Below are 56562 nucleotides of genomic sequence, written 5' to 3'. Positions count from 1 at the left end.
GTTGCGCGGGCTGGTCGCCGACCTCGGACTGTCGGTGATCATCGTCACTCACGATCTCGCCGTCGCCCGGCTGATCTCGCACCGCACCTTGGTCATGAAGGACGGCGCGGTGATCGAATCCGATCTGACCGATCGGGTGCTCGACGATCCGCACGCCGAATACACCCAGCTTCTCGTCTCCTCGATCCTGCAAGGCTGACACCCGATGACCCACACCATGATCAACAGCTCGCCAGTGCTCAGCGTCCGCGACGTCGAGAAGACCTTCACCATGCACCTGCAGGGTGGTCAGCGGCTCGCCGTCCTGCGTGGGCTCGACTTCGAGGTCAGAGCCGGTGAGTGTGTTGTCCTCGGCGGCCCGTCGGGTGCTGGCAAGAGCACGATTCTCAAGCTGGTCTACGGAAACTACGCGGCCGACTCCGGCAGCATCCGACTGCGGTCCGGCGCTGTCCATCAGGATGCCAATGATCAGGATGCCAATGATCATGACGCTGTTGATCTTGTGCAGTCGGACCCGCGGACCGTGCTGGCCGCCCGGCGCGCTCTGATGGGCTACGTCAGCCAGTTCCTGCGCGCCGTGCCCCGGGTGCCCGCGCTGCACGTGGTCGCGGAACCGTTGATCGAGCGCGGGGTCGCGGTCCCCGAGGCACGGGACCGGGCGGCAGCCCTGCTGACCCGGCTCTCGATTCCCGAGCGGCTGTGGCAGCTCCCGCCGGCGACCTTCTCCGGTGGCGAACAGCAGCGGGTCAACATCGCGCGCGGCTTCCTGCCGGAACTGCCGTTGCTGCTGCTGGACGAACCGACCGCATCGCTGGATGCCCGCAACCGCGACGTCGTCGTCCAGTTGATCATGGAGAAGAAGGCGTCCGGGGTCGGGATGCTCGGCATCTTCCACGACGCCGACGTCCGGGCTGCGGTCGCCGACCGGGCCGTCGAGGTCGAAGCATTTGCCCCACGCGAATTCGCGCACGCCCCGAACCTGTCGAAGGGCACCGCGCGCATCAGAGAGGACGTCCGATGACCCGGGAATCGGTGCTCAGCAACGCAAACATCGTGCTGGACGACGAGGTGCTGTACGGCAGCGTCAAGGTGCGTGACGGCATCATCGCCGATATCAGCGCCGGGTCCGATGCACCCGCCGGCTCTGAGGACTTCGAGGGCGACTACCTGCTTCCCGGGCTGGTCGAACTGCACACCGATCACCTGGAGTCGCACTTTCAGCCACGCCCCGGCACACACTGGGACCCGATCCCGGCGGTGCTGTCCCACGACGCGCAGCTGGCCGGCGCCGGTGTGACGACTGTGTTCGATGCCGTACGGATCGGTGCCATGGGCGGCCAGGACGACAACGCCGACAAGGCGCAGCTGATGATCGCCGCGGTCAGTCACGCCGCCGACGCCGGCATCCTGCGGGCCGACCACTTCGTGCACCTGCGGTGCGAGGTCGCAGCACCCGACACGGTGCGCGAGTTCGATGACATCGGCGACGTTGCCGCCGTCCGGCTCGCCTCATTGATGGATCACACCCCGGGACAGCGGCAGTACGCCGACGTCGAGGCTTTCCGCCGCTACATGGTCGGCAAGGGCCGGGTCAGTGAGGGCGATGTCGAGGCGCTGATGGCTGAGCGGCGGGTGACCGCCGAGCAGTACTCGAGCCCGAACCGCCGGGCCATCGCCGAACGGGCGAACAGCCGCGGCATCATCCTCGCCGCCCACGACGACGCGACCGTCGAGCACGTCGACGAGGCGCACGGTTTCGGCGTACGGATCTCCGAATTCCCGACCACCGAACTGGCCGCGAGCCGCGCGCGTGATGTTGGTCAGCTGATCGTGATGGGCGCGCCCAATATCGTCCGCGGCGGGTCGCAGTCCGGCAACGTTGCGGCGGCGACGATGTTGGCCAAGGGCCTGCTGGACATCCTCTCGTCCGACTACGTGCCCTTCAGCCCGCTGCAGGCCGTCTTCCGCGCCGAGGCTGACGGGATCGTCAGCCTGCCCGAGGCCGTTCGTCTGGTGTCGGCCAATCCGGCCCGCGCGGTCGCCCTCGAGGACCGGGGACGGATCCGGCCCGGGCTGCGGGCCGACCTCGTCCGCGTCCATGCCCATCGGAGAGCCCCGGTCGCACAGCATCCCGCCGGCGTCCCGGTGCCGGTGGTGCGCGGAGTCTGGAGGACCGGGCGGCGCGTGGCCTGATGCGTTAGCGGAACAGCCGTGGCGCCAGCTCGGTCAGGCTGCGCCGCCACGTCGTCCACTCGTGGGCGGTTCCCGGGGACAAGTACGACTTGTGATCGATCCCGGCGGCAGCGAGTGAACCGGCCAACTCGTCGACCGCGGTCACGAAGCGCTCCTCGAGGGTGCCGGCACTCAGGAACACCTGCTGGGGTCGTACGCCTCCGGCAGCCCGGACCGCATCCTCGATCCAGGTGGGCTCGACGCTCCACACGGCGTCGGTCGTGCCGCGCTGCCAGATCGCGGGACTCAGACCACCCAGCCAGCCGAAGAGATCAGGGCGGCGCAGGCCGATGGCCAGGGCCTGTCGGCCACCCATCGACAACCCGGCGAGGGCCCGGTGTGTGCGGTCGGTGATGGTGCGGTACTGCCGGTCGACGGTAGCGATCACATCGTCGGCCAGCAGCTGCTGGAGTCCGTCGATGATCATGGCGCTGTCGACCGCGGACAGGGGCGTGCTCGGCGGCGCGGCCGCATAGCCGGAGCCCATCACGACCAGCGTCGGGCGTGCGGCACCGTCGGCGAGCAGGTTGTCCATGATGATTCCGGCCCGCCCCTGTCGGGACCAGCTGGTCTCGTCCTCGCCGGAGCCGTGCTGCAGGTAGAGCACCGGATAGTGCCGGTCGATGTCGTCGTCGTATCCCGGAGGTGTCCAGACCCAGAGCTCGCGCCAGGAACGTGTGACCGTCGAGCGGAACCACAGACTGCGCAGCTCGCCGTGCGGGACGTCGCGCAGTTCGAACGGTTCCAGCGGATCCGGGACCTCGACCCCGCTCACCGACCGGCCGTAGCCGCTGTAGGTCCGGCTGCCCGGATCGTTGGTGGTCAGGGCGTCGATCTCGACCTGGTAGTAGTGGAAGCCGACAGCGGGGTCGCTGATCACTGCGTGCCAGAAGCCGTCCGGCTCGGGCGAGAAGGGCACCGATCCACTGCCCAGACTGTCGCCGGGCAACTGCAGCTTCACCTGGTGCGCCCCGGGGGCGTGGATCCGGAATTCGAGTCCTTCTGATCCCAGCCGCGGGAACTCTGCACCCGGCATGGTCGACGCCAACGTCACCGGGCCATTTCATCACATCCAGGCATCACATCCGGGTGCGAGTCATTGCCACACCCATGAGGTAAGGCTAGCCTAAGCTCATGGTGTATCCGGTGAAGCTTCCGCTGGCGCGACTGTCGCCGGCCGTACGCGCCCGGTCTGTCGTGGCTGCCGGCGGCTCGCTGGACTGGGCCACCGACGCGGTTGCCGGCTCGGCAACCTTCTACGAACAGTACGGGGCTCCGATGCTGTTGTCCGGTGAGGCGATGGCCGCGGACCTGCTCGCAGCGCGACTCGGGCGGGTCCGTCTGGCGCTCCATCCGCGGATCGGAGTCGTCAACCTCAGCGGCGTGTTCTGGCCGTTGGCCGCCCGGGAGAGCGCCCAGATCGTCGAGGCGTTCGAGCGGGGACGTCGGTGCTGCCCGGACGGATCGTCGGTACGCATCACCCGGGTGATCGGGTTGCGAGTGACCCACGCGGCCGTCCTACTGCCCGGAGCGGAGCAGGAGTGCTCGATCACGATGGACGACTACGACCTGGCCTGGCCCGATCCGGTCGTCGCCGTCGGCGCGCACATCGCCGCCCACCTGAACGATCACCATCAGGCCGAGGTCGCCGCGCTCGGCGCGACGCTCCTTGACGTGCCGGTACCCGCGATCGCCGGTGTCCAGGTCGGCCCGGTCGACGGCGACGCGTTCGAGCTGTCGGTGCTCGACAGTGCGGGTGCGCATGTCTTCGTCGTCCCACTCCCGGAGCCGGTCCGTGATCCGGCGCTGCTGCCCGAGGCGATCCGTGAGGCCATCGCGATCGCGGGTAGATCCTGATAGAGCCCCAGAGCCGGCATCAACGAAGAACGATCGACGAAGGAAAAGGAAAGGTTGCGCTATGCAGATGAGTGACGATCTCGAGGCCCGCTTCAACCAGCAGATCACCCTGGAGTTCGAGGCGTCCGCCGTCTATCGGCAGTTGGCGATCGAGATGGATGTCAGGGACCTGCCGGGCGCCGGGGCATGGCTGCGGCATCAGGCTGACGAGGAGATCGTGCACGCCAACAAGTTCATCGATCACCTGGTCGATCGTGAGAACCATCCCAAGATCGCCGACATCGCAGCGCCCAAGGTGGCTGTCGACTCCATGCAGACCGCCTTCGAGGCCGCATTGGCGCACGAGCAGAAGGTGTCCGCCTCGATCCGCGATCTGGTTCGCGCTGCCGAAGCGGCAGGTGATCTTGACTCGCGGCCGCTGCTGAACTGGTTCCTCGACGAGCAGATCGAGGAGGAGTCGACCGTCAGCGAGATCATCGGCCGGATCAAGATCACCGGCGACGACGGCCCCGGCCTGATCCGGCTCGACGAGGATCTCGCGTCCCGGCCGGTCGCCTCGACGGAGGATTCCGACGACTGATCAGCAGTCCGGCCGGTGCGACGATGTGCAGAGTGTCCAGGAAGGCCGGTCAGCTCAGATAGCCGCGCGGTGCCAGGTCACGCAGGAACTGCAAGGCGTGGTCGATGCCGGGGCCGTCGAGTTCCTTCAGCTGATGAAGGATGATCGCTCCGTCGTAACCGCGCCGGTCCAGCTCGGACAGGATGAAGGGGTAGTCGAGCAATCCCTGTCCGGCGGCGCGGCCGCCGGCGGCACCGTCGTGATCAAGGTCTTTGGCGTGCACCAGGGCGATGTGCTCACTGACCAGATCGAACGCTTCAGCCAGATGATCGCGTTGGCGCTGGAGATCTCCGCGGTGGAAGACGTTCGCCGGGTCGAACAGCACCTTGAGGGCCGGGCTGCCGACCGCATCGATCAACCGCACGGCTCGCTTCGCGGAGTCCACGACATTGGCATGCTCAGGTTCGAAGGCCAGCGTCACGCCCGCCGACTCCGCGGCCCGGGTAGCCGGACGCAGCTGCTCGACAAGATCGTTCCACGCCTCGGGGCTGCTGTTCAGCGGATCGCGCTGCCACATGGTGTCGGCGCGGGTCCCGGTGCACAGCGTGACCAGCCCCGTACCCATCGGACGGGCCAGTTGGATGAGGCGCAGGAGATGGTCAAGGTTGCGGAATCGGCGATCACGATCCGGATGGATCATGTTGTAGGTGCCATCAACCGCGGCGATGGTCACGCCCAGTTCGGTGCAGGTCCCGTTGATGATCTTGGCCAGCGCATCGGACAGGTACGGGCCGGTGACATCGAGACCGCGTTGCAGCGAGTCGGTGATCGTCACCTGGTCCACGACCGAGCCCAGTTGCAGCTGGGCTGTCGCCACGCCGTGCGAGCGCAATGCTCGGGCAGCATCGCCGATCGTCCGGTCGGGGAACTCCGTCGTCATGATGCCGAGCCGCGCCATGGTTCGATCCTGCCACGATGGCAACCGGTTGGGATCGGATCGGGGCCGGTCAGCGCCGTACGGTGATGTTCGAGCCGCTCGCCGTCAGCGTCAATCCGGTACGGGCGGCCCGGACGTTGCTGAGCTCGACCCCGGAGAGCACCTGCGGCAGCCGGACCCGGAACAGCTTGTCGACAAGATCATCCGGTACGGCCCCTGGCAGCAACCGGCCACCGACGCGGAACTGGGGCCGGGCCAGGTAGAGCTCGTGGGTGGCCCCGTCGATCGCGGGTCTACCGGTCACCGTGATCGAGCCGGGAAGCTTCAGGGTGACGAACCCGTCGCCGTTGGTGGCTGTGCTGTCGTAGGAGACGGACGTGCCGGCGAAGCCCGAGATCTCGGCGTACGAGACTGTCGCCGAACCGGTGAAACGACCGACCGTGATGGTGCGGAAGGTCCGGCCGGTGTGGACGTCGGTCAGGGTGCCGTCGAGCCGGGTCACAGACAGCCTCCCGCCCGTTCCGGCGATCGGAACGTCCTTGGCGCTGATCGCGATGTGCTGGTAGTGACCGGTCGCGACCTGGGTCAGGAAAGGGAATCCGCCGAGGCTGACGGCGGGCCGCTGGTCGGTGTTCAGTGCGGTCTGCAGCGTCGCGGCCACCCGGTCGGCGACGATCCGCGGCGCGAGCCGATCGGCGACCACGAGCAGCGCGAGGATGATCGCGACGACGAGCAGCAGGACGAGCGGTCCGCGTCGACGGTGCACCGATGCCTCCTCCTAGCCGCTTTTCGCGTCAGACGCCGGCTCGGGGACGGAGTCCGCCTTGACAGCGTCACGCTCGCCGAGCGGGCGTGGCTCGCCGCGGGTGGTGTCGGCGATGGTCTGCTGTTCGGACTCCGCGTTGATCTCTGCGCCCAGCAGGACGGCGTAACTGGTGATCCACAGCCAGAACAGCAGAACGACGATGCCGGCCACCGCCCCGTACGTCTTGGCGTAGTTGCCGAAATTGGCCACATAGATGGAGAAGCCGACGGAGGCGATCGCCCAGAGGACTGTCGCGATCATCGCCCCGACGGACACCCATTTGATCTTGGGCGCGTCCCGGTCGGGTGCGACGCGATAGAGGACGGCCAGTGCGACGGTGATCAGCACGACCAGTAGTGCCCAGCGGACGACCTCGAGCAGGACTCTGATCACGACATTGTTGAACAACTGCAGGACGGCGGGCAGGGCTGCCACCAGGAACAGCATGACGATCATGAAGATGATCGCCCCGACGGTCAGCGCCAGGGCGAGCGCCCGCTTCTTGATGAACGAACGGGTCTCCTCTTCGTCGTAAGCGGTGCTGATCGCGGTGATCAGATTGCTGGTGCCGCTGGAGGCGCTCCACAGCGCGACCAGGATGGACCCGATCGCCCCGATCCCCGCGCCGCCGTTGTGTTGGGAGACCATCGTCAGCTGGTTGGTGATCAACTGCCGGACTTGGCCGGGGAGGGCGCCCGTCAGCTGGTTGGCCTCCCTGGCGATCTGCCCGGGATCGGCCACCAGGCCGTAGATCAGCACCAGAGCGATGAGCGCCGGGAACAGCGACATGAATGCGTAGTACGCGACACCCGCCGCGAGCAGCGGCACCTGATCGGCCTTCGCTTCCTTCCAGCCACGTTTGGCGATCTGGATCCATCCCCGCTTGGGGATGTCTTGCGGACGCTCCGCCTGCTCACCGGGTACGTCGTCATGTGCCTGCTGGGCCACGGCTACTCCTCGCTGTAATCCGTCGATCCGACCTGGACTTACAGTGTAAGCGGCGCTTGGGCCCTCAGGCCCCTATCGGCCCGGGTCCTTGTCCTGGTCCAGGGCTGAGCGCAACCGGTCGATGTGTTCCGAGGCCTGACTCTTGGTGAGATCTGCGGGCAACTCCTCTCCCGTCTGACGGGCGAGTGTGTCCAGGTAGCTCTTCTGGGCAGGGGTGATCGGGTCATCGCCGCTGACCCACTCCTCCGGGTCCTTCTGGAGTGCCGAGCCGTCGGTGGCACCCAGGGTCTCGGCGGCTTGTTTCGCGTCGTGTTCGGGATCCGAGCTGGTCATGCCCCCGCGAGTACCCGTCCAAGCGCTGTCCTACGCGTCGTCCTCGGGAGAGCTCTGTACGAAGACGTCGGCAGCGCCGTTAGGGGTCGGCGGGCCAGGGTATAGCGTCGAGACTTACGGCGTAAGGGCACGCATTCGTCAACCGAACATTGGAGCCGAGATGAGTCAGAATCCTGTCGATCCTCCCCGCCAACCGTCCCCAGCTCTCGATCCAGCCCTCGATCCAGTCCGCGATCCGGCTCGGGATCCAGCGCTGGATCCGGTTGTCGACGCTGGAGGCCCCGGTGATCCGGGATCCACCGCCGACGTCGCCAAGGATCAGGCGGCCGAGATCAAGGAAACGTCCAAGGCGGCCGGCCAGCAGGTGGTGGAGGAGACCAAGCAACAAGCCGCCACGGTCGCTGCCGAGGCCAAGAACCAGACCAGCGACCTGCTGCGGCAAGGCATCGGCGAATTCAATTCCCAGGCCGGCCAGCAGCAACAGCGGTTGGCCGGCTCGGTCCACTCACTTGCCAAGGAACTCGGCGCCATGGCCTCCGCCTCGGACCAGTCCGGCCCGATGACCGGACTGGTCCAGGACGCTTCCCGGCGCGGCGGTGAGATCGCGCAGTGGCTGGAGACCCATGAACCGAACGACATCCTGGACGGCTTGCGGTCTTTCGCTCGCCGCCGTCCGGGAACGTTCCTTCTGGGTGCCGCGGCGGCCGGAGTGTTGGTCGGCCGGCTCGCCCGTGGCATGGCCGGCGATGCCGGCCCGGAACTGCCGGCGACCGAGACCGGAGTACGGGACACCCGGTTGCTCCCAGGCGAGGTGGGGCCGCGATGACCGATCTTCCGAACCGTCCCAGCACCCTGGGTGCCTCCGTACGCCCCGAGGACGAGCCTGCCGACCGGACCTCGGTCGGCACACTTCTGGGCGACATCAGCAAGGATCTGACCACGCTGTTGCGGCAGGAGATCGATCTTGCCAAGGCCGAGGCCAGGCAGTCGGCGATTCGTGCCGGCAGCGGTATCGGGATGTTCGGCGGTGCGGCAGTGGCCGGCCTGCTGTTCCTGGTCTTCCTGTCGGTGGCCGGGTGGTGGGCGCTGGGTGGCGTGATCGGCCGAGGCTGGTCAGGGTTGGTCGTCGCCGGGATCTGGGCGGTCGTCGCCGTGATCCTCGCACTGGTCGGACGCGCCCAGCTGAAGAAGATCAACGGACTACCCGAGACCACCGAAACCGTGAAGAAGATCCCGCCGGCACTGAAGGGTCAGGAGCGTACCGGCGACACGACCACAGGCAGCCAACGAATTGAGGAGCACCGATGAGTAACGATCCCGAGGAGATTCGCGCCGACATCGAGCGCACCAGGGCCCGGCTGAGTGACGATGTCGACACTCTGGCCGACGAGGCCAGCCCCAAGCGCATCGCCCAGCGGCAGACCAACAAGGCCAGGCGCGCGCTGAGCGGCGCCAAGGATCGGATCATGGGAACGGCATCCGACGTCTCCGACACGGCCCGCGACCGGGTGAATTCGGCCGGTGACCAGCTCGCCGGGACGCGTACGGACGCCAAAGCCAGAGCCGCGGAGGTCGGCGACACCGTGCGGGAGCGGACGGAGGGCAATCCGCTGGCGGCAGGCCTGATCGCTTTCGGCGCCGGTTTGCTCGTCTCATCGGTATTCCGGCCTTCGTCTGCCGAGCAGCAGGTCGCCTCGGCAGCCAAGGAGAAGCTGCAACCGCTGGCGGAAGAGGCCAAGCAGGTGGCAGGCGATGCCGCGGACCATTTGAAGGACAGCGCACGCGAGGCGGTCGAGTCGGTCCGCGACACCGCCGGTCATGCGGCTGACCAGGTCAAGGACACCGGCACTTCGGCTGCACAGGACGTGCAGAGCCAGGCCGCCGAGTCCAAGGATGCGGTGCAGCAATCGCAGACGAACTGATCCCCTGATCCTGCTGCGGCCGGCCGGCCTATTGCGACAGCATCAGGTCGAGCCGGTCCAGCAGGTTCTCCAGTGAGGTCTCGAACTCGTCGAGACCGCGGTCCTCGCTGAGCAGTGACTGCATCCTGGTGATGTTGGGCTTCTCGCTGAGGTCGACGTTCTCATCGGCATTCGGCACGGTGGCGCCGCCCTCGTCCAATGGTTCCTCCACCGGCGAGGTCTCGGCGCCGCGGACCGCTGATTCCAGGAGCAGCTGGCCGAGCAGGAAGCTGCTGAAGGCGCGATAGGTCTCCGCGATCTGCTCGTCGGTGAAGCCATACCCACAGAGCGTGCCGATGAAGGACTCGACGAGTTCGAGACTGCGCAGCGGCGGACGCAGCCAGGGCGTGGCAGGGTGCCGGGTGGCCACCAGCGGAAACGCCTGGGGGTGTTCCAGGGCGATATCGCGCATCCGGTGCGCCAGCGTCTGCAAGTAGCCCTGCCAGTGCTCGGTGATGCCTTCCTCGAGGCTGGTCTCCACGTCGTGCAGCATCCCTGCCACGATGGCTTCGAGCAGGTCCTCACGCCCCCGGACGTAGCGGTAGAGACTCATCGCTTCGACGCCGAGTTGCTGGCCGAGATTGCGCATCGACAGCTGCGTGGTGCCGTACTGATCGATGAGCTCGACGGCCGTCCGCACGATGAGGTCACGGCTCAACCCCCTGGATGAGCTGGATCGGGATTCGGTGGACGCCATCTTCCTCACAGACCTCGCATGGACCGGAAAGAAAGTGTGTCACGCGTCCGTTAGCTGAGTCAGCTTACAGGGTAAGCCCCGATCAGGCTTACAACGTAAGGGCTGGTATCGGAAACCGGTCCGGAACCACGAGAGGGGATCCGAGGATGACGATCAGCAAACAGCAACTGCCCGAGTTGGCCGGCGGCAGTGGAAGTGTCTACGACGCGCAGCGCGACAAGATCGGCCGGATCGGCCAGATCTACCTCGACAACGAGAACGGGGAACCGAAGTGGGTGACGGTGAGCACCGGCCTGTTCGGTACCAGTGAGTCCTTCGTGCCGCTAACCGACGCGGTCGCCGACGGTGACGACATCGTGGTGGCCTTCGGCAAGGAGCAGGTGAAGGACGCGCCGCGGATCGAACCGGACGGAGTGCTGTCTCCGGAAGAGGAACATCAGCTGTACTTCTACTACCGGATCGAGCACGGCGATCACGGCCACCACGAGACGGCACAGACCGTCACCGGCGACGCGACCGGGAACGCCGACACCGTGGACCGCGATTCCGGGAATCCGCCTGCGTCCGACTCCGATGCGGCCATGACCAGGTCGGAGGAGCGGTTGAACGTCGGTACCCGGACCGAGGAGGTCGGCCGGGTGCGGCTGCGGAAATACGTGGTGACCGAGAACGTCACCCAGACCGTGCCCGTCTCGCACGAGGAGGTCCGGGTCGAACGCGAGCCCATCACCGATGCCAACCGCGATCAGGCCCTGACCGGTCCGGACATCAGCGAGGACGAGCATGAGGTGGTCCTGCACCAGGAACGCCCCGTCGCGGAGAAGGAAGCTGTCCCCGTCGAGCGGGTGCGGTTGGACACCGACACCGTGACCGATGAGGAGTCGGTCAGCGAGGAGGTCCGCCGCGAAGAGGTCGAGGTGGAGCATCCGGACGACCCGGACGCCGGTCGACGCGGCACGGGCCGCTGATCCTTGCCGTCAGCGGGCGCTTGCGGCCGGTTGTTGATCATTTTGGCGGCGCCGCCGGCCGGTCGGGGTTGCTCCCGGCCGGCCAGTGGCACCTAGACCCCAGAACGATTACCCCCGTCTCCGTTCCAGCCCTGAACGATCCAGTACCCGCTGTCCTGTCCGCATCACATCAGGACTATCGCGGCGGCCACAAGACGACATGCGAAGGCTCGGCGTCTCGACGCGGAGCGAGCGGTACAGCATCCTGGTCCGGTACGCTCCCGGGCGCACTACCTTCTATCCGGGCTGTGGTTTGTCGAGGACCTTTATCGGGCTTGGTCGCCCGGCTCTGCCTGGACAGCCCATGAATGGAGCGAGGGAGTCGAGTGGCCGGTGCCGGACGGAACCGTACGATGATCATGATCGGGGATCGACCGATCTCGGCGATCGGCCTCGGCGGCGCCGGCTGGTCGCTGGGCGACCGGGTGGACGTGGCGCAATCGGTCGCTACGATCCATGCGGCACTGGATGCCGGGATCCGCCTGATCGACACGGCCCGTGCCTACACGACCGTGACCGACGAATCCCACAATGAGGACCTGATCGCCCTGGCCCTCCATGATCATCCGTTGCGTGACGAGGTCTTGGTCGCGACCAAGGGCGGGCACTACCGCGCCGGTCGCGAGAGCTTCCCGTTCGACGGTCGGCCGGCGACTCTGCGGCAGCACTGCGAAGCGAGTCTGAGTCACCTCGGAGTCGATCGGATCGGGCTCTACCAACTGCACCATCCTGACCCGGCCGTGCCGATCGAGGAGAGCGTCCTGGCGCTGCGCGAGCTCCAGGATGAGGGCAAGATCGCGATGATCGGCGTCTCGAACGTCTCACTGACGCTGCTGCGCCGGGCGCAGTCCGTAGCCGACATCGTCTCGGTCCAGAACCAGTTCTCGCTCTTCCACCACGAGGATCCCGGGCTGCTCGCCGCCTGCGCCGAGGCCGGGATCGCCTACCTCGCCTATTCACCCTTGGGCGGTGGCCGGGTCGGTGAGCTGGTGGCTTCGGAGCCGATCCGTACGATCGCCGCCGCACACGGCGCGACGCCGATCCAAGTGGCGCTGGCATGGCTGCGGTCCGCTGGCCATCCCGTCATACCGATCGTCGGGACGCGGCGCGCGGAGGCGATCGTCGAAGCCTCGGGCGCAAGCGCCCTTGAGCTCGACCAGCAGGAGTTGGCTCAGCTTGGCCACGGGTCGGCGACGCTCAGTCCCTAGCCTTCGAGGTGGAGTCCGAACGGATTCGCCTGAACCGCATCCTCGGCGAAGTGGCATGCGACCTGGTGGTCTGAGCCCACGTCGCGCAGCGTCGGTGGCTCGACGGCACAGACCTCCTGCGCCATCGGACATCGGGTGTGGAACCGGCAGCCGGCGGGCGGATCGACCGGGCTGGGGACTTCGCCCGAGACGACAACCGTCTGTCGGTCCGCACCCACGGAGGGTTCAGGCACCGCAGAGAACAGTGCCTGAGTGTAGGGATGCATTGGTCCGGTATAGAGCGAGTCGCGTGCGGCGATCTCGACGATCTGACCGAGGTACATGACCGCGACCCGGTCGCTCATCTGGCCGACCACGGCAAGATCATGGGCGATGAAGAGGTAGGACAGTCCCAGCCTTGTCTGAAGATCGGTGAGCAGCTGCAGAATCTGCGCCTGGATCGAGACGTCAAGTGCTGATACCGGCTCATCGAGCACGATGAACTGTGGTTCGGCGGCGAGGGCCCGGGCGATCCCAATCCGCTGACATTGACCGCCGCTGAACTCGTACGGGTAACGATCAGCGGCATCGGCGGGCAGTCCGACGAGCTCCAGCAGTTCGGTGACTCGGTCCGCGCGCTGGCCCCGCGGCCTTAGGTTATGCACCAGAAGTGGTTCTGCGATGGCATAGCCGACTGTGTGGCGGGCGTTGAGCGAGCCGATCGGATCTTGGAAGACCATCTGCAGGTGTCTCCGCATGGCCGTAAGTTGCCGCCGCGGGAGGGTGGCAAGATCCTGACCCTCGAAGCGCACTTGGCCGCTGGTCGGTCGTTCGAGCATGAGTGCGGCGCGCCCAGTGGTGCTCTTGCCGCAGCCGCTCTCCCCGACGAGCGCGAGGGTCTCGTTGGTTTGGAGTGCGAAATCGATCCCGTCGACTGCGTGGACCGTCTGACTCCGGCCGAAGAGCGCGCCGGGCCCGCGCGTCTCGTAGTGGACGACGAGATCCTTGACCTCAAGCATCGGCGTCGTCGCACGCGTCGGCACCGCGGCTTCGGCTGACACATCCGGCACAGATTGGTCCACGAGGCCTCCCATCAGGCCACCTCGCCGAACTCGACCGGGTGCCAGCACGCGACCGAGTGCTCCCCGGAGGCGAAGCCGGACCCATCCGCCCGGGCCCCGATTCGGAGCAATTCTGGCGTCTCGGTCCGGCATTGGGCAGTCACCCGATCACAGCGCGGCGCAAAGGGGCAGCCCGGGGCGTCTTCTGTCACTCTGGGCGGTGATCCGGGAATGGTCGCGAACGTGCGCGTTCGGGCGGCTGTGAGCCGTGGAACGCACCGCAACAATCCCAGCGTGTATGGATGGGACGGTCGGGCAAAGAGTTCCGCGACGGTTGCCGTCTCCATCACCTTCCCGGCATACATGACGACGACGCGATCGCAATGCCCGGCAACGATACCCAGGTTGTGGGTGATCAAGATCGAGGCCAGATCGGATTCCGCCACCAGACGGTCGAACAGCTCGAGGATCTGGGCCTGGATTGTCACATCCAGAGCCGTCGTCGGCTCGTCGGCGATCAAGAGTCTTGGTTCGCAGGCGATCGCCAGCGCGATCATCACCCGCTGGCGCATGCCGCCCGACAGTTGATGTTGATAGCCGCGCATCCGAGAACCGGGGTCGGGAATACCGACGGAGCGCAGCAGCTCGATCGTCCGATCCGAGCTCTGGGCCTTGGACAGCCCCAGATGCAGGGCAAGCGCTTCCTGGAAGTGCGCCTCGATGGTGATCACTGGATTCATCGAGGTCTGCGGGCTTTGCGGGATCATGCCGATCTGACCACCACGGAGGCGTCGAAGGTCCCGCTCCGGGAGACCGATCACATCGCTGCCGTCGAAACGGATGTGCCCGGATGAGATCCGGCCTGGTGCGGGAACCATCCGGGCGATCGCGGCGGCCGAGACGCTCTTGCCCGAGCCGCTCTCGCCAACCACTCCCAGGCGTTCGCCTGCGCGAACGGTCAGGTCCAGACCGCGGACGGCGTACAACATCCCCCGTTCGAGGGGAAACGAGACCCGCAAGTCGTCGATCTCCAGCAACGCAGGGTGCTCGGCCGGATTGGTTGTCGCAGTGCTCAAAGGATCTACCTAGCGGGAGGCGGATTGACGGGATGACGGGTCGATAGCATCGCGCATGCCGTCGCCGCAGAAGCTGAAAGCCAAGGTGGCAAGGGCGATGCAGACTGTCGGCACCATAACGGTCCACAGATCGATCGACAGGTACTGAGTGCCGTCGTTGAGCATTTTCCCCCAATCGGCAAGCGGGTCCTGGACGCCGAGCCCGAGGAAACTGAAGCCTGCCGAGGCGAAGATCGTTGCGGGTATTTCCTGTACCAGGAAAATGATCAGCGGCCCGACTGCACTTGGCAAGAGGTGGATGATCAGGATCCGCCAGGTCGGGACTCCCACCGCCTGGGCGGCGAGCACGAAGTCGCGGTTGCGGAGCGAAATGTACTGGGCTCGGGCCAATCGCGCGAATCCGAGCCAGGACGAGATGCCGAGGAACAGGATCAGCTTTCCGACACTGTTGCCGAACAGGGCGATCAGCAGCAACGCCACCAGGATCTGCGGCACCATGGTGAAGATCTCGAAGAGCCGCAGCGCGACGAAGTCGACGGCTCGTCCGTACCAGCCGGCGAGGATGCCGATGGGGATGCCGATCACAGCGCCGAGTAGGGGGGCTCCGATCGCGACCAGCATCGACGTACGCGCTCCGTAGATGGCCCGGCTGAGTAGGTCACGGCCGAGCCGGTCGGTTCCGAGAAGATGACCGCGGCTGGGACCGGCGAGCGAGTTCGCCAGATCTTGTACCTGATATCCCTGAGGCGCGATCAGCGGGGCGAGGATTGCAGTCAGCAGGATCAACACAACGACGATTCCGCTGACCAATGCGAGCTTGTTGCGTCGGAACCGTCGCCACGCCGTGCGCCAGAAGCCGGGTGTGGCCGCTGTGATCGGTTTCGTGTCGACAGTGATCGCAGTCATCGGGACAGCCCTTCCAGCCGGACCCGCGGATCGAGCACCGTGTACGCGACATCGCTGAGGATGTAGCAGGTTCCCCACAGCGCGGCGACGATGAGCACCAATGCGAGAATCAATGGGTAATCCCGGTGCAGACTTGCAGTGGTGAAGTAGCTTCCGAGGCCGGGAACCGCGAAGGTCGCTTCGATGAAGATCGATCCGGTCAGAATGTTGGGGATGTTCGGCCCCATAATCGTGATCAGCGGGATGAGTGCTGTGCGCAAGACGTAGCGAAACGTCAACCTGCGTTCGGAAAGACCACGCGCGCGTCCCATTCGCACGTAGTCGGCGTAGGTCACCTCAAGGGTCGTCGCGCGGGTATATCGCGCCATTAATGCCAGTGGATACAGGGAGAAGGCGACTACCGGCAGGATAACGTCCTGTGGCTGACCCCAGCCACCCACCGGAAGCCAACCGAGACGGACGCCGAACACGGTGATCAACACGAAGCCCACGACATAGTTCGGCAGTGCGATGCCAGCCGTCGAGACCGTCGAGGTCAGTATCCGATCCACCCAGGTGTTGTGCTTCAGAGCAGCAATACAGCCGAGCACAACTCCACCGATGTAGGAGATGCCGATCGTCCAGGCGCCGATGATCAAGGTGGCAGGCCATGCCTGCGCGATCAGCCCGGTCACCGTCATCGTCGGTTGGCTGAACGGTGTTCCGAAGTCGCCGTGCAACACCGCCCAAAGCCAGTTCAGGTACTGCCTCCAGATGGGCTGGTCCAAGCCGTACTTCCGCATGATGTTTTCCATCGCGGGCTTCGGGAGTGGCTGCTGGGTCTGATCGAACGGTCCACCCGGGACAGCGTGCATCAGAGCGAAGACCACCATGGTCATGACCAACATCACGCAGATCAGCGTCAGGAAACGTTTCGCCAGATAGGCGACCATCCGGCCGCTCCTCTCAAGTAGCGCCGGACCGAGTCATGAACCGAGGAGTGTCTGGGGCTGTCGCTTGGAGTCGCTCACGTTCGACGCGACATGGAGGGTATCCATCGAATCGCTCGTCGGCGAGAATCCCGGCCATTGGATGCCGTCGTAGCCGAGGTCATTCTTGGTCAGAGCCGCACCCTGCATGTACGGGCCGTAGTAGTAGCCGTACAGCGGGTGGAAGATGAACACAGCCGGCGCCTGCTGAGTCAGTAGCACCTGGGCCTTCGTGTAGATCTCTTGTCGCTTGGTCTTGTCGCTCTCTGCAGCGCCCTGGGCCAGCAGATCGTCGTACTGCTTGTTGTTCCAGTTGTGCCGGCCGTTGCTCTTGTAGACGCTGAGCATGTTGGACGCATCAAAATAGTCCATCCCGTACGACACCATGCCCATAGTGATTTCGGTCGGCTTCTTGTTCATCCGGTCGTAGAAGGTGGTCTGGTCGATCTGCTGCAGCTTGATGTTGATGCCGAGGACTTTGTTCCAGTTCTCGACCAGCGCCTGAACCACGGAATCGGAGCTCGCGGCTGCATTCGGGAACCAGTCGAAGGTGACGGCCGGGAAGCCCTGACCATTCGGGTAGCCGGCCTGGGCCAGGAGTGACTTTGCCTTTGTGGGGTCGTAATTCGTGTACTGCTTCAGTTCGTCACCGATCGCGAACGGGTAACCAGGCATCAGGTAACCGTACGCGGGGCTGGCCAGTGGAGCGAGGATGTTGTTGACCAGCGGATCGCGGTCGACGGAATGAGCGAACGCCTGACGCACCTCCAGCTTGTCGAACGGCGATTTGGTGACGTCGAAGAAGACGTACCAGATCTTGAAGTCTTGGGGGTTCTTGTACAGATGGAGCTTCTTCAGTTGGGAGTTCCTGCTCGCAGCTTTGACGTCGATCGGGCCCGCGTTGATCGTGTCCACCTCGCCGGTCTGAAAGCGCGGCAGCATGTCGCCTCCGGCATAGATCTTGGCGACCAGGCCTGCGATGGGCGGTTTGATCGGTCCGCTGTACTTCTTGTTCGGTTCGAGCACCACGGTGGATGTGGGTTCGAAAGTCTTGAGGGCGTAGTCCCCGCAGGTCACCGACGTCGCCGGGTCGATGTTGTACTGGCCAGAGCCGTGCTTGTGCAAGGCAGCGGCCGACAGAGGTGTCGTGTAGAGGCACGCGGACGGCATGAACGCCACCGGCGCATCACTCTCGAAAACCAACGTGTACTTGTCTGCGCCCTGGCGCACACCGATCTCGCTGGTCGGTACCTTACCGGCCACTGCCTCGGTATAGTTCTTGATCACCCCGGACCAGAACCATGCGAAGTCCCAAGCGTGCTTCGGATCCGCTGAATATCGCAGCGTCTCGACAAAATCAGCCGCGGTCAGTTCGGCACCGTCTGACCAGTTGATCCCCTTGCGGAGGTGGAAGGTCCAACTCTTGCCGTCCGAGGACTGTTCCCAGCTGGTTGCCGCGGCGGGGACGATTCCGTAGTTCTTGGTCAGCCTGACCAGCGGGATGGTGAACTGGTCGGCCAGCGGTGCACGGGAGTAGACCGTCTCATAGAAGTCCATGGCCTTGTAGGTCACGCCGGTCGAGTCGAAAGGCTGGACATAGTACTGATCGGACGCCGGTGCAGAGCCCGCAGGGAGGGTGACGCCCAGCGCATTCTTGGAGCCTGCGCCCGACGACTGTTTCGATGTCCCTCCGCCACAGGCGGCCAACAGGGCGGTCAAGGCTCCGGCGCTACCAGCTGCCAGAAGATTCCGCCGGTTGAGGATCAGGGCCTTGTCTGTAACCAGGGTCGGACCTTGGGCTGGTATCAGGCTTGCCACAGCTGCGTTTCCCCTCTCGGAAGAACACCTGTTGATCAAGAGAAATCTTGTACGGACTCCAGAACGGATTGATCATGATTACCACGTCTGCCCATCGCGCATCCCGATCAGACACACGATTGTGACAAAGCGATACAGCGCGTTGATCAAGAGAGATCAACGGCGTCAAGGCTGCCGGGTCAGCAGATCTTGTGCTTCTGCCAGCGCAACTCCTCGTCGTATCCGACCAACTGCAGATCATGATCGCTCCAGTAGTACTGCAGGTTCTCGTCGGTCCAGCCCTCGTACACCTCGTCCCAGCTCAGGACGTTGCAGTGCGGGCTGATCGCGCCGTACGTGATCGGCTCGTCGTCGCGCTGGTATCTCATGTCCACCGACAACCGAACCTGTTCGCCGGGGGTGTTCGGTTGGCTGCGATGCACGGTCAGGCTGGTGAAGGTGAGCACGTCGCCAGCGCGGAAGTCGGCGACGCCCCAGTTGTAGCCCGAGTTGCAGATGTAGGCCTCCAGTTCACCGGCGCCCTGGGCGGCGTGATAAGTCAGCAGACCATCAGCATGGGACCCGACGAGGACCGTGAGCCCACCCAACTCGACAGGGCAATCGCCCAACGGGAACCAGGCGGTCCAGACGTTCTTGGTGCCCTGGATGTGGATGAAGTCCTGATGGGCAGGTGTCGGGGACGAGCCACGTCCCGGAACCATCACCCGCGCGATCGACAGCGGCTGACGGAGCACGCGCCCACCGAGCAGACCGTCGTACAGGTCCAGTAGTGCCCGGTCGTGGCCGATGCCGTGGAAGTCCTGGATCCGGTACACGTCCTGGTAGGCCTCCCGTGGCACGCCGGTGCCGCAGAATGCCGCTGCGACCGGATCCACCCGATCGAAGGCGGCGGTGTCGGCGACGCCGTCCATGACATCGGTGCCCGGCTTGAGCCATCCGTGGTCGGCGACCACGTGCATGATCTGCCTCCGGACATCGAGAACCTTGTCGCGGTCGAGGAGTCCTCGGAAGAAGAGGTACCCGTCCTGGCCGGCACGCTCGAGCAGCCGACGAGGGTCCCCGAGCAGCGGGGTGGAATCGGTCAACTCGACCGAGGGAATCTGGGTGCTGTCCGTCACGGTGGTCATCGCGGCTGCCTCCTGTGGTCTGCCGGTCGCCAACACGTCTGGGAACCACTCTGCACCGACACCGCCGACCTGTCCATGCATCCACGTCTGAGCACCGTCCGGGCATCGTGGACAGGACCAAGGTCCCTTTCCTGATTAGGACATGTCCATTTTGGACACGACCCTGCTACTGTTCTTGTTGTCGGGAACCACGGCCCGCTGTCGGGGGCAGCTGCGGCCGATCGAGCGAGTCCTGGCTTGGTAAGGAAATGTCGCGGCATTCGTGTGGAGCGATCCGATGGAACGTCGGGGGACTCCTGCGTGAGCGCTCCACACGAATGCGACGGCAGAGGTAAATCTAATTCTCGGGGGAGAGTGAACTGACATGCGGTTTCTGTTTCTGTCTTTGGCCATCACCGTGATGGTGCTCGTCGTGAACAACTGGCGTTTGCAGCACCGCAATCATTGAGCCTCCGGCCTTGGTCGGCGCGGCAGATCGTCTCGGAAAACCGTTGATGCGACTCGCGAGACGAAACACATGTCAGAGCTAGTCGGGCGGTAGCGTTGTCCAGCGATGCCTCCCACCTCTCCCAGGTCGTCGCACCCACTGTCACGGACCCGCCGAGCCGGCTTGATCATGCTGGGGCTCTTGGTGCTCACGGCACAACTTCGGTCCGTCCCGCACGCGGCAGCAGCTCCCTTACAACTGCCGCTCGATGATCTCGGGCAGTCGACGAGCCTCGCGCTGACCGCCGACTCGACCAGTGATCTCACCCTCCCGGTGCCGGAGGGCCTGAAGGCCGACCGCCTGACCGGGACCATCCAGGTCAGCGGAGCTGGTGACGACACGGCGCTCGAGGTCTTCGCCGGAGACCGTCAGTTGGCCAAGATCGCGTTGACGGGCGAAGCCGGGGAGTCGCTGCCCTTGTCGGTCGGGTTGCCGACCGCTGCAAGCGATGGCTCGGTGGATCTTTCCTTCCGACTGGACCAGAAGTCCGGAGTCTGCGGAACCGGCGAGAACTCGGCAACCCAGATCGTCGGAATGGCGCTGAAATACCAGGGCACTCCCAAAGTCCCGACCGGCATCAACGAATTCCTGCCGTCGGTTCTCACGGGTCTGACGATTGTGATTCCGGACAAGCCTTCCGCGGCCGTCGGGTCGGCGGCCGTACGACTGGCATCCGCCATTGCCGCCCGCTACTCCCCGGCGACCCCGACAATCCGGCTGAAGTCGGCAACTGAGCACCTCGCGGCCGCCACCGGGCTGGGACGCCGGGTCACCTTCACGGGCTCCGGTGCCGCCGGACTGACGCTCGGTCCGGGCGGGACGCAGTTGACGATCGGCGGAGACGGTGATGCCCTGACGGCGCAGGTTGCGGCCCTGACCAGCGACCTTGCCACCCTCGCCAGTGGAACCAGCGCGACTGCGGATGGCCGTACGACGATTCCGCAGGATCCACCCGAGACCCAGACGCTGACCCAGTTGGGCATCGGCGGGCTGGCGACCGACGGCGGTGGCTCTGCAACGGTGCACTTGGGCATCGAGTCTGCCCAGGTCGCCGGCGTCGCCGGCGGCTGGCGGCTTCATCTGGTCGGCACCGCGGTGACGAACAGCCAACGCTCACCTCAAGGGCGACAGGGCAGCCTCGTTCTGTACGCCGACGGCACACCGTTGCAGACGTGGCCGTTGACCAGCAACGACTTCGACCTCACTACGCAGGTGCCCGCGACCAGGATCGGAAGATTCACCGACCTCAGCCTGGTGGCGCTGTCGGACGGCGCCGGTTGTAACACTGGGCTCCAGACAACTCTGGCGATCGATCCTGCTTCGACTCTGACGACGTCGTCCTCGACCCGCGGCACCTCGACCTTCACGCGATTGCCAGCCGCGCTGCAGCCCAGATACGTGCTCGGATCCCCGAGCGACGACGCCAGCGCTGTTGCCGATTCGGTGACCGTGGCAGTCGCGCTGCAGCGGCTGAGTCCCGGGACCGCCCTGACACCGCAGTGGCAGCCCGGCCTCGAGCAGGCGCTGCAGTCCCGGCTCCCGGCGGTGTTGCTGGTCGGCGACCAGCCGCTGCCTGATGTCCCAGGACTTCCGCTCCGCTTCAGCCGGACCAGCATCACGGTCCCTGACGGCAGACGGTTGCAGACGACCGTCGACGCTGCCGCGCTGCAACTGACGACATCGAACAGTCGTACCGTGCTCGTCGAGCAGGCGAGTTCCGAAGCCGGTGAACGCGGGCTGATCACCTGGCTGCAACGACCGGACAGCCTGGCCGGGCTGACCGGAGTCGGTGCAGTCCGCTCGGCCGATGGCACCGTCAAAACCTTCGGAGCAGTCAGCGATCCTGGCGTCGCCGAATCGACCCGTACCGACTCGACATCGGTCGGAATACCGACCACCTGGGTGGCGGCGATCGGCGGGGCCGTCGGAGGTGCCGTCATCGTGGGCGCGGCGTTGTTGATCATCCTCCGGGTTCGCCGTCGCGGGGGTCCGTCGGCCAAGACGAGCCGCGATGGCCGCACCCGCTGACGTTGTCGACGCGACGCCGACGTGGTGGCAGTCGGTCAACCGGTCGCTGGGCAGCCTGACACTTCGCTGGCTGGTGTTGGTGGTCGCCTCGGTCGTCGCCTTCAGGTCCAGCATTGCGTCGATCGCCAACAGTGTCAGTCAGGATCTCGAGCTCAGCTACGTCCCGGTGGTGGTGATCTACGCGATCTTCGCAGCCACCGCGACCGTCCGGGCCGGACGTCCCCGGATCGAGATTCACGACCGGGAGACCGATGTCATCGTCGGCGGCATCACGCTGGTCCTGGCAGTGGTCGCCACCAGCCTGCTCGCGCCGACGCTGAACACCGGCTATCGGATGTGGCGGGTGGATCTGCTCATGATGTGGATCTTCATCGGAAGTGCCGGGGTGCTGCTCTTCGGGTTGCGCCGGGTGTTCCAGTACCGCTGGGCCTGGGCGACGCTTGGTCTCATCTGGCCGCTGCCGTCCCGCCTGGTCCGCTACGTGCTCGGCGACGGCAGCCTGCGCTGGGGCGCGGGTGTCCAACTCCTGGTGATCATCCTGCTCCTGATGGGCGGACGCCGGTCGGGCGAGCGCCGGTGGTGGGTCGCCCCGGTGCTCGGAGCAGCTGCCGGTGCCCCGTTCATCCTGCTCAACCCCGATCGGGTGAGTTTCCTGGTCGTCGTGCCAGCCCTGGTCGCGATGGCGGTCGGAGGGTCGGTGTGGGTGTGGCGCTGTCGGGACCAGCGGCCGCACGGCATCGCGGCGCCCGCGGTGGCTGCGCCTCGGTTCGGTGCGCTCCTGATCATGGTGGTCGCGGGGATTGCAACGGTCGTGATCCCACCGCTGCCGCCGCTGCAGGAGCCGACCGTGTTGCCGGCGGACGGTCCGCACCGGGAGCCGGGGTCCTTGATCCCGGCCGGCTGGCGGCAGATCGATCGGCAGGATTATCCCGATCAGAGCACCTACTTCGGTGTGAATGCGAGCTGGGTTCGTTACAAGGTGCAGGCGATCGGACCGCACACGGGCCCGGAAGCGGTCGACGCCGAGGGCCGACACCGGGAGATGGTCATCGACGTGCTGACCACGCAGAAGCAGCACAGCTTCGACCTCTTTCCGATCGGCACCACCTATCCGATCAGCCGGCTCGAGTTGTCGCCCGCCACGCGTGTTGATCTTGGTGACGGTGTCACCGGCCAGCTCTATGCGGCTGTGGATCCGCAGAAGCTGCTCGCCTGGAGCATGTTGACCTTCACGATCTCACTACCGGCCGACCGCGCCGTCCGCCATCCGGACCCGGACGGGCCACCCGTACTGACCCAGCGGATCACGCTGCTGCTCGTCGATGATCATCGTCCGAGCGCACAATTCCCCAAGCCCGCGCACGCGCTCCTGGACAGCTTCCGAGCTGTCCTGACATCGGTCCTGCGGGGCCAGGCCCAGGTCCAGGTCCCGCAGATCAAGAACGCCGACCTTCTCGAGACCGCCGGTCGGCAGGAACTGGCCCAGCGTGTTGCAGGTGCCCGATGAGCACGCGCCCCGGCGCCGCCAGCGTCCCCGACGATGCTCTGGTCGAGGCAGTGGACGGGCTGCGTCGGAGGGATCCGTTGGCCAGCGCAGCGACGGTATTCGTACCGTGGCAGACCCGTACGCTGCTGGTCGCCGCTGCGTTGCTGATCGCGGGACTGGTGCTGCTGCCTGGGGCGACGGTGGTCATCGTGACCGCGGCTGTCGCGGTGCTGTATCTGGCCACGATGGTGCAGCGCGTCCTGTTGTTCGTCGCCGGGCTGGACGAGCGGACGATCCTGACGGTCTCCGAAGCCGAGGCCCGTGAGTTGGCTGATGATGATCTCCCGCGCTACACCGTGCTGGTGCCCGCCTACGGTGAGCCCGAGGTCATCGGGCAACTGCTCGAACACCTGGGGGCATTGGAGTATCCGGCCGACAAGCTCGAGATCCTGGTCCTGCTCGAAGCGGACGACACCGCCACGGTCGAAGCCGCGCAGGCGGCCGGAGTCGAGTCGCCGATGCGGCTGATCCTGGTGCCGCCTGCCGAGCCGCGGACCAAACCGAAGGCCTGCAACTACGGCATGCAGTTCGCGACCGGCGAGATCATCACGATCTACGACGCCGAGGACATCCCGGACCCGCTGCAGCTGCGACGTGCGGTCGTGCTGTTCCGCCGCGACCCCGGACTCGCCTGCATCCAGGCACGGTTGGCCTTCCACAACAGCGACCAGAATCTGCTGACCGGGTGGTTCGCGGCGGAGTACGGCCTGTGGTTCCGGTATCTGCTGCCGGGTTTGGCATCGCGCCGTTGGCCGGTGCCACTGGGTGGCACCTCCAACCACCTGCAGGCGAAGGTTCTTGCTGAAGCCGGTGGCTGGGATCCGTACAACGTCACCGAGGACGCCGACCTCGGACTGCGGCTGGCCCGGCGCGGCTATCGGACCGGTGTCCTCGAATCGATCACCTGGGAGGAGGCCAACAGCGACGCCATCAACTGGATCCGGCAGCGTTCCCGTTGGTACAAGGGTTATCTGCAATCCTGCCTGGTGGCGCTTCGCCGCCCCAGGAACGCCCTCCGTGTGATCGGATTGCGTGGCACCGTCGCCATGACCCTGTTGCTTGCCGGCACGCCGATCGCTGCGGCCTCGAATCTGATCTTCTGGCTGGTGGCGTTCATCTGGCTTCTCGGCCAGCCCGCCGCGATCGCAGTCGCCTACCCGGCACCGGTGTATTACATGGCCCTGACCAGTTTCGTGATCGGTAACGTGCTCGCCCTCTACAGCACGCTGCTCGGTGCTCGCGCCGGTGGTGACACCAATCTGCTGATGGCCTGTCTGCTCACCCCGCTGTACTGGATCCTGATGGCGATTGCTGCTCTCAAGGGGATCTGGCAGCTGCTGGTCCGCCCCTCCTATTGGGAGAAGACCGTCCATGGGCTGGACGGGCAGGACGACGAACGGACCGGGCACGATCGTGATCATGAATCCGAGTCGGCGGTGCCGTCATCGTGAGCGCCGGTCAACTGCTGAGGAACGACGATCCGATCCGTGCCGTACGGGGCTACCGGATGGTCTGGGTCGTCGTGATGTCGGTCTGCTACATCGCCGTGGGCCTTTGGCTGTCCTATGGCAAGGGTGTGATTCTCGGCGATGCACTCAGCCGGGTCGCGGATGCGCGCTTCGTGTTGTTTAGCCGGGATCCGCATCTGGCGGCCATGGGCTTCGTCTTCACACCGCTGACCACTTTCCTGGAGCTGCCGCTGGTTGCGGTGATGGAGCACTGGCCGAGTCTGCTGGCTCACGACGTCCCCGGGATCGTCGTGTCGGCTATCGCTATGAGCCTTGCGGTGTTGCAGATCGCCGGGACGTTGCGCGATCGGCGGGTGGGATCCGGGTGGATCGTGGCGGTCTGTGCCATGGTGGCTCTGCATCCCATGATCGTCTTCTATGCCGCCAACGGCATGAGCGAGGCGCTTTTCCTGCTCTTCATGGCGATCTGTACGCGCGGTTTGCTGCGGTGGATGGCTTCCGACGACGTCCATGATCTTGCTCTGGTCGGTATCGGGCTGGCTCTCGGCTTTCTGGTCCGGTACGACGCGCTCGCGGTGGGGATCGGCTCTGCCGTCCTGGTCGCCGGCACGACGTTGTGGCGGACGCGTTCGACGCTGCGGATGCGCGCACATGCGATGGCTATGGATGTCGCGATCGTCGTGGCGCCGATCGTGACAGCCTTCCTGCTGTGGAGCGCTGTCAGCTGGTTGACAACGGGCGATGCCCTGGCGCAGTTCACCTCCGACTACGGCAACACCACGATCCTGGCCCTGTCCGGCGGAGCCGGTCACGATCCGTTGTATCGGGCCGGATTCGAGATCGTCGAATGGCTCGCGCTGGAGCCGATGATTTTCGTGATCATCGCCGTCGCGGCGGTGTGGACCGCGGCGCGTCGGGTCCCGGACGCATTGCCCGCACTCGTCGTCTACGGGGCCGTGCTCGGATTTCAGGCATTCTCCTACTTCCGTGGCGACACGTTCGGCTTCCTGCGGTTCGCGATCACTGTGGTCCCGCTCGCCGGCACGCTCGTCGGCATGCTCAGACCTCGTCAGGGCCTGTTGTTCAGCCGACGTGCGGGTCCGGCCGCCCACCTCCAGGGTTCCGACCATGAGCTGAGCCGGTCCCGCCGGCTGGCCAGCTGGGCGGCGGTCGTGGGACTACTGCTGCCCGGCGTAGTGATCGCGCCCTTGACGATGTCGAAGCCGCAGATCGCGAACCAGGAGTACGCCGCCACCATCTCCGTGCTGGGGATGCCGGCGTCCCCGCAGGTCGGTTTGGAGGTGGAGACACAACAGCGGACCTTCCGGACCGAGCGCGATGTCGCCCGTTACCTTGACGGCCAACATCTGCCGCCAGGCTCCGTCATCACCGACACGCTGTTCGGCTACGCCGTCGTGGCGGCGTCCAGTAACCCGCGGCAGTTCGTCATCCCCAGTGACAGTGATTTCGTCAACGCGCTCAATGATCCCGCCGCCCACCACGTCCGCTATCTGTTGACGGTCCCGGACAGCGGCCGGGGGACCACCGACGCGGTCAACCGCCGATATCCGACCATCTACGCCAACGGTGCCGACGCCGGGATCCTGGAGCTCGCATTTCCCAACAGCGGCAGCGATCAGCCGGATTACCGTCTCTATCGGGTCCGAGCGACCGCCTGAGCACATCCGGGTCTGCGCCGCCAACAGGTCCCGACCACCGGCAGCGATCCCTTGATCTTCGTCTCTTCGGCCTCCGTCGTGCTGCAGCGGGTCTTGTGAATCCTGTTGGTCTCGGTGATCGTGGATCCATGCAACCCGGGGAGGCAGTCCGATGTCGGTGATCGAGACGCGGCTGCAGCAAGCCGGGATCGTGCTTCCGGGACCTGCCCAGCCGCCACCGGGATTCGAGTTCTCGTTCGCCTGGGTCCGGGTCCGCGGCAGCCGGGTCCTGGTCTCGGGCCACTCGCCACAGCGACCTGACGGGACTTTCCCGGGACCGTTCGGCAAGGTCCCGAGCGAGGTGTCGATCGAAGACGCTTCGGCCGCAGCGCGCGCGACGCTCGGCCCGATCCTGGCCAGCGTCCAGCGGGCAATCGGCGATCTTGATCGGATCTCCGCCTGGCTGTCGGTGACCGGCATGGTCAACGCCGATGCGGGCTATCCGCAGACCACCAACGCGATCAACGGATTCTCCACGGCCGTCCTGGAGATCTTCGGGGCCGAGGTCGGAACCCACGCCCGGACCGCTGTCGGGCATTCCGCGCTTCCGCTCAACAACGCAGTGGTGATCGGCGCGGAGCTCGAGATCGACGCCAAGATGGTTCCATGACCCCGCTCACCGGATCGATGACCCAGGCACCCGGCTTCTCCCGTACGCGACTGGGCAACGCCGTCATCACCACTGTCTACGACGGCGCATTGCCCATACTCGCGACATCGATGCACGACGAGGACCCGGAGCGGATCAGAGAACTGCTCGCCGACGAGTGTCTGCCGCCCGACGGTGAGGCCCTGACCGCCGTCAACACCTTTCTCTTCGAGTCCGGCGGACGGTTGGTGTTGGTCGACGCCGGCGTCGGGACCGCGTTCGGCCCAGGCACCGGACACCTGATGGCCAATCTCGAAGCCGCCGGTGTCCACCCGGCCGATGTCGATGACATCCTGATCACGCATCTGCACGCAGACCATGTCTACGGCGTGCTTGCGCCCGGCGGAACCCCGGCCTTCCCGCGGGCGATCGTCCGCGCAGCTACCCTGGAAGCCGATTTCTGGCTGGATCCGCAGGCCTGTCCAGAGATCAACGTCGGCCCTCCGCAGACCCACCAGCGCGCCGTCGAGGCATTGGCTCCCTATCGCGCGTCCGGCCGATTCCAGACCTTCGCCTACGGCGAGCAGCCGGTGCCGGGAATCACGGCCGTCGACCTGCACGGCCACACTCCTGGCCATGCCGGCTATTTGCTCGACGCCGGCGCCACCGGGGTGTTGTTCTGGGGTGACATGGTGCACAACTATGCGGTGCAGTTGCCGGCTCCGCATGTCGTCGTCTCCATGGACAACGACCGGTCCACCGCGCACCGGACCCGCGCCCGCGCACTCGACGAGATCCATCGCAACGGTTGGGTAGCCGGCGGAACGCATCTGCCGTTCCCGGGCCTGGGTCGGGTCCAGGTCGGTCATGCCGGCGGGTTCCGCTGGGTGCCGGCGCCGTACCGTCCGGTCTAGGCTGCAATCCCGAGCAATCATCACTCGCCTGGCGCACGGGGCTGCGCAAATCACCTGATACCGGTGGCGTTCGAACAAGCCTGGGGCCATTCTCGAGCCTTAGCGTGGGTGTCCCAACATCCAGACAGATCCATAGGGGGCAATGTGCCGGACGGTTCGCAACTCAAGGTCGCCATCGTCGGTCTTGAGTTCGGCGCAGAGTTCATCCCGATCTACCAAGCACATCCGGACGCCGAGCTGTACGCGATCTGCCAGCGCTCGGCTGATCATCTGGATGAGGTCGGTGACCGCTTCGGCGTCCCGGTCCGGTATCGCAGCATCGCCGATCTGCTGGCCGATCCGGTGATCGACATCGTGCACATCAACACCCCGCTGCAGAACCACGCCGATCACGTCGTCGCCGCGCTGCGGGCCGGCAAACACGTAGGCTGCACCATCCCGATGGGCACCAGCGTCGAGGACTGTCGCCGGATCGTCGAGACCCAGCGCGAGACAGGCCTGACCTACATGATGATGGAGACCGTCATCTACTCGCGTGAGTTCCTGTTCGTCCAGGATCTCTACCGGACCGGCCAGTTGGGCCGGCTGCAGTTCCTGCGGTCCTCCCATCAGCAGGACATGACCGGATGGCCGTCCTACTGGGACGGGATGCCACCGATGCTCAACGCGACGCACGCCATCTCGCCGGTGCTGGCCCTCGGGAACTTTCAGGCGGAGTCGGTGCAGTGCGTGGGGTCCGGCTCGGTGTTCGACCGGATGAAGACGGCGTATGACTCCCCCTTCTCGGTGGAGAGCGCGCACATCCGGCTGAAGGACACCGACATCGCGGCCGAGGTCACTCGAAGCCTGTGGGCGGTCGCGCGGGAGTATCGCGAGAGCTTCGATGCTTACGGCTCGATCCGGGCCTTCGAGTGGGAGCAGACGCACGGCGATCGACACGTCCTCTATCTCGGTGAGGAGCCGGAGCGGATCGACATCCCGGACTATGCGGGCCGCCTCCCGGAGCCGATCCGATCATTCACCCAGGCCGGCGTCTACACCGACGAAGGCGATGCCGCCCATCGCTCCTTCATCCAGGGCGGCGGCCACGGCGGCTCGCATCCGCATCTGGTCGAAGCGCTGCTGGCCGCTGTGCGCGGCGAGCGTCAGGCCTATCCGGACGCGGTGCGAGCCGCGAACATCACCTGCACCGGAATCCTGGCGCACCAGTCGGCACTCCAGGGCGGCGAGCGCATCCCGCTCCCGGACTGGACCATAACCGAGGACGACGAACCGCTGTTGATCGATCTTGACCAGAATGTCGAGCCGCCGTGGGCCGGTCTCCAACCGGACCAGGAAGGAACGACACCGTGAACCTGATCGGACTCAGCTCCTTCGTGCTGGCCGCGCCGTTCACCGAGGAATCGCTGCCGCTGCTCAAGGATGCACGGACATACGGCTACGACCTGGTCGAGGTGTCGATCGCCGACCTCGGATCGATCGACCCGCAACGGCTCAAGGCAGCCGCCAGGGACTGTGGCCTGGCGTTGCGGATCGCCGGCGACTTCGGCCCGGAACGCAATATCTCCTCCGACGACGCGCGGGTGCGGTCGACCGGCCTGGATTACCTGCTCGGCTGCCTGGAGTTCGCGGCTGCCGCCGGTGCCGATGTGGTGGCCGGACCGATGTATTCAGCGGTCGGCAGTCACGGCCTACTGGACCCGGCGGCGCGGCGGCAACGGCTGGCCTGGGCGGCCGAGAACCTCGCGATCGCGGCCGACCGAGCCGCGACCCTGGATCTGCGGCTGGCGCTCGAACCGCTCAACCGCTTCGAAAACAACCTGATCAACACGGTCGACCAGGGCCTGGAGCTCTGCGATGCGGTCGGCAGTGGCCGGGTCGGACTGGCCCTGGACACCTTCCATATGAACATCGAGGAGAAGGGCATGGCCACCGCGATCCGTGCGGCCGGGCCCAGGATCTTCAGCTTTCAGGCATCGGAGAACGACCGCGGCACACCCGGCAGCGGCCATGTGCCCTGGCCCGCTGTCTTCGGCGCGCTCCGCGCGGCGGACTACGCGGGCCCGGTCATCGTCGAATCCTTCCGCAGTGACTCGATCCCGCTGGTGAACGCCCTCGCGCTGTGGCGGCCGGTCGCCGAGTCGATGGAGGAGCTGGCGCGGCAATCCCTGGACTTCGTACGCGATCAGCTGCGCCGATCCGATCGCGCATCGACTGCCGATCACGTGTCCGAGAAAGAGTGAACAACCCTATGACCGACCAGCCGACAGCCGACGCGATCGACGATCCTGACCTGGTGCTCGGCATCATGCGCTTCGGCACCGCTACCGACGAGCAGACGGCCTTCACCTTGCTGGACGCCTACCTGGACGCCGGCGGCGTCTGGCTCGACACTGCCGATTGCTACTCCTACTGGGCCGACCCGGAGGGCCGGTCGGGGCAGAGCGAGGCGGTCCTCGGACGTTGGCTGAGCGCTCGTCCCGGTGCCCGGGACAGGATCCGGATCGCGACCAAGGTCGGCTGCGTCCCAGTGCCCCGGTCGGTGAATCCGGCCGGAACCGAGGGCCTGTCGGCGGAGGTGATCGAGGCCGGGATCACCGGGAGTCTGGCACGGATGCGAACTGATCATGTCGATCTCTACTGGGCCCATCGGGACGATCTCGCCGTCCCGCAGGAGGAGACCGTCGGCAGTTTCCTCGGCCTGATCGCCGACGGCCGGATCTCCCGCTGGGGCTACTCAAATGCCGCGTTGTGGAGGTTCGAGCGAGCCCGCGGCATCGCCCTGTCTGCCGGTGGCACGCCACCGACCGCGATGCAGCTGCGGTATTCCTATCTGCAACCGCGGCCTTTCGTCCGCGATCACATCCATGATCATCGCTACGGCTGGGTGACCGATGAGACGCTGAATTACGCCAGCTGCAATCCGGGCACCGGCATCTGGGCGTATTCGTCGCTGCTCAACGGCGCGTACGACCGCTCGGACAAGCCGATCAACGCGGCGTACGACCATCCCGGGAACACTCGGCGGCTCGCCGTCCTCGAGCGGCTGGCCAAGGAGCTAGGACTGAGCCGGACCGAGTTGGTGATCGCCTGGATGTCCAACTCCCGGCCCAAGGTCGCCCCGATCGCCGGTGTGAGCACCCTGGAGCAGTTGGAGGAGGCGCTGCGCGGAAGTCGCCTCCGGTTGCCCGAGGACGTCATGGCCCAGCTCGACGAGCCATGGTGAGCGCCGTTCTGGTGTCCGGCGGCGGGCGCTACGCCGACCGGTGGCATGACTACGCCGCCACCTCGGCCGAGTTGGCCGGACTGCTTTCCGAGGCTGGTGTCCAGACGGCGATCATGGACGACGTCGACGCCGCGTTGGCCGGACTCGACCAGGGCACCGACTTGTTGATCGTCAATGCCGGCGAGTGCGCAGATCCGGATCACGGAGATCCGGCACCGGCGGCTCGGCAGCGTCTGCGGCGATATCTGGCGAGTCGTCGTCCCGTGCTTGCGCTGCACTCGGCGGCGTCCGCCTTCACCGACGTACCGGAGTGGGAGGCGGCGATCGGGGCGCGCTGGATTCCCGGCACCACCTGGCACCCCGAGCACGGCCCGGCCACGATCGAGGTGCGCACGGGGCATCCGATCGTCGACGGTGCGGATGACTTCGTGATCGTCGACGAGCGGTACACCGACCTGAGAGTCGCCGACTGGGTGGATGCGTCGGCCCTCCATCGGCTGGACGGTGTGGTCCATCCTCTGATCTGGGCGGCAGAAGCCGACGGTCGGCGCGTCGTCTACGACGCGCTCGGGCACGACGTGCACTCGATCCGGACGCCGGACCACCGCGCATTCCTGGAACGAGCGGTGCGGTGGCTGACAACCTGACGGCGGAGTGAAGGGTGAGGGGTCCGACATGCTGAGCCGCTCGGAGAGCTTCCAGCACCGGGATGAGTTGCTGGCCCGACTCGCTCCGCCTATCCAGTTCAACGAGCTCTTCGACTACCTGCGCGGCGTGCACTTCTTCGCCAAGAACACAGCAGGGGAGATCCTGTTCGCCTCCGTCGGGCTGGCGCGGCTGTATGGCTTCGACTCTGAGACCGAGTTCATCGGGTGCACCGACTTCGACGTCCTCCCGGTCGGTCTGGCCCGCAAGTTCCGCCGTGACGACGTGGAAGTCATGACGACCGGTCGTCGGCTGCTCGGTATCGTCGAGTTGTTTCCCAATCCGCAAGGCATTCCCGATTGGTATCTGACCAACAAGCTTCCGCTGCGGGACGCCGACGGCACCGTGCTCGGCCTGATGGGATCGATCCAGACCCACCGCGACGCAACCGAGCAGGCGCATCCTCCGTTCGGGATCGACATCGCCGTGAGCCGGATGCGCGAGAACCCGAGCGAGAATCTCTCCATCCGCGAGCTGGCCGCCCTCTGTTCGATGTCGGTCCGGCAGTTCGAGATCAGATTCAAAGAGGTTTACCGTCTTTCGCCGCACCAGTTCCGCATCCGGCTGCGGGTGATGAATGCCTGCGAGAACCTGCGCAATACCGACCTGCCGATCGCCGATGTCGCGACCGTGGCCGGCTTCTACGACCAAAGCGCACTGGCCCGGCACTTCGAGGCTGTTATGGGCTACAGCCCGCGGCAGTACCGCAGACGCTTCACGCTCGGCTGACCCTCGCTGAGTCTTGTAACGGTCAGCCTGCCCGGCGTGCGCATTCTTCCTCTTGTGGGAAGCAAACGACCAAGCGTCCCGCGTACGGCCTTGACTAGTTTCGGAGCAAAGCGCGAGCTCCACGACTCAATCAGGGGAAAGACATCATGACTCACAGGCGAGCATATTCCGCGGCATTGGCGGTCCTGGCCAGCGCCGCCATCGCTCTTTCGCTCATCGGCTGTTCCTCAGACAATTCGTCCGGGAGTGGCGGGACCACGACCCTCACCTATTTCGCGTGGGACACCAAACCGTTGATGCAACCGTTGATGGATGAGTTCGAGAAGGAAAACCCGACCATCAAGATCGACTATTCGTTCGCGCCACCACAGGAGCAGTACAACGCGACGCTGCAGAAGCGCATCCTGTCGGGAACCGCAGCGGATGTTTACATGATCGACGGCGAGAACCGGACCGCGCTGATCGACAACCACGACGTCACCGACCTGACCGACAAGCCGTTCATGAAGAACATCCAGAACGGCGGGCACGGCAACGGCTACGACGCCAACGGTCACGTCTACGGCATGAATGTCTCGTCGTGGGGCAACGGTCTGGTCATCAACATGAAACTTGCCAAGGAGGCAGGCATGACTGAGCCGCCCAAGACCTGGGCGGAGTTGCTGCAGCTGTGCCAGAAGTTCAAGGACATGGGCGTGACCCCGGTCGAGGAGGCCCTGAACGGGAACGTCTCGCCGATCCTGGCCGCTCTGGTCGGCGCGGAATTCGCCCAGGAGGGCGGCGACCCCGACGCCGCCATCTTCAGTGGCAAGAGCACCTTCGCCGCCCAATGGACCAAGCCGCTGCAGACCTACAACGAGCTGTACCAGCACGGGTACGCGACCAAGGCCAGTGTCTCCATCGACCCCTCCGAGATGGTGAACGAATTCGCCAACGGCAAGGTCGCCATGATCGTCACAGGACCGGAGCAGGTAGCACCGATCCACGCTGCCGCGCCGGATCTCAAATTCGAGTACATGGCGGTGCCCGGTCCGGACGGCGGGCAGTTCTACGCCGGCTCCGCCTCCGCGTCGTACGCCATCAACCCGAAGGCCAAAGAGCCGGATGCCGCGGCCAAGTGGCTGGCATTCCTGTCCAGCGCGGAGGGCGCGAAGATGTACAACAAGCAGCTCAACGCGATCACGACCACGACCAACTTCAAGCCGACGGTCGATCCGTCGATCCAAACCATGGCTGACGGTATCCGCGCCGGCCACATCTACTGGCCGGTGATCGGCTGGAAGCGGGACCAGCAAGCGCTGTCGAACACGCTCGTCGCCGAGCAGCAGCAGCTGGCGCTCGGCCAGTTGTCACCGGCGCAGGTCGCAGCCGGCCTGGACGCGAAACTGAAGCAGCTCGGCTGATCGGCGATGACAGCCGCAACTGACGTGATCACCAACGTTGACGGCACTCCGGCCCGCGGTTCCGACGCCCGCGGGCCGGTGCGTCGGCTGCCCTGGCGAAGTAGCGCATCATCGGTGATCATCTACGGACCGATCATCGCGGTGCTGGTGGTGCTGTTCCTGATACCGCTGGGCCAATCCATCTATTACAGCTTCACCGACTTCAACGGGTATTCGACCACCGCGAAGTTCGTCGGCCTGAAGAACTATGCGAGTGTCTTCGCCGATCCGTCGCTGCGGGCAGCGCTGTTCTTCACGATCGTGTACACCTTCGCCACCGTGATCATCGTGACGATCGTCGCGATCCCGCTGGCGGTGATCTTGGACCAGAAGTTCCGCGGCCGCAACTTCGTCAGATCGATGCTCTTCTTCCCGGCCATTCCGAGCGTCGCCATTCTCGGCCTGGTATGGAGTTTCATCCTGTCTCCGCTGGCATCGGGAATGCTGAATGCGATCTTGCACGCGCTCTTCGGGTTGGCCCCGGTCCCGTGGCTGTCGGATCCGTTGCTCGCCCGTGGCTCGGTGATCTTCGTCGCCGTCTGGGCCCAGGCCGGGTGGCACGCGGTCCTGTATCTGGCCTACCTGCAGTCGATACCTCGCGACTACTACGAGGCGGCCATGATCGACGGTGCGTCGACCCGCCAACAGTTCTTTTACATCACGTTGCCGCTCCTGATGCCGGCTATGTTGATCAGCCAGGTGCTGCTGACCACCGCGGGCCTGAAGGTCTACGACCTGCCGTTCACCCTGACCAAGGGTGGCCCCGGTTACGTAACTTTCACGATCACCCAGGGGATCCTGCAGAACGGACTGACGCTGGGCCAGGTCGGTCAGGCCTCGGCGCTATCCGTACTGTTCATGGTTTTCGTTATCGCTGTCCTGGTCACTCAGATGGTTCTGTCGCGACGTGCCGAGGGACGGGTGCTATGAAGAGATCCCGTCGACGCAGTGTCGTACTGAGCATCGTCATGATTGCGGTTGCGTGCCTGGTAGGGCTGCCGTTCTATTACATAGTCGTCAATACGCTGAAAACACCGGAGCAGAGCGGGCGATCGCCACTCGGCCTGCCGACCAAGCTCTACACCGAGAACTACACAGGCGTTTTCCACACGATCCCGATCGTGCAGAGCTTTCTGAACACGGTATATGTCACGGCGGCAGCCGTAGCCCTCATGCTCTTGATCGGTTCCTTGGCGGCGTTCGGCATGGTGCTCAGTAAAGCGCGGCTGACCCGCTTACTGGGAGCGGCATTGCTGATCGGGTTCGTGGTGCCATTCCAGACCACGCTCATTCCGCTTTACCAGGACCTGGCGAAAGCTCATCTGGTGGACTCGCTGAACGGTCTCATAGTGATTTATGCCGCCGGAGCGATCTTCTGCTATTTCCTCATCCAAGGCTATATGAGGACGATTCCGAACGAGATCATCGAGGCAGCACGGATAGACGGAGCAGGACCGTTTCGGATCTACTGGAGCATCATGTTGCCGCTGATCCGCCCGATCTTGGTCACCGTTGGCGTCTTCCAGACGATGTGGGTCTGGAATGACTTCCTGACGCCGCAGGTCTTCATCAGCTCTCCCACGAAGAGCACTCTGGTACTTCAGGTCTACACGGCAGTAGGCGAGTTCGCGGTCAATTGGCCGCTCTTCATGACGATGACCGTCATTGTGCTGGTGCCCATGGTCATTTTCTTCCTTCTGATGCAGCGGCATATCGTCAGCGGACTGGTCAGCGGTGGCGTGAAGGTCTGACCTTGCCCGACGACGGCTACGCCCCTCGGTCGCGTCCTCGGCTGCGGCTGCCACCTAGTGCCGGTGCGACGGAGATCACATCGAGATTTCCTAATCAGGACATGTCCAAATCGGACACACTCATGCTAATGTCTGACACGTCAGATGATCTGAGCGGCTGGGACAGCGCTTCGTCTGGAGCTGGGTATGGCCGCGCGGCTGCGCGTCGGGTGCTTCGCAGCGCCGTACCCGTGGTACTCGTGTGGGCCGCCCGAACGGAGAATTCGGGGGAATTCGTCGGGCGGCCCGCCGAACCCGCCAGCCATCGGCTGGCGACCTGAACTCTCGCGTCCCAACATGCGGCTCCCGCGACCTCATCGGCGCCGGGGGAACGCCCGTAGTCGCGGGAACCTTAACCTTGGGTTACCCGACCGGGTTGCCGGTACTCAGCCCGAACTCAGCCCAAGGACTCAAAGACCGGGCCCCTGCGCGCCGTGGCAGGTCTCGATCTCCTCACCGCCCGCCGGATCGTGGACGAGGATCTGGGCCGGTTCGGTGAGCAGCGCCATGATCCTTGCCGCGTGGATGGCCTCGTCCCGGGTTTGGTACGGACCTTTGAACAGCGCGCCGACTCGGACCACACGCCAAAGTCCGTCCTGCGGCATGACGTGGAATCGGGCAAGTGACACGGGTGAATCTCCGGCGACGGGTTGAGACGGTTGGGACATCCATCATCGTTCCAAGCCCGGAACTCCGTGGGCGCGCTGCGAGACTCGTGCCCAAAGTCCCTAAGTGCTCAGCATCACAAACCCTCTGCGGCCAGAGCGGCATCCACGGCGTCGGCGATCTCGTCGTCGGTCTTGCCGTCCTCTCGTAGTCTGGTGAACAATCTGACCAGGTCGAGGTCGGTCTTCTCGTAGCGATCGGTCCAGTCCTCCTGGTCCATCCGCCAGTATCCGCACGTGGTGTAGCGGCTGGAGGGTGCGTGCAGCTCATGGCGCAGATGGCGTCGTGCCAGCCGCGCCGGTGTCGCCTCGGCAGCAACCCAGACGTGAGTGCCGGGGGCCGGGTCGGCCTCGGCCACGACGAGGTCCAGGACCCGGCTCGGCCTCGGTGTCCCGTAGCCGGCCACGTGCCAGTTGACACTGATCCGTGGGTCGGTGGGGAGCTCGATCATGTCGGCCGGGGTCGGGACCTCGAGCCACACCTCGGCGCTGCAATCGGGTCCAAGGGTCTGGAGGATCCGTCCCACCGCAGGAAGCGCGGGCAGATCGCCGAAGAGCTGCACGCGGTGGTCGTCCGGGTCGGGGCGGTAGCGGGCGTGCGGTGCCGACAGCCCGACCACCGCACCCGGTCGTACGTGTCGCGCCCAGTCGGCCGCGATGCCGCGCGTGTGCAGCGCGAATTCGACGACGACCTGGCTGGTCAGGGGGTCGTGACGCCGGACCGTGTAGGTGCGGCTCGGTGCCTCTCCGTCCGGATAATCCCAGCCCTTGTCCGTCACCACCGGGAGCGGCGGCTTCGTGTCGCCAGGGCGGGGAAGGATCACAGAGATCGACTCGTCCGGGGAGCCGGTACTGGAGAAGTTTCGCAGGTCTTCGCCGCCGAAGCTCACCCTGACCAGGCGCGGGCCGAGCCACTGCACCTTGATGACGCGGGCGTGGAAGAAGTCAGTCACAGCGATTCCCCGAGCAGGGGGGTGGATGTCGGTGACGGCCGCGTCGGGGCGGGTGTCATGCCTGGTTCTTCGTGCAGATCGAGGAGACGACGTCCAGCAGGGCGGACGCGATGCCATAGCTGGCAGGGAAGAACAGATCGGTCGTGTAGACACGGCCGGCCTTCACCGCCGGAAGGCTGGTGAAGAGCGACTGCTTCTTCAGCAGCGGCACGCTCGCAGTGTTGGTGATGATGATGTCGGTCTTGGCCAGCTTGGCCAGCTGTTCGAGCGAGTACTGGACGTAGCCGCTGGTCTGCGTGCCACCGGCGCCGAGCCGGACACCGGCGTGGGCCAGTACCTTCCCGTGCGAGGAGTTCGCGCTGTAGAGATCCCAGACGCCCTTGCTGCAGTCGATCAGGTCCCAGGTAGTCCGGGAGAGGACATCGGCATAGTTGGACTTGATCATCGCCGCCTTGGCGTTGTACTTGCCCTGCAAGGATTTCAGCTGTGCCGTCCTGCCCAGTGCGGCGGCCGTGTTGGCAGCGAGATCCGGCCAGTTGCCGGCCGCCTGTTCCCAGGTGAACAGGGCGGTAGGGGCGATGGCCTCGAGCTTGGCATACGGGGCTCGCTGCTGTTTGGCGTCCGCCCAATCGTCGCCGATGATCAGGTCCGGTCGCAGCGAGGCGATCTCTTCCAGTTGGAGATCGGTGCCGTTGTCGATCTTGGGAACACCCTTGAGGGCGGTGTCATACGCCGGGAAGCTCGGTACATACGTCGTGCGGCCGACGGGCGTGATGCCGAGGTCGAGCAGGGTGCACACCTCCGGGAAGTCGACGGGGACGATGCGGTGCGGATCAGCCGGCACCTGGACAGCACCATGGATGGTCTGCACCTGCCGGTCGCCCGAGGTCTTGCCCGACGTTGCGCTGGACGCTTTGCCGCCGGAGCAGGCCGCCAAGCCGAGGACCGTCGCGGTCGCGAGGCCGCTGGTCAGAAGCCCACGACGGGTCAGACTGGTGGGAGTCATTCGGCATCCTTCATCTGGGTGTTGATCTTGGGAGTGTTGATCTTGGAGGTGCTGGTGTCGATCGGAGTGACGCTGCCGTGCCGGTCTGCCCGATTGCGGCGATGGATCGGCACGATCAAGGGGGTGTTGCTCTGCGGGTCGTCGATGACCTCGCACGGCAGCCCGAAGACCTCCTCGACCAGGCCGGCGGTCACGATGTCGGCCGGCGGACCCTGGGCGATGATCGCTCCCGCCTTCATCGCGATCAGATGGGTGGCGTATCGGCAGGCGTGGTTGAGGTCGTGCAGGACGGCGACGAGGGTGTAGCCCTGCTGCTCGTGGAGGTCGGCACAGAGGTCGAGGACGTCGATCTGGTAGGCGATGTCGAGGAAGGTGATCGGCTCGTCGAGCAGCAGGATGTCGGTCTGTTGGGCGAGTGCCATCGCCACCCAGACCCGCTGCCGTTGGCCGCCCGACAGTTCGTCCACGAAGCGATCCGCGAGCTCGCGGGTTCCGGTGGCCTCAAGCGCTTCCGTCACGATGCGTTCGTCGTCCCGCGACCATTGGCGGAGCAGCCTCTGGTGGGGATATCGGCCACGGGCGACGAGGTCGGCGACGGTGATGCCGTCGGGAGCGATCGGCGACTGGGGGAGCAGGCCCAGGCGACGCGCGACCTCCTTGGAGGGCAGCGATGTGATCGCTTTACCGTCCAGGTATGCGGCACCCGCGGTCGGCTTGATCATGCGAGACAGCGCACGCAGCAGGGTGGACTTGCCACAACCGTTCGCGCCGACGATGACGGTGAAGGAACGGTCAGGGACGACCACGTCCAGGTCGCTGCTGATCACCCGGTCGTCGTAGGCCAGGGTCAGGCCGTGCGCGTTCAGCCGGGACGCCACCGAGGGCCGCAGCCCGCTCTGGTCTGCTGCGCGATCGGTGTCGGCCGGGTCTTCTGCCGGAATGTCGGCTCGGGTGTCGGCTCGGATCTCGGCATTGGTCATGATCGTCCTGCTCTCAGTTCGTGGGCCAGGAGCCAGCAGAGGTAGCCGCCACCGATGACCCCGGTCATCACACCGACCGGCAATGCCGTCGACGGGATCACCCGTTGGGCGCCGAAATCGCTGGCAGACAACAGGAACGCGCCCATCACCGCCGCAGGTGTGATCAGTGGCCCGGAGGTCCGGATCAATCGCCGGCACAGTTGCGGCGAGGCCAGGGCGACGAAGCCGATCGGCCCGGCGGCGGCCGTCGCGGCGGCCGCGAGTGCCGTCCCGGTGATGATCAGCACCAGCCGGGTGCGCTCGACCGGGACGCCGAGCCCCTTGGCCGCATCGTCGCCCAACTCCATCCAGCTCAGGGCGCGGCCGACATAGACCGTGATCGGCGTCAGGATGATCAACGTGACCGCCAACGGGGTGACCACGTTCCAGCCGACTGCATTCAGGCTGCCGATCAACCAGACCTGCGCGTTCAGCGCGTCGTACAGACTGGCCCGGGTCAGCAGATAGGACGTGACCGAGGCGAGCATGGCACCGATGCCGATTCCGACGAGAATCAGCCGGTAGCCGGCGATCCTGCCCCGCCTGAGCGACAGGAGATACACCAGCATCGCCGTGATCAGACCGCCGATGATGGCGGCAACCGCGATGGCGAACTGGCCGCCGTGAAAGACCAGGATCTCCAGCACCGCTGCGGACGCGGCGCCACTGGTGAAACCGACGATGTCCGGGCTGCCGAGCGGATTGCGCGACAGGCTCTGGAAGACCGACCCGCTCATGCCGAGGGCCGCTCCGATCAGCAGTGCAGCGACCAGCCGAGGCAGTCGTAGAGTGATCACGATGAACGACTCCGCCCCGGAGCCGCGACCGACAAGGCTGTTGATCACCCCGCCGAGCGAGACCGGGTAGTCACCGGTGGTCAGGCTGAGAGCAGCGATGATCACGACCGCGACGCCGATGCCGCCGCAGACGATCAGCGTCCGGGGCTGCCAGCGCACCGAGATCGCGTCATGGCGGCTGCGGAACACCCGGCCGCGTAGGACCCCGCCAACAACGGAATCTTGTGTCCTACCGCCATCGGCTCGGTCCCTGGTGTCGATGCTGGTCACAGTTCGGGGATCCTTCGACGGCGGACGAGGGCGATGAAGACCGGTGCTCCGACGAACGCTGTGATGATGCCGACCTGGATCTCGCCGGGGCGGGCGACGATCCGTCCGAGGATGTCCGCCCCGATCAGCAGGATCGGGCCGAGCACCATCGAATACGGGAGCAGCCAGCGATGGTCGGGACCGGTGATCACTCGGGCGATGTGGGGGATGGTGAGCCCGACGAACCCGATCGGCCCGACGGCAGCGGTGGCAGCCCCGCACAACAGGGTGACCGCGAGCGCACCGAGGATGCGGGTGCGGTTGATGTTGCTCCCCAGCGCCTTGGCAGTCTCGTCGCCGAGCGCCAGCGCATTCAGCGACCCGGAGAGGCCGAGGGTGAGGGCGGCTCCCGCGACCAGGAACGGGAGCACCTGCCAGAGCACTGACCCGTTCACCCCGGAGAGCGAGCCGACACCCCAGAAGCGGAACTGGTCGAAGACATCCGGATTCAGCAGGGTCACGAAGGAGATCACGGCGCCGAGTACCGCGCTGACGGCGGTTCCCGCCAGGGCCAGTCGGACCGGGGTCGGCCCGGAGCGTCCGCGGGAGCCGAGGAGATAGACGATCACCGAGGCGAGTCCCGCGCCGATGAAGGCGAACCACACATAGGCCGTGAGGTCGGCGAACCGCCAGATCCAGATGGCGATCACGACTGCGACGGACGCGCCGATGTTCACCCCGAGGATGCCGGGGTCGGCGAGCGGATTACGGGTGAGGGCCTGCATCAGCACGCCGGCCATGCCCAGTGCGGCTCCGACCCCGATCCCCAGCAGCGTCCGCGGTAGCCGGAGGTCGAGGACCACGATTCCGTTGTCGGTCCGGTTGCCCTGGAAGAGGGCGTGCACCACGTCTGTCATGGGGATCGGTTTCGCGCCGACCCCGATGCTCAGCACCACGATCAGCGCCAACACCGCGACGGCCGCCAGCAGGCCGAGTGAGCGGAGCGCCGTCACGCTCTTCCGAACGCGTCGGGTCGGCTCCCCGGCGGGGGTCGTCGCCGGCTCTAGCCGGGCGCTCGCGGTGCTCATCGGTCCATCTCGCTTCCTCGTCCTCGACTGATGGCCGCAAGGAAGCAGGCTGAATAAGCTTAGCCTTGCCTAACTAGGCTAGAGACGATCAAGCCGGGCCAGCAAGCCCGGAATCCGCCAATCTGTGTTCTGTTCGCGCCGCCGGGACGGCTATCCGCCATCCTGACCAGAGTCGTACGCGGCCGGGAACGTTGGTACGGGCTGAGGCGGGCGTCCGAAGTAGCTGGCCGGGGTATGGCCGGTCACCCGGCGGAAAGCCGCGACGAACGCGCTCGGGGTGGCGTAGCCGACGAGCCTGGCCACCCGGCTCACCGGCTCACCCTGCGCGAGTTGCCCGACGGCGGCCTGCAACCGCGCATGCACCCGCCACTGGTTGAAGGTCAGCCCGGTCTCGGAGGAGAAGACCCGCAGCAGGGTCCGCGCGCTCGAGCCGACCGCCCGGGCCAGCTCGTCGAGACTGCGCTGGTCGGTCGGATCGGCCAGCAGCTGATCGGCGACATCCCGGGCCCGCCGGTCGGTCGGCAATGGCAGCGCGATGGTGGCCTGGCTTGCCGGCCTGAGGTCGGACAACAGCAATGCCTCGGCATGCCCGCGGGCGGTCTGGTCCGGGTCGCCGGCCAGGAACTCGATCAGTTGGGCGGCGAGCGGAGATACCGCAACGACAGTCGGTTCGGCCCAATCCAGGGCACACCCGTCCGGTTCGACGTACGCGCTCTGCATGACGGTGTTCCGCAGGGCCGCCGTGGCATGCCAGGTGCCGGCCGGAATCCACAGACCGAGCGTGGTCGGCAGCACCCAGTACCGGTTGGTGACGTCAACAGTCAGGACGCCGGTCCGCGCCCAGGCGAGTTGGTGGACGGAATGGACGTGGCGGTTGAAGGCCTCGCCGCGCAGCATGTCGAATCGTTCGACGCCGATCGCGCTCATCGAACCCCTGCGCCTCCTCTCGTCCCGGCGACTGACGGCCATACGTCTGTTACACGACACTTCTTGGCGCGCTACTGCCTTCCCGACATAAGTAAGGTACGCCTAACGTAGCCGGGTGTCCTCGTCCGTCTTGACCACTGAGCGCCGAGAGTCGCTCCAGGCACGGAGTCCTCTTGCTGCCGGGTCGGCTCGCAGCCTGCTGTGGGGAGCGCTGCGGACCCGCCGCCGGGACCTGATCGTGGCATCGACCCTTTACAGCACCCACCAGTTGGGCGAATCGCTGGTCCCGGTGATCATCGGCAGCGCCATCAGCCACGCTGTCGATCATGGATCCGGCCGTTCGATCGCGCTCTGGTTGATCATTCTGGCGGCCGACTTCGGCTTCCTGTCGCTGTCGTACCGGTTCGGCGCGCGGGCCAGCATGCGGGCCAAACAGCACACCGGTCACCGGGTACGCCTCTGGCTCGCCGAACGGGTGCTGCGGCCGGGCGGCGGTGTCGGTCTTGCCCCTGGCGACCTGCTGAGCCGCGCCGCCAGTGACGCCAACCGGGTCGGTGCGTATGCGGGCATGCTCGCAACCGCCATCGCGGCCGTCGTCGTTTTGTGTGCGTCGACGATCATGCTGCTGCGGTTCTCGGTCGTCCTCGCCGTGATCATCGTCGTGGGCACCATCGCGCTGCTGGTGGTCCAGTCGGTCGTCTCGCGGTTGGTCCGCCGTCGCAGCACGACGGAGCAGGCCCGGCGGGCGCGGGCGACGACGTTTGCCGAGGATGTCATCCACGGACTCCGGGTGTTGCAGGGCATCGGGGCCCAGCGCAACGCGGCCGACCAGTACCGCCGGGTCAGCCAGTCCTCGGCCCGCGCCTCGCTGCACGTGGTCTCCGCCCAGGCCACGCTGACCGCCGTCGGCACCGCACTGACCGGCCTCTATCTGGCCTTGATCACCGGTGCGGGCGGTTGGCTCGCGCTCACCGGCCGGCTCGGCCTCGGCGGCCTGATCTCGGCTCTCGGCCTGGCCGCGTTCGTGATCGGTCCGATGCAGGTCGCGTCCGGCGCGAGTGCCGCGTACGCCCAGGCGCTCGCCTCTGCCGAGCGCATCCGCGAGGTGCTGATCATGGATCCTGCGGTCGTCGACCCCGTACGCGAGCCGGGCTCCTGGACCGCGGCACCGAACAGCGGCGGCAGCCTCGAATTCAGCGAGGTCGATCTCGGCCGCGACCTCCGGCTGACTGCGGGGATCCCGCCGGGCCTGATGACCGGAATCGTCTGCGGCGACCCCGCGCTCGCGGTCCGCATCGCCGACCTGCTCGCCCGGGAATCCGATCCGGTCGGCGGGACCATCGAACTGGACTGCCGCCCTCTCACCGCGATCCCGCTTGCGGAGCTACGGGGGCGGCTGCTGGTCGGTCATCACGACACCGCCGTGCTGCCGGGCAGCATCGCCGACAACCTGGCCAGGATCGCGACTGATGGCCCAGCCGTCACCAGGGCCGCCCAGGCGGCATTCGCCGACCAGGTCATCGACGCCGTGCCACGAGGTGCCGACACGCAGGTCGGTGATCGGGGCGAGACGCTCTCCGGCGGGCAGCGCCAGCGGGTCGCGCTCGCCTGCCTCCTGGCCGCGGACGCCCCGACCCTGGTACTCCACGATCCGACGACGGCCGTCGATGCCGCGACCGAGGACGCGATCGCCGCACGGGTCCGGGACCTGCGTAGGCATCACACCACCCTGGTGATCACCAGCAGTCCGGCCTGGCTGTCCCGGTGCGACCGGGTGATCTTCCTCGGACCGAGCGGCTGCCGGGCCGGAGCGCATCACGACCTGCTGGCCGATCGCGGCTACCGGGATCTGGTCGCACGATGACCGCAACCCTCGAGCCTCGGCATCAGGAACCGCTGGCCGGTCTGCTGCCGATCGCCACCGGTCGGCGGATCGCCACCTACGTTCGCGGGCTGATCCGGGACCGGTGGCCGCTGATGATCATCACCGTGGTGGTGATGATCATCGCCAGCCTGCTCGGGCTCGCCGGACCGGTGGCCATCGGATGGATCACCCAGGCCATCGCCGACCGGCGGCACCCGAGCGCCGTCGTAGCGCCGATGATCTTGTTGGCGGGCGCCGCCGTCGCCTCGGCCGTTGTCGCCTGGTTGTCGGAGGTGCTGCTCGCGCGACTGGTGCTTCCGGCCGTCGCCCGGCTGCGCGAGGAGGCCGTCTCGGCTGCCGTCGAACTGCCCATCGACACTGTGGAAGCGGCCGGCACCGGCGACCTGGTCTCGCGGGTGTCGGGTGACGTCGACCTGGTCTCCGACGCCGCGTCGGGAGCGCTGGGCAGCTTCGTCGGCGCCGCGCTGTCCATCCTCACCACCCTGGCCGGCCTGGCCACTCTCGACTGGCGGTTCGCCCTCGCCGGCCTGCTCGCCGTCCCGATCCAGGCCCACACGCTGCGTTGGTATCTGCGTAACTCCCGGCCGGTCTACGCCGCCGGGCGGATCGCCGACGGGCGTCGCGCATCCGCCCTGCTCACCGGATTCGGATCACTGACGACGTTGCGTGCCCTACGTCTCGGCGACTGGCAGCGCGACCGGATCGAAGCCGCGTCGGCCGACTCGATGGCGTACGAATTCCGTGCGACCCGGATCGCCACCCGGTTCTTCGGCCGGCTCAACCTCGCCGAGTTCGTCGGCCTGGGCGCGATCCTGCTGGTCGCCTTCCTGCTCGTGCGCGAGGACCTGGCCTCGATCGGGGCCGCAACCGCGGCCGCGCTGTTCTTCGCACGGCTCTTCGATCCGATCAATACGGTGCTTGGTGTCTTCGACAGCATCCAGCAAGCGGGCGCGGGTCTGGCCCGGCTGATCGGTGTCGCCGACCAGCGGCGTCGGGCCGGGCTGCCCGGGCACCCCGCGTCGACCGGCCCCGGAGGGCTACTCGTGGCCGATCACCTCCGGTTCGCCTACGGCGACGGGCCGGACGCGGTCCGCGACGTCGGGCTGCGGCTGGAACCGGGTCGTACGGTCGCCGTGGTGGGGACGACCGGGTCCGGGAAGTCGACGGTGGCCTCTCTGCTGGCAGGCATCCGCGAGCCGCGGTCCGGAACGGTCGAATACAACGGCGTCGGACTGGAGCGGCTCGACCTGCCGCAACAGGTCATCGCTCTGGTCACCCAGGAGACGCATGTCTTCGCCGGCTCGGTCGCGGACAATCTCCGACTGGCGGTGCCGGAGGCGTCCGATCACCAGCTGCGGCAGGCGCTCGACGCGGTCGGGGCCACAGCGTGGGTCGAAGCGATGGCCGACGGGATCGACACCGCCGTCGGTGGTGGCGGAGTTGCGCTGACCGCCAGCCAGGCGCAGCAGATGGCGCTGGCACGGGTGCTGCTCCTCGACCCGCCGGTGGTGATCCTGGACGAGGCCACTGCCGAGGCGGGTAGTGACGCCGCTCGGGCCCTCGACCGGGCGGCCGCGGCGATCACCAGAGGCAGATCGGCGGTGGTGGTCGCCCACCGGCTCAGCCAGGTCCGCGGCGCCGACCTGATCATCGTGATGGCTGACGGTCGGATCGCCGCCTCCGGCACCCACGAGGAACTGCTCCTCAGGTCCGACGAGTACGCCGATCTCTGGGCGGGCTGGTCCGGAACGAGATCTTTCAGCACCGGTCGCCAGCCCGGCGCAGATCTGGATTAGTCTGCCCTAACTTAGTCTTACCTAACCCTCGGAGGAATCCATGACCCTGCTCGCGCCCGAGCGCCGCGACACCCGGACCGACACCGGGACCGATGTCGAGACCGAATTCGTACGGATCATCGACCAGCTGACCCGTCGTGGTCTCCTGGCCGGCGGTGTCGGCAGTGCAACCCTCCTCGGCCTGGCCGCCTGCGGTGCGTCCGATCCGAGCGCCTCGTCAACGCCGTCGGTGCCGAGCACTCGCACCGTACAGACCGCCAAGGGCAGTGTCCGGGTTCCCGCGGATCCCAAGCGGGTGGTTTCGATCCAGCCCGCTGCGACCGCAACGCTGTACGACCTGGGGCTGGCCTCGATCGGCGTCTACGACCAGGGCAGCGAATACATCTCCCCGCGCTACCGCGCCAAATGGGACGCCGCGACGAAGGTCGGCACCGCCGGCGCCATCGACGTCGAGAAGGTCGCGACCCTCAACCCTGACCTGATCATCGGACTCGACTACGAGTGGAACACCAACGTCTACAGCAAGCTCACCGCACTGGCTCCGACCGTGATCGCCCCGGCCACCAGTTGGCAGGGCACCGCCGCAATTGTCGCCGACGCCGTCAATCGCACCGACCAGCTGGATGCGCTCAAGACCCGGCTGGTCACCCGCAGCGCCGAGATCAAGAAGGCGTACGCGACCCAGCTGGCCGCCTACACCTGGGACATTCTGCAGGGCGGCTTCACTGCCGGGCAGTTCTGGGTCTACGGACCGAGGACCGATCCCGGTCGGGTGCTGGCCGACGCCGGCGTTCGCTTCGCCGGCGCGACCACCGCGGCGACCGCCAGCAAGGATCCCGGCGCCGGGATCCTTGCCGTGTCGTACGAGCAGATCGGAAAGCTCGACGATGCTGGTGTGATCGGCTTCTATGCCGACTACGACGACAAGCCCAACAACAAGGGGCCGCAGCTGTTCGCCCAGAAGCTCTGGAAGCAGCTACCGGCGGTCAAGGCCGGCCGACTCGTCCCGTTCCCCGATCTTCTGGTCGGTGGCTACGGCGATGCGCTCGCCGTGCTCGACGAACTCGAGGCCGGGCTGAAGAAGCTCCAGGGCTGACGCAGGGTCGCTGCGTCGTCGATGATCGAATAAGGGATAGTCGTTCGTACAGACGCAACCGGAAGGCACGATGTGAGCGACAACCTCCACACCCGGATCTCCTCGGTCGAGCTCAACGACGTGATCACCCGCTATCCGCGCAGTATCGGGCGGAACGCGGTCCTCGGCACGCACGGCACCGGCCCGACCGCGCCCGCGGTCACCATCAGCACGATCGACGGCGCCACCGGCTGGGGGCTGTTGGGTGGTCGGTGTGACGACCCGGGATCGCTGATCGGGAAACGTGTCGATGAGATTTTCGATCTTGGCGTCGGCGTCCTGGATCCGGCGACCCTGTGGGCAGACTTCGCCCTTCATGATCTTGCCGGCATCCTCACCGGGCAGTCGGTGCACACGATCCTCGGTGATCATGGCGGCCGGGAGATCAGCACCTACGACGGCTCGATCTACTTCGATGATCTTGATCCGCTCGATGCACCGCGAGGAATCGATGTGGTGCTGGAAAACGTCCAGGACGGCTGGGACGACGGGCACCGGGCGTTCAAGATCAAGATCGGGCGCGGGTTCACCTGGATGGGGGAGCGCGAAGGGTTCCAGCGTGACGTGGAGGTGGTGCGGGCGGTGCACGATGCCTTCCCGTCAGCCCGGCTGCTGGTCGACGGCAACAACGGCTTCAGCGTCGAGGCCGCGATCAACTTCCTCGAGAGCGTCGCGGACGTCGGCCTGTTCTGGTTCGAGGAGCCGTTCAACGAGCACCGCAACGGACTCGAGCGATTGCGGGACTGGCGGCGCAGCACCGGCGGCGAGGTGCTGATCGCCGACGGCGAGTACCGCCCCGATGTCGATGAGGTCGTCCGATTCGCCGAAGCAGGGCTGGTGGACGTCCTGTTGATGGACGTTGTCGGCTTCGGACTGACGCCCTGGCGGGCTCTGGCCGCGAAGCTCGGCGGTTCCGGCATCAAGATCTCGCCGCATGCCTGGGGACTGCCGATCAAGACCTGCTATGCCGGGCAGATGGCGGTCGGCCTGGCCGACGTGATCACGGTCGAGGGCGTACGCGGACAGACCGATGGAGTGGAGGGCGGGTACGCCGTCGTCGACGGAATGCTCACCGTTCCCGATACGCCGGGATTCGGGCTCCGGGTGGTCTGAGCGGCCGGGATCACGGCCGGTCCTTAGCCGCGAACAGCGGATCAGCCTCGGAGGTAGGGGATGGTCTGCGGTCCCTCGGGCAGCACGCAGAGCCGGGCATCCGGTCCGGCGGCGGCAAGCGCCTGCCGGGTGCAGTCGCTGATGTCGTTCGTTGCGCCGAAGTGGGCGGCCGCGAGTTCCTCGGCAGTGAGCCGGTCGTTGTGGACGACCACCCGGGCGCGTTGCAGGATCCGGGCGAGGACCTGGACCTGCCACTGATCGGCGCGGGTGGGTCCGGTGAAGGATGCGGCCAGGTCTGCCGGGCTCGCGGCCTGAGTGAGGAGGTCGCGGAAGAGACCATGATCAGGGAATCCGTCCCGGCACTCGCCGGCGGCGATGATCGTTCCGCCGGGTCGCACGACGGTCGCCGCCGCAGACATGCCTTTGACCAGTTGGTAGAGATTCTGGTCCAGCGGATAGCCCGAGTTGGTGGTGATCACCACGTCGAACAGGTCGTCGACCGGCGCCATCGCAACCTCTCGGACAACCTCACGGGCTGCGGCGTGCATAGCCAGGATCTCGCCACCGAAGGCGGCGACCACCTGCTGCTGGTTGTTGAGAACGACGTCGAACGCGAAGTCGACACCGGTAGCCGCAGCGATGGCGCGGACGTCGTCGTGGACAGGGTTGCCCTCGCAGATGCCCCAGGTCGCCGCCGGGTCGCCGATCCGGTCCGCGTCATGCAGCACCAGGACGGTCTCGAGCCCGGCCAGCCCCGGCGCGACGAGTTTCGGCCCTCCGCTGAAGCCGGCGAAGAAGTGCGGCTCGACGAAGCCGGTGGTGATCTTGACGTCGGCGGCGCACCAGCGGCTGTTCAGCCAGACCGGTACTCCGGCGCCGCGGATGCCGCACCAGGTCAGGGTGGAATCGTCCCGGGCGTCGTGGTCGACGACCTCCAGACTCGCGCACAGGTCAGGACCGAGCATCGCGGCCAGCTCGTCCTGGGTGCTGGGGCGATGGGTGCCGGTGGCGACCAGGACGACGATGTCCTCGGTTCGAACGATCCCGTCGAGCTCGGCCAGAATCGCCTCCAGCATCGGTCGCCGTGGCTGGGGTCGGGTGATGTCACAGATCGAGATAGCCACGGTCTGGCCGGGCCGTACGATCTCCCGCAACGGCGGCCCGGCGACCGGCTCCCGCAGCGCTCTGCGTAACGTCTGGTTGAGATCGTCCGCGGCGGCGACATCGCGGGGCCTGATCACGGCCGCGTGGTCCGGGATCTCGACATCGAGCCCGGTCTTCCCGTAGGCAAGGCGAACGCCACGGCTCATCGGCCCCGCCCCGGTCCCGCGTGGTCCAAGATCATCAGCGCAACTCCTTCCGTACGCCAAGTATCGCAACTGCTTACGGACCGATGACCATCGCCCACGATGCCGACGATCGGCGCCTGATCCGACGTTGGATGGTCAGCGACCGGCGACCCGCCGACGATCGATCCGACCCCCGGGCGACGGTCGACCACCCGTACACGTCACCAGGGAGATGTCACCCATGAAAACCCGTTCTCGCGTCATCACCGGTTCGGTGTTGGCCGCAGCTCTCGCCACAACAGCAGTCCCCGCAGCATGGGGCTCGCCCGCCCATCACACTCCGACGAGGCAGAACCGGAGTCCGTCGGGCGCCGTCTACGTCCAGACGGACAACACCGCCGGCAATGCCGTCGTCCGCTACAACCGCGGCAGCTTCGGCACACTGACTGGGGCCATCAGCTATCCGACCGGCGGCAAGGGCGGCGTGCTCGGTGGTTCACAGGTCGATCATCTCGCCTCCGAGAAATCGCTGGTCCGCCAGGGTGATCACCTGTACGCCGTCAACGCCGGCAGCAATACGATCACCAACTTCAAGATCACCGGCAGCGGGCTTGTCCGTGAGCAGGTGATCAACTCGGGCGGCTCGTTCCCGGTGAGCATCGCCGCTTCGGGCCGGGCGGTCTACGTCCTCAACGCCCGCGACGGCGGATCGATCCAGGGATATCTGAGTCTGGGCGGGAAGCTGATCAAGATCGATCAGTGGCACCACGAACTGGGCTTCGACCCGCAGGCGTCGCCGGAGTTCACCAGCACTCCGGCAGAGCTCAGCCTGACACCGGACGGCCGAGACCTGATCGTTGCCACCAAGGGTGACGGGAGTTCGTTCGAGACCTTCAGGGTCGGCCTTTCCGGCTGGCTGACCGGCGGTCGGGTGGTGACCCAGCTGGCCGGCCGGGTCCCGTTCGGCTTCGATTTCGACAGGTTCGGTCGGGTCGTCGCCACCGAGGCGGGCACCAATTCCGTTGCAACCTTCGCCCTGCGCCGTGATGGCAGCCTCGGGCTGCTCGACCGAGAGTCGACGGACCAGCAGGCGACCTGCTGGGTGGTCGTACGCGACGGGGTGGCGTACGTCTCCAACGCCGGCAGCGCAACCGTCACCAGCTACCGGATCGGGCGCAACGGCACGATCACCCCGCTGCAGACCGTGAGCACCGATGCCGGCACCGTCGATGCGGCGGTCAGCCAGGACGGGCGCAACCTCTATGTGCAGACCGGAGCGGCGGGCATGGTCGACGAGTTCATGATCAACAGCAACGGTAGCCTGTCCCGGATCGGGTCGGTCACCGTGCCGCAGGCAGCCGGCGGAGAGGGGATTGTCGCCGAGTAGTGCAGGGGTGCCCGCCCGTGAGGAAGATCATGCCGGGATATCACGGCGCGATCCTCCCCATGGCCGGCGCGGTCAGCAGATCAGGTCAATAGATCGGGTCGTCGTGGACGATCAGGTTCGCCGGGATGCGGACATGCTGCGGCGGACGGCCCGGGTCGGCCAGGCGCCCGAAGAGTAGCTGGGCACCGATTCGCCCGACCTCGTACGGGTTGCTGTCGATGACGGTGATCCCGAACTGCGGGGCCAGGGCGAAGTTGTCGAAGCTGAGCGTCTCGGGCCGCAGCTTGGCGTAGGTCGGGGACTGCAGGACGCCCAGGCACAACTGGTTGTTGTCCACCATCAGGGCATCGAGGTCGCCGGCGGCGAGGATCAGTTCGGCGGCCCGGGTCGCGTCGGCCTCGGTGACCAGGTCGTGCCGGATCACCGACTGGTCCGGCGCGATCCCGGCGTCTTCCAAGGCGGCCAGGTAGCCGGCCCAGCGCTCGTTGGCGCCGGTCCCACCACGCGGGTGGCCGAGGTAGCCGATCCGCCGGCGCCCGCGCGCGACCAGGCGCCCGACTCCGGTCCTGGTGCTCTCGAAATTGGTCGTGGTCACCGAATCCGAGGCGCTTTCCGCCTCCGGTGGCGGGGAGTCCACAAAGACCACGGCCGGCCCGTACGCGGCCTGGGTCCGCAGGTAGCTCAGGTCCTTGCCGCTGGGTGCGATGATCAGGCCGGCCACCCGATGAGCGAGAAACGACCGAATGGCGTTGCGTTCGGTCTCGGGGCTGTACTGGGCGTCGGCGGTCAGCACCAGGTGCCGGTGGGTTGCCGCAACGGAGTCGATGCCCTTGAGCATCTGGGCCGAGAACGGATTGGCGAAATCCCCCAGCAGCACGCCGATGGAGGTCATCGCCTGGGACTTGCGGCGCAGTCCGGCAGCGACATCATTCACCTGGACGCCGAGCCGGTCCGCCTCGGTCTGGACGAGCTTCCGGGTCGCTTCGGCGACGTTGTTCTCGCCGCGCAGGGCACGGGACACGGTCTTGATGCTCAACCCGGTCGCGATTGCGACATCCTTCAGACTCGGACGCGACCCGCTCGGCATCACACTCCCGGCGAGCCCACCGGGAAGCCGGTCACCGACTGCTCCTGTCATGGCCACATGGTAGGCGTCCGCGCTCCGGATCAGGCCACGGCTCGACTCTGGAAATGTCATCGTTGACAGCTGCCCGTCAACGTTGACATGATGACTGCGCACGTGTACTCCCCAGGACCGGGCTCCATGCATCCGGTCCGGCGGTCGCCAGGCCGCCACCCCAATGACAACGGCGACATTGAAGACCCTGGCGCAGGCGGCCTCCTGCGCACGGGTGGAGGGAAAACAAGGATGGAATCACGCGCAGTGCCGGGGCGGCGGTCATCGTGACCACTGAGGCAGTGCAACCCCGATCGGACAGCCGGGCCCGTGCCCACAGCCCGCGCCGCGGCCCGAGCCACCGACGGCGCACCACGATGACGGCCTACCTCTTCATCCTGCCCATGATCGTCGGCGTTGCCGCATTCGTGATCTATCCGTTGATCAGCTCGGCGTACCACGCCTTCACCCAATGGGACGGTCTGAGTCCTGCCACCTGGGACGGGCTGGCCAACTTCCGGTACATGCTCTTCGAGGACCCGACCTTCTGGCCATCGCTGCGGGCGACCGCCTACTTCGTGCTGCTCAGCGTCCCGTCGAGCATCGTCTTCGGGCTGGCATTGGCGGTGCTGCTGAACCGGATGATCGTCGGCGTCAAGATCTTTCGGACAATCTTCTATCTGCCGGTCGTGTTGCCGTCGATCGCGGTCCTCACGCTGTGGAAATACATCTACGATCCGCTGTACGGGCTGGCCAACCAGCTGCTGACGGCGCTGAACCTACCGACCAGCCAGTGGCTGCAGAGCGACCGGATGGCCATGCCGTCGATCGTGATCATCGGAGTCTGGGGTGTCGGCGGTTCCATGATCATCTTCCTGGCCGGCCTGCAGAATGTGCCGACCGAGGTGTACGAGGCGGCACGCACCGACGGCGCCGGACCGGTCCGGATGTTCTTCTCGATCACCTTGCCGTTGATCACGCCGATCATGCTGCTCCAGGTGGTGCTGGGACTGGTACTGGCGTTCCAGGCCTTCAATCAGGTCGCCGTCCTGACCAACGGCGGTCCCGGCACCTCGACGATGCTGTTCATGTACAAGATCTACACCGACGCCTTCGGCAGCTATCCCAATCTGGGTTTGGCGACGGCTGAGGCCCTGGTCCTCTTCGTGATCATCATGATCATCACCGGCGTCACGCTGAAGACGTCGTCGATGTGGGTCTTCGAGGAGACCAAGTGACCATGCCTGCGGCTTCTGCGACCTACCCGAGCCGAAAGGTAGAGCCAGGCTCCGACCTGGTGATCAAACGGCATGTCCCGTTGAGCAGGCGGGTGCCGATGACCGTGTCGAGGATCTGCTGGTATCTGCTCTGCAGCCTGCTCGGGGCGACCATGCTGGTGCCGTTGCTATGGATGGTCTCGATCGCACTGAAGCCCGACAGCAACATCCTGCAACTGCCGCCACAGCTGCTGCCGAGCTCGTTCCAGTGGTCGAATTTCGTCAGCGGCCCACGGGAGATCCACTTCCCCCAGCTGCTGGCCAACACCGTCACCATCACCGTGCTGTCGGTCTTCGGATCGGTGGCCAGCTCCATGCTGGTCGGTTACGCCATCGCGCGGATCCAGTTTCCCGGCAGGAACTTCTGGTTCTACCTCTTCACCTTCTCGATCTTCGTGCCGGGTATCGTCACCCTCATCCCGATCCAGCGGATGTTCTTCGCGATGGGCCTGATCGACACCTGGTTCCCACTGATCCTGCCGTCGTTCTTCGGCAACCCGGTCTTCATCTTCCTGGCCAGACAGTACTTCACGGCGATCCCACGGTCGATCGACGAGTCGGCGATGATCGACGGTGCCGGCCATTGGAAGATCTTCACCCGGTTGATGGTCCCGCTCACCAAGCCGCTGTGGATCACGATGATCATCATGGCCTTCCAGGGTTCCTGGAACGACTTCCTCAATCCGCTGGTCTATCTCAACAGCGAGACCAAGTACACCCTCTCGCTGGGCATGGCCAACTTCATGGGCGGACTGAGCGAGGCAACCCCGCAATTCAACTACTACATGGCGTCCAACCTGCTCTACATGTTGCCGCCGCTGGTGTTGTTCTTCTTCGCACAGCGGTATTTCATGATGGGGCTCGGGACGCTCGGCGTATCGCAGAAATAGCCAGACACAAAGGAGCGGACGGGCTATGAGAACACGAGCTACGGGGAAACCCGCCATGAGGAGACCGGGCGTCAGGGGCGTCCTCGCCGGACTGACGGCCGTAGGATTGCTGGCTGTGTCGGCCGCCTGCAGCGGATTCAGTGGTGGCACCGGCAGCAACTCCGGCGACAGCGGTGGCAGCGGCGCTTCGGCCGGGCCGACCACCATCTCGCTGATGACCTGGGCGACTCCCCAGGATCGCAAGCTCTACCAGGCGTCACTGGACAAGCTGACCCAGAAGACCGGTATCCACGTCAAGCTGGTGTACGTCGGATCGGGCGCGCAGTACTACCAGAAGATCAATTCCATGGTGCTGTCGAATACGTTGCCGGACGTCTTCTGGTGCGCCAATCTCGACAGCAGCTTCCAGCCGCTGGCCGCCAGCGGCAAACTGTACGACTGGACGCCGTACGTCGACGGAACGGCCGCCGGCGCCAAGAAGGCGCCACTGGACAAGAACCAGTTCGGGCCGGGATACCTGGACCAGTACCAGGTCAACGGCAAGCAGTACGGCGTGCCCAACGAGGCGAACACGTACGGCGTCTTCTACAACGCGGACATGTTCCAGAAGGCCGGGCTCAAGCTGCCCTCGGCGAACTGGACCTGGGACGACCTGTTCACCGACATGCAGAAGCTGACGGTCAAGTCCGGCGGCAGCGCCAAACAGCGCTATGGGATGCAGACCGGTTGGGGCGACCTCTACGACCCGGTCGGTCTGTCGATCTATTCGATCGACAACGGCGGACATGGGCTGGCGCCCGAGCGGACCTGGAAGAGTGTGTCGAAATTCAGCACCGACCCCCAGCTGGAGGAGGGCGCCACCCGCTGGGCGGCAGCGATCAAGGCCGGTGAGGTGACCAACCCCGACTTCACGGCCACCAACACCTGGGCGGCGTTCATCAACGGACAGGTCCCGATGGCCTGGGGCGGCCAGTGGAACGCGGTCTCGATCTTCGACGGCAAACCCAAGATCAACTGGGGGTACGCGCCGATCCCCCGGGGATCGGCGGAGCAGGTCGCACCGCTGGAGTCGAACGCCTTCTGCTCGCCGTCGTCGGAGAAGAATCCGGACGCCACCTGGCAGGTGATCTCGTACATGCTGACCACGGTCTTCAACGAGGCCTACGCACAGGATCCGGTCGCGCCGATCGCGTACGTGCCGGGGTCGAAGGGTTATCTGTCCAACCTCGACAGCCACGGGGCGATCGGCAAACAGGTCGCGTCCACCGTGCAGCAGGAGCTGAAGAATCCGCAGAAGGTCGGCACCGGATTCCTCGATCCGTGGGCCGGCAAGGCCGCCAATCTGTCCAAGAGCCTGTGGAATCCGATGTTGGAGGGCAAGAAGCCGGTCGGGCCGACCATGAACAGCTATGTTGACCAGGTCAACAAGCTCATCTCGGCAGGATGAGTGACGGAACGGAGCCGTCCATGAAAGCGCGTCGATGAGCGCGGGTGCCGACTTCACCGGCAAGGTCGCGGTCGTTACCGGGGGATCCACCGGGATCGGCCGGGCGACGGTCGCCGCACTCGCCGCCGGCGGTGCCCGGGTCGTCTATTGCAGCCATGATCAAGAGACGGTCGCCGCTGCCGCGCAGGCGCTGGCGGAATACGGCCCGGCGGTCACCGGCGTCACGGCCGACGTCCGCTCGGCGGCCGATGTGGAGCGGCTGATGCGGCTTGCCGTCGACCAGTACGGCGGGCTGGACATGCTGGTCTGCTGTGCCGGCGTCCAGACCTACGGCACGGTCGAGGACACCACCGAGGCGGCCTGGCACCGGGTGCTCGACACCAATCTGACCGGGATGTTC

54 protein-coding genes and 1 pseudogene (2 of these 55 running past the window's edge) are annotated in these 56562 nt (G+C 66.1%); 33 read left to right on the top strand and 22 right to left on the bottom strand.

Translation table 11 applies throughout. The features are described 5' to 3' along the window. The 3 genes in view from phnK to IEY07_RS17025 are tightly spaced (at most 6 nt apart) and all read left to right on the top strand, a layout consistent with a single transcriptional unit that may run on beyond the window. Nucleotides 1-199: the final stretch of a phosphonate C-P lyase system protein PhnK gene (gene phnK, locus IEY07_RS17035; RefSeq protein ID WP_188896601.1), read on the top strand. Its footprint begins 602 nt before the window's first position; 199 of the gene's 801 nt are visible here — the last part of the coding sequence; its start codon lies off the left edge, out of view; its stop codon occupies nucleotides 197-199. A 6-nt stretch (nucleotides 200-205) separates the two neighbouring features. Then, nucleotides 206-1021 carry a phosphonate C-P lyase system protein PhnL gene (gene phnL, locus IEY07_RS17030; RefSeq protein WP_229670210.1) on the top strand — a complete coding sequence of 272 codons (816 nt, stop codon included), beginning with the start codon at nucleotides 206-208 and terminating at the stop codon, nucleotides 1019-1021. Further along, entirely contained in the window at nucleotides 1018-2193 is a 1176-nt protein-coding gene (locus tag IEY07_RS17025; RefSeq protein ID WP_188896600.1) for an alpha-D-ribose 1-methylphosphonate 5-triphosphate diphosphatase, read from the top strand. The genes phnL and IEY07_RS17025 overlap by 4 nt, the downstream gene beginning before the upstream one ends. Before the next feature lie 4 nt (nucleotides 2194-2197). Here the strand turns inward: IEY07_RS17025 and IEY07_RS17020 are convergent, their stop codons facing one another. After that, the gene (locus IEY07_RS17020) at nucleotides 2198-3268 is read right to left on the bottom strand and encodes an alpha/beta hydrolase (protein ID WP_229670208.1); all 1071 of its coding nucleotides are present in this window, start codon (nucleotides 3266-3268) and stop codon (nucleotides 2198-2200) included. 98 nt (nucleotides 3269-3366) lie between these two features. On the opposite strand from IEY07_RS17020, the gene IEY07_RS17015 reads away from it, so the two are divergent. Both IEY07_RS17015 and IEY07_RS17010 read left to right on the top strand, forming a co-directional pair. Next, entirely contained in the window at nucleotides 3367-4089 is a 723-nt protein-coding gene (locus IEY07_RS17015) for a hypothetical protein (protein WP_188896598.1), read from the top strand. A gap of 61 nt (nucleotides 4090-4150) precedes the next feature. Continuing rightward, entirely contained in the window at nucleotides 4151-4669 is a 519-nt protein-coding gene (locus tag IEY07_RS17010) for a ferritin (protein ID WP_188896597.1), read from the top strand. Nucleotides 4670-4718: 49 nt separating this feature from the next. On the opposite strand, the gene IEY07_RS17005 is transcribed toward IEY07_RS17010, so the two are convergent. The 4 genes from IEY07_RS17005 to IEY07_RS16990 form a co-directional block, all read right to left on the bottom strand. Then, the gene (locus IEY07_RS17005; protein WP_188896596.1) at nucleotides 4719-5606 is read right to left on the bottom strand and encodes a sugar phosphate isomerase/epimerase family protein; all 888 of its coding nucleotides are present in this window, start codon (nucleotides 5604-5606) and stop codon (nucleotides 4719-4721) included. A 49-nt stretch (nucleotides 5607-5655) separates the two neighbouring features. Continuing rightward, nucleotides 5656-6351, bottom strand: a complete 696-nt coding sequence (locus tag IEY07_RS17000) for an LmeA family phospholipid-binding protein (protein ID WP_188896595.1) — start codon at nucleotides 6349-6351, stop codon at nucleotides 5656-5658. Nucleotides 6352-6363: 12 nt separating this feature from the next. Beyond that, entirely contained in the window at nucleotides 6364-7338 is a 975-nt protein-coding gene (locus IEY07_RS16995; protein WP_188896594.1) for a YihY/virulence factor BrkB family protein, read from the bottom strand. A gap of 72 nt (nucleotides 7339-7410) precedes the next feature. Continuing rightward, nucleotides 7411-7671 carry a DUF3072 domain-containing protein gene (locus tag IEY07_RS16990; protein ID WP_188896593.1) on the bottom strand — a complete coding sequence of 87 codons (261 nt, stop codon included), beginning with the start codon at nucleotides 7669-7671 and terminating at the stop codon, nucleotides 7411-7413. A 160-nt stretch (nucleotides 7672-7831) separates the two neighbouring features. Between IEY07_RS16990 and IEY07_RS16985 the strand changes: the two genes are divergently transcribed. The 3 genes from IEY07_RS16985 to IEY07_RS16975 are packed head-to-tail and all read left to right on the top strand — an operon-like array spanning nucleotide 7832 to nucleotide 9593. Continuing rightward, nucleotides 7832-8497: a hypothetical protein gene (locus IEY07_RS16985; protein WP_188896592.1), complete on the top strand. Its 666-nt coding sequence runs from the start codon at nucleotides 7832-7834 to the stop codon at nucleotides 8495-8497. Next, nucleotides 8494-8979, top strand: coding sequence for a phage holin family protein (locus IEY07_RS16980; protein WP_188896591.1), 486 nt, complete (start codon nucleotides 8494-8496; stop codon nucleotides 8977-8979). The genes IEY07_RS16985 and IEY07_RS16980 overlap by 4 nt, the downstream gene beginning before the upstream one ends. After that, nucleotides 8976-9593, top strand: coding sequence for a DUF3618 domain-containing protein (locus tag IEY07_RS16975; protein WP_188896590.1), 618 nt, complete (start codon nucleotides 8976-8978; stop codon nucleotides 9591-9593). The genes IEY07_RS16980 and IEY07_RS16975 overlap by 4 nt, the downstream gene beginning before the upstream one ends. 28 nt (nucleotides 9594-9621) lie before the next feature. On the opposite strand, the gene IEY07_RS16970 is transcribed toward IEY07_RS16975, so the two are convergent. Beyond that, a complete protein-coding gene (locus tag IEY07_RS16970) occupies nucleotides 9622-10290 on the bottom strand; it encodes a TetR/AcrR family transcriptional regulator (RefSeq protein ID WP_229670206.1) in 669 nt (222 codons plus the stop codon). Between the two features lie 185 nt (nucleotides 10291-10475). On the opposite strand from IEY07_RS16970, the gene IEY07_RS16965 reads away from it, so the two are divergent. Together IEY07_RS16965 and IEY07_RS16960 are read left to right on the top strand one after the other, a co-directional pair. Further along, nucleotides 10476-11297 carry a DUF2382 domain-containing protein gene (locus IEY07_RS16965; protein WP_188896588.1) on the top strand — a complete coding sequence of 274 codons (822 nt, stop codon included), beginning with the start codon at nucleotides 10476-10478 and terminating at the stop codon, nucleotides 11295-11297. 392 nt (nucleotides 11298-11689) lie between these two features. Beyond that, nucleotides 11690-12544 carry an aldo/keto reductase gene (locus IEY07_RS16960; protein WP_188896587.1) on the top strand — a complete coding sequence of 285 codons (855 nt, stop codon included), beginning with the start codon at nucleotides 11690-11692 and terminating at the stop codon, nucleotides 12542-12544. Here the strand turns inward: IEY07_RS16960 and IEY07_RS16955 are convergent. The 7 genes and pseudogenes from IEY07_RS16955 to IEY07_RS16930 all read right to left on the bottom strand — a co-directional run bounded on the left by IEY07_RS16955 (nucleotide 12541) and on the right by IEY07_RS16930 (nucleotide 19479). Beyond that, nucleotides 12541-13617 carry an ABC transporter ATP-binding protein gene (locus tag IEY07_RS16955; protein WP_188896586.1) on the bottom strand — a complete coding sequence of 359 codons (1077 nt, stop codon included), beginning with the start codon at nucleotides 13615-13617 and terminating at the stop codon, nucleotides 12541-12543. The two genes, IEY07_RS16960 and IEY07_RS16955, sit on opposite strands and share 4 nt — an antisense overlap. After that, entirely contained in the window at nucleotides 13617-14660 is a 1044-nt protein-coding gene (locus tag IEY07_RS16950) for an ABC transporter ATP-binding protein (RefSeq protein ID WP_229670204.1), read from the bottom strand. Before IEY07_RS16950 ends, IEY07_RS16955 begins: the two co-directional genes overlap by 1 nt. A 9-nt stretch (nucleotides 14661-14669) precedes the next feature. Then, complete coding sequence (locus IEY07_RS16945; protein WP_229670202.1) at nucleotides 14670-15281, bottom strand: ABC transporter permease; 612 nt, start codon at nucleotides 15279-15281, stop codon at nucleotides 14670-14672. A gap of 90 nt (nucleotides 15282-15371) precedes the next feature. Further along, nucleotides 15372-15566, bottom strand: a pseudogene (locus IEY07_RS24815) (hypothetical protein); the annotation flags it as partial. Continuing rightward, nucleotides 15563-16498, bottom strand: coding sequence for an ABC transporter permease (locus tag IEY07_RS16940; protein WP_188896584.1), 936 nt, complete (start codon nucleotides 16496-16498; stop codon nucleotides 15563-15565). The pseudogene IEY07_RS24815 and the gene IEY07_RS16940, both read right to left, overlap by 4 nt. Before the next feature lie 33 nt (nucleotides 16499-16531). Then, nucleotides 16532-18106, bottom strand: a complete 1575-nt coding sequence (locus IEY07_RS16935) for a peptide ABC transporter substrate-binding protein (RefSeq protein ID WP_188896583.1) — start codon at nucleotides 18104-18106, stop codon at nucleotides 16532-16534. 425 nt (nucleotides 18107-18531) lie between these two features. Then, a complete protein-coding gene (locus tag IEY07_RS16930) occupies nucleotides 18532-19479 on the bottom strand; it encodes a phytanoyl-CoA dioxygenase family protein (protein ID WP_188896582.1) in 948 nt (315 codons plus the stop codon). Nucleotides 19480-20095: 616 nt separating this feature from the next. On the opposite strand from IEY07_RS16930, the gene IEY07_RS16925 reads away from it, so the two are divergent. The 14 genes from IEY07_RS16925 (at nucleotide 20096) to IEY07_RS16860 (ending at nucleotide 36083) form a co-directional block, all read left to right on the top strand. Then, a complete protein-coding gene (locus IEY07_RS16925) occupies nucleotides 20096-21994 on the top strand; it encodes a hypothetical protein (protein ID WP_188896581.1) in 1899 nt (632 codons plus the stop codon). Continuing rightward, nucleotides 21978-23501, top strand: coding sequence for a hypothetical protein (locus IEY07_RS16920; protein ID WP_188896580.1), 1524 nt, complete (start codon nucleotides 21978-21980; stop codon nucleotides 23499-23501). Before IEY07_RS16925 ends, IEY07_RS16920 begins: the two co-directional genes overlap by 17 nt. After that, nucleotides 23498-24991 carry a glycosyltransferase gene (locus IEY07_RS16915; RefSeq protein ID WP_188896579.1) on the top strand — a complete coding sequence of 498 codons (1494 nt, stop codon included), beginning with the start codon at nucleotides 23498-23500 and terminating at the stop codon, nucleotides 24989-24991. The genes IEY07_RS16920 and IEY07_RS16915 overlap by 4 nt, the downstream gene beginning before the upstream one ends. Next, nucleotides 24988-26688, top strand: coding sequence for an ArnT family glycosyltransferase (locus IEY07_RS16910; RefSeq protein ID WP_229670201.1), 1701 nt, complete (start codon nucleotides 24988-24990; stop codon nucleotides 26686-26688). Before IEY07_RS16915 ends, IEY07_RS16910 begins: the two co-directional genes overlap by 4 nt. Before the next feature lie 151 nt (nucleotides 26689-26839). Further along, the gene (locus IEY07_RS16905; RefSeq protein WP_188896578.1) at nucleotides 26840-27337 is read left to right on the top strand and encodes a RidA family protein; all 498 of its coding nucleotides are present in this window, start codon (nucleotides 26840-26842) and stop codon (nucleotides 27335-27337) included. Beyond that, nucleotides 27334-28230: an MBL fold metallo-hydrolase gene (locus IEY07_RS16900; protein WP_188896577.1), complete on the top strand. Its 897-nt coding sequence runs from the start codon at nucleotides 27334-27336 to the stop codon at nucleotides 28228-28230. Before IEY07_RS16905 ends, IEY07_RS16900 begins: the two co-directional genes overlap by 4 nt. 144 nt (nucleotides 28231-28374) lie before the next feature. Next, nucleotides 28375-29583, top strand: coding sequence for a Gfo/Idh/MocA family protein (locus tag IEY07_RS16895; RefSeq protein WP_188896576.1), 1209 nt, complete (start codon nucleotides 28375-28377; stop codon nucleotides 29581-29583). Next, on the top strand, nucleotides 29580-30473 hold the full coding sequence (locus IEY07_RS16890) for a sugar phosphate isomerase/epimerase family protein (RefSeq protein WP_188896575.1): 894 nt from the start codon (nucleotides 29580-29582) through the stop codon (nucleotides 30471-30473). The genes IEY07_RS16895 and IEY07_RS16890 overlap by 4 nt, the downstream gene beginning before the upstream one ends. 8 nt (nucleotides 30474-30481) lie before the next feature. Next, complete coding sequence (locus IEY07_RS16885; protein ID WP_188896574.1) at nucleotides 30482-31456, top strand: aldo/keto reductase; 975 nt, start codon at nucleotides 30482-30484, stop codon at nucleotides 31454-31456. Further along, complete coding sequence (locus IEY07_RS16880) at nucleotides 31453-32103, top strand: ThuA domain-containing protein (protein ID WP_188896573.1); 651 nt, start codon at nucleotides 31453-31455, stop codon at nucleotides 32101-32103. The genes IEY07_RS16885 and IEY07_RS16880 overlap by 4 nt, the downstream gene beginning before the upstream one ends. Before the next feature lie 28 nt (nucleotides 32104-32131). Next, entirely contained in the window at nucleotides 32132-32890 is a 759-nt protein-coding gene (locus IEY07_RS16875; protein ID WP_188896572.1) for an AraC family transcriptional regulator, read from the top strand. 146 nt (nucleotides 32891-33036) lie between these two features. Then, entirely contained in the window at nucleotides 33037-34293 is a 1257-nt protein-coding gene (locus tag IEY07_RS16870) for an ABC transporter substrate-binding protein (RefSeq protein ID WP_268239237.1), read from the top strand. Between the two features lie 6 nt (nucleotides 34294-34299). After that, entirely contained in the window at nucleotides 34300-35262 is a 963-nt protein-coding gene (locus IEY07_RS16865) for a carbohydrate ABC transporter permease (protein WP_188896570.1), read from the top strand. Continuing rightward, on the top strand, nucleotides 35259-36083 hold the full coding sequence (locus IEY07_RS16860; protein WP_188896569.1) for a carbohydrate ABC transporter permease: 825 nt from the start codon (nucleotides 35259-35261) through the stop codon (nucleotides 36081-36083). The genes IEY07_RS16865 and IEY07_RS16860 overlap by 4 nt, the downstream gene beginning before the upstream one ends. Nucleotides 36084-36532: 449 nt before the next feature. Here IEY07_RS16860 and IEY07_RS16855 read toward each other — a convergent pair whose 3' ends face one another. The 7 genes from IEY07_RS16855 to IEY07_RS16825 form a co-directional block, all read right to left on the bottom strand. Beyond that, nucleotides 36533-36751, bottom strand: coding sequence for a DUF2188 domain-containing protein (locus tag IEY07_RS16855; protein WP_188896568.1), 219 nt, complete (start codon nucleotides 36749-36751; stop codon nucleotides 36533-36535). A 113-nt stretch (nucleotides 36752-36864) separates the two neighbouring features. After that, the gene (locus tag IEY07_RS16850) at nucleotides 36865-37740 is read right to left on the bottom strand and encodes a siderophore-interacting protein (protein ID WP_188896567.1); all 876 of its coding nucleotides are present in this window, start codon (nucleotides 37738-37740) and stop codon (nucleotides 36865-36867) included. Nucleotides 37741-37795: 55 nt separating this feature from the next. Next, nucleotides 37796-38746: an ABC transporter substrate-binding protein gene (locus IEY07_RS16845; protein ID WP_188896566.1), complete on the bottom strand. Its 951-nt coding sequence runs from the start codon at nucleotides 38744-38746 to the stop codon at nucleotides 37796-37798. Then, on the bottom strand, nucleotides 38743-39726 hold the full coding sequence (locus IEY07_RS16840; RefSeq protein ID WP_188896565.1) for an ABC transporter ATP-binding protein: 984 nt from the start codon (nucleotides 39724-39726) through the stop codon (nucleotides 38743-38745). Before IEY07_RS16840 ends, IEY07_RS16845 begins: the two co-directional genes overlap by 4 nt. Further along, nucleotides 39723-40832: a FecCD family ABC transporter permease gene (locus tag IEY07_RS16835; protein WP_229670200.1), complete on the bottom strand. Its 1110-nt coding sequence runs from the start codon at nucleotides 40830-40832 to the stop codon at nucleotides 39723-39725. The genes IEY07_RS16840 and IEY07_RS16835 overlap by 4 nt, the downstream gene beginning before the upstream one ends. Next, a complete protein-coding gene (locus IEY07_RS16830; RefSeq protein ID WP_188896564.1) occupies nucleotides 40829-41899 on the bottom strand; it encodes a FecCD family ABC transporter permease in 1071 nt (356 codons plus the stop codon). Before IEY07_RS16830 ends, IEY07_RS16835 begins: the two co-directional genes overlap by 4 nt. A 150-nt stretch (nucleotides 41900-42049) precedes the next feature. Beyond that, a complete protein-coding gene (locus IEY07_RS16825; protein ID WP_229670199.1) occupies nucleotides 42050-42826 on the bottom strand; it encodes a helix-turn-helix domain-containing protein in 777 nt (258 codons plus the stop codon). Between the two features lie 115 nt (nucleotides 42827-42941). Between IEY07_RS16825 and IEY07_RS16820 the strand changes: the two genes are divergently transcribed. The 4 genes from IEY07_RS16820 (at nucleotide 42942) to IEY07_RS16805 (ending at nucleotide 48755) form a co-directional block, all read left to right on the top strand. Next, the gene (locus tag IEY07_RS16820) at nucleotides 42942-44690 is read left to right on the top strand and encodes an ABC transporter transmembrane domain-containing protein (protein WP_188896563.1); all 1749 of its coding nucleotides are present in this window, start codon (nucleotides 42942-42944) and stop codon (nucleotides 44688-44690) included. Next, nucleotides 44687-46507, top strand: a complete 1821-nt coding sequence (locus tag IEY07_RS16815) for an ABC transporter ATP-binding protein (RefSeq protein WP_188896562.1) — start codon at nucleotides 44687-44689, stop codon at nucleotides 46505-46507. Before IEY07_RS16820 ends, IEY07_RS16815 begins: the two co-directional genes overlap by 4 nt. A 40-nt stretch (nucleotides 46508-46547) precedes the next feature. After that, a complete protein-coding gene (locus IEY07_RS16810; RefSeq protein WP_188896561.1) occupies nucleotides 46548-47603 on the top strand; it encodes an ABC transporter substrate-binding protein in 1056 nt (351 codons plus the stop codon). A 72-nt stretch (nucleotides 47604-47675) separates the two neighbouring features. After that, nucleotides 47676-48755 (top strand): enolase C-terminal domain-like protein, encoded by a 1080-nt coding sequence (locus IEY07_RS16805; protein ID WP_188896560.1) that lies wholly within the window; start codon nucleotides 47676-47678, stop codon nucleotides 48753-48755. Nucleotides 48756-48796: 41 nt separating this feature from the next. Here the strand turns inward: IEY07_RS16805 and larA are convergent, their stop codons facing one another. After that, entirely contained in the window at nucleotides 48797-50065 is a 1269-nt protein-coding gene (larA, locus tag IEY07_RS16800) for a nickel-dependent lactate racemase (protein ID WP_188896559.1), read from the bottom strand. Between the two features lie 220 nt (nucleotides 50066-50285). Here larA and IEY07_RS16795 point away from each other — a divergent pair, with 220 nt between their 5' ends. Continuing rightward, a complete protein-coding gene (locus IEY07_RS16795) occupies nucleotides 50286-51431 on the top strand; it encodes a lactonase family protein (RefSeq protein WP_188896558.1) in 1146 nt (381 codons plus the stop codon). Nucleotides 51432-51516: 85 nt separating this feature from the next. On the opposite strand, the gene IEY07_RS16790 is transcribed toward IEY07_RS16795, so the two are convergent. Then, nucleotides 51517-52569: a LacI family DNA-binding transcriptional regulator gene (locus tag IEY07_RS16790; protein ID WP_188896557.1), complete on the bottom strand. Its 1053-nt coding sequence runs from the start codon at nucleotides 52567-52569 to the stop codon at nucleotides 51517-51519. 266 nt (nucleotides 52570-52835) lie between these two features. On the opposite strand from IEY07_RS16790, the gene IEY07_RS16785 reads away from it, so the two are divergent. The 4 genes in view from IEY07_RS16785 to IEY07_RS16770 are tightly spaced (at most 55 nt apart) and all read left to right on the top strand, a layout consistent with a single transcriptional unit that may run on beyond the window. Next, nucleotides 52836-53786, top strand: a complete 951-nt coding sequence (locus IEY07_RS16785) for a carbohydrate ABC transporter permease (protein ID WP_229670198.1) — start codon at nucleotides 52836-52838, stop codon at nucleotides 53784-53786. Nucleotides 53787-53788: 2 nt separating this feature from the next. Then, nucleotides 53789-54715, top strand: a complete 927-nt coding sequence (locus tag IEY07_RS16780) for a carbohydrate ABC transporter permease (RefSeq protein WP_229670231.1) — start codon at nucleotides 53789-53791, stop codon at nucleotides 54713-54715. A 55-nt stretch (nucleotides 54716-54770) separates the two neighbouring features. Further along, complete coding sequence (locus tag IEY07_RS16775) at nucleotides 54771-56162, top strand: ABC transporter substrate-binding protein (RefSeq protein ID WP_188896556.1); 1392 nt, start codon at nucleotides 54771-54773, stop codon at nucleotides 56160-56162. Nucleotides 56163-56196: 34 nt separating this feature from the next. Next, nucleotides 56197-56562, top strand: partial view of an SDR family NAD(P)-dependent oxidoreductase gene (locus tag IEY07_RS16770; protein WP_188896555.1) — the start only. 444 nt of this gene lie beyond the right edge of the window; the window shows 366 of its 810 coding nt (coding positions 1-366); the start codon lies at nucleotides 56197-56199; its stop codon lies beyond the right edge, outside the window.

This window comes from Microlunatus endophyticus, from assembly GCF_014646195.1.
GTDB classification, from domain to species: domain Bacteria; phylum Actinomycetota; class Actinomycetes; order Propionibacteriales; family Propionibacteriaceae; genus Microlunatus; species Microlunatus endophyticus.
Note: the sequence above shows the minus strand (reverse complement) of the source record. Positions and strands in the feature narration are given on the sequence as shown.

What these genes read in the sequence shown, in the direction of transcription:
- phnL (WP_229670210.1), top strand. Translation starts at nt 206, where the DNA reads ATGACCCACACCATGATCAACAGCTCGCCAGTGCTCAGCGTCCGCGAC.
- IEY07_RS17025 (WP_188896600.1), top strand. Translation starts at nt 1,018, where the DNA reads ATGACCCGGGAATCGGTGCTCAGCAACGCAAACATCGTGCTGGACGAC.
- IEY07_RS17020 (WP_229670208.1), bottom strand. Translation starts at nt 3,268, where the DNA reads ATGCCGGGTGCAGAGTTCCCGCGGCTGGGATCAGAAGGACTCGAATTC.
- IEY07_RS17015 (WP_188896598.1), top strand. Translation starts at nt 3,367, where the DNA reads ATGGTGTATCCGGTGAAGCTTCCGCTGGCGCGACTGTCGCCGGCCGTA.
- IEY07_RS17010 (WP_188896597.1), top strand. Translation starts at nt 4,151, where the DNA reads ATGCAGATGAGTGACGATCTCGAGGCCCGCTTCAACCAGCAGATCACC.
- IEY07_RS17005 (WP_188896596.1), bottom strand. Translation starts at nt 5,606, where the DNA reads ATGGCGCGGCTCGGCATCATGACGACGGAGTTCCCCGACCGGACGATC.
- IEY07_RS16990 (WP_188896593.1), bottom strand. Translation starts at nt 7,671, where the DNA reads ATGACCAGCTCGGATCCCGAACACGACGCGAAACAAGCCGCCGAGACC.
- IEY07_RS16985 (WP_188896592.1), top strand. Translation starts at nt 7,832, where the DNA reads ATGAGTCAGAATCCTGTCGATCCTCCCCGCCAACCGTCCCCAGCTCTC.
- IEY07_RS16980 (WP_188896591.1), top strand. Translation starts at nt 8,494, where the DNA reads ATGACCGATCTTCCGAACCGTCCCAGCACCCTGGGTGCCTCCGTACGC.
- IEY07_RS16975 (WP_188896590.1), top strand. Translation starts at nt 8,976, where the DNA reads ATGAGTAACGATCCCGAGGAGATTCGCGCCGACATCGAGCGCACCAGG.
- IEY07_RS16965 (WP_188896588.1), top strand. Translation starts at nt 10,476, where the DNA reads ATGACGATCAGCAAACAGCAACTGCCCGAGTTGGCCGGCGGCAGTGGA.
- IEY07_RS16960 (WP_188896587.1), top strand. Translation starts at nt 11,690, where the DNA reads ATGATCATGATCGGGGATCGACCGATCTCGGCGATCGGCCTCGGCGGC.
- IEY07_RS16955 (WP_188896586.1), bottom strand. Translation starts at nt 13,617, where the DNA reads ATGGGAGGCCTCGTGGACCAATCTGTGCCGGATGTGTCAGCCGAAGCC.
- IEY07_RS16945 (WP_229670202.1), bottom strand. Translation starts at nt 15,281, where the DNA reads ATGCTGGTCGCGATCGGAGCCCCCCTACTCGGCGCTGTGATCGGCATC.
- IEY07_RS16940 (WP_188896584.1), bottom strand. Translation starts at nt 16,498, where the DNA reads ATGGTCGCCTATCTGGCGAAACGTTTCCTGACGCTGATCTGCGTGATG.
- IEY07_RS16930 (WP_188896582.1), bottom strand. Translation starts at nt 19,479, where the DNA reads ATGACCACCGTGACGGACAGCACCCAGATTCCCTCGGTCGAGTTGACC.
- IEY07_RS16925 (WP_188896581.1), top strand. Translation starts at nt 20,096, where the DNA reads ATGCTGGGGCTCTTGGTGCTCACGGCACAACTTCGGTCCGTCCCGCAC.
- IEY07_RS16920 (WP_188896580.1), top strand. Translation starts at nt 21,978, where the DNA reads ATGGCCGCACCCGCTGACGTTGTCGACGCGACGCCGACGTGGTGGCAG.
- IEY07_RS16915 (WP_188896579.1), top strand. Translation starts at nt 23,498, where the DNA reads ATGAGCACGCGCCCCGGCGCCGCCAGCGTCCCCGACGATGCTCTGGTC.
- IEY07_RS16905 (WP_188896578.1), top strand. Translation starts at nt 26,840, where the DNA reads ATGTCGGTGATCGAGACGCGGCTGCAGCAAGCCGGGATCGTGCTTCCG.
- IEY07_RS16900 (WP_188896577.1), top strand. Translation starts at nt 27,334, where the DNA reads ATGACCCCGCTCACCGGATCGATGACCCAGGCACCCGGCTTCTCCCGT.
- IEY07_RS16885 (WP_188896574.1), top strand. Translation starts at nt 30,482, where the DNA reads ATGACCGACCAGCCGACAGCCGACGCGATCGACGATCCTGACCTGGTG.
- IEY07_RS16875 (WP_188896572.1), top strand. Translation starts at nt 32,132, where the DNA reads ATGCTGAGCCGCTCGGAGAGCTTCCAGCACCGGGATGAGTTGCTGGCC.
- IEY07_RS16870 (WP_268239237.1), top strand. Translation starts at nt 33,037, where the DNA reads ATGACTCACAGGCGAGCATATTCCGCGGCATTGGCGGTCCTGGCCAGC.
- IEY07_RS16865 (WP_188896570.1), top strand. Translation starts at nt 34,300, where the DNA reads ATGACAGCCGCAACTGACGTGATCACCAACGTTGACGGCACTCCGGCC.
- IEY07_RS16860 (WP_188896569.1), top strand. Translation starts at nt 35,259, where the DNA reads ATGAAGAGATCCCGTCGACGCAGTGTCGTACTGAGCATCGTCATGATT.
- IEY07_RS16845 (WP_188896566.1), bottom strand. Translation starts at nt 38,746, where the DNA reads ATGACTCCCACCAGTCTGACCCGTCGTGGGCTTCTGACCAGCGGCCTC.
- IEY07_RS16840 (WP_188896565.1), bottom strand. Translation starts at nt 39,726, where the DNA reads ATGACCAATGCCGAGATCCGAGCCGACACCCGAGCCGACATTCCGGCA.
- IEY07_RS16830 (WP_188896564.1), bottom strand. Translation starts at nt 41,899, where the DNA reads ATGAGCACCGCGAGCGCCCGGCTAGAGCCGGCGACGACCCCCGCCGGG.
- IEY07_RS16825 (WP_229670199.1), bottom strand. Translation starts at nt 42,826, where the DNA reads ATGAGCGCGATCGGCGTCGAACGATTCGACATGCTGCGCGGCGAGGCC.
- IEY07_RS16815 (WP_188896562.1), top strand. Translation starts at nt 44,687, where the DNA reads ATGACCGCAACCCTCGAGCCTCGGCATCAGGAACCGCTGGCCGGTCTG.
- IEY07_RS16810 (WP_188896561.1), top strand. Translation starts at nt 46,548, where the DNA reads ATGACCCTGCTCGCGCCCGAGCGCCGCGACACCCGGACCGACACCGGG.
- larA (WP_188896559.1), bottom strand. Translation starts at nt 50,065, where the DNA reads ATGAGCCGTGGCGTTCGCCTTGCCTACGGGAAGACCGGGCTCGATGTC.
- IEY07_RS16795 (WP_188896558.1), top strand. Translation starts at nt 50,286, where the DNA reads ATGAAAACCCGTTCTCGCGTCATCACCGGTTCGGTGTTGGCCGCAGCT.
- IEY07_RS16790 (WP_188896557.1), bottom strand. Translation starts at nt 52,569, where the DNA reads ATGACAGGAGCAGTCGGTGACCGGCTTCCCGGTGGGCTCGCCGGGAGT.
- IEY07_RS16780 (WP_229670231.1), top strand. Translation starts at nt 53,789, where the DNA reads ATGCCTGCGGCTTCTGCGACCTACCCGAGCCGAAAGGTAGAGCCAGGC.
- IEY07_RS16775 (WP_188896556.1), top strand. Translation starts at nt 54,771, where the DNA reads ATGAGGAGACCGGGCGTCAGGGGCGTCCTCGCCGGACTGACGGCCGTA.